We start from the raw sequence: 55419 nt of genomic DNA, 5'->3' as shown, positions 1-55419 counted from the left end.
TCAAATCGCGGGCGGTCTCCATGTCCTCGACGACGAGCGTGTCGCCGACGACGTAGGAGAACACCTCCGAATACGTCGAATCGAAGTCGATGAGGTTGTACGCGAAGTCGACGACGCCGGGCAGGTCGGGCGCCGACGGTAGCGACCGACTGTGCATCTCCGTCATCGGCAGGAACGTCGCTCGACCGGCGTTTCTGGATTTGAGATGTTCGATACAGCGCTGGCCGACGCCGTCGTCGTCGACGACGACGTTCGCCAACCGCCCACCTGCGGCGGTCTCACACGCCGTCGCGTACTCGGCGGAGACGCCGCCCAACTGCCCGACGGTGCCGTGGACGCCGTTCATATCGGCGTTCAGAATCGTCGTCACCGCCCGGCCATACGAGGTGTCGCCGCTCTCGCCGGCGCGGGCCTCGAGTTCGGCGTACTCCTGCTGTTTCGCCGAAAGGTCGTCCTCGACGGATTCGAGGTCCTCCTGTAAGCCGCGTTTCTCCTCGCGAAGGTCCTCGACGACTTCCGTGATGGTCCCGCGGTTGGCCTCGGCCTTCTCCAGTTCGTTTTCGAGGTCCGAGAGTTCAGCGTCCAACTCGGGGAGTCGGTCCTCGGCGGCCTCGATTTCCTCGCGCTTCTCGCGTTCCTCCTTCGAGCGCCGTCGGGACTCGTCCAGAAGGCGGTCCTGCTCGCGCTGGAGGTCGTTGCGCTCGTCTTTGGCCTCCTGTATCGCCTCGCGTTTGGCCTCCAGAGCGTCGCGAACTTCTTCGTACTCGGTGTCGACGGCCTCGATTTCGGCCTCGACGTCCTCGAGTTCGCTCTCCTTCTCCTGTACGTCGGCCTTCAGCGAGGACTTCTCGACCTTCTTGTTGCGGATGTCCGCTTCGAGGTCCTCGATTTTCTCCTGTTTGCGGTCGACCTGGACGAACGCCTGTCGCCGCTTGGCCTCGCTGTCCTCGATGCGCTCCTCTGCGGCCTCGACTTTGTCTTCGAGCCGCGAAATTTCGCCTTTTATCTCCTCGATTTCGCGTTTGATGGCGAGCTGTTCGTCCTCGCCTTTCCGTTCGATTTCGGCGTTGAGGTCCGCGAGGTCCTCCTCGAGGCGGGTGACTTTTCCTTGCCGTTCGTCGAGTTCGCGCTGGAGGTCCTCCAGTTCGGCCGCTTTCTCTTCGCGTTTCTCGGTCGCGGCTTCGAATTCCTCGCGTTTGTCCTCGAGTTCCGCGGCCTTCTGATACCCTTCGTACTCGGCCTTCTCGTCTTTGAGGTCCTTGTACTCGAGTGCCGTCTCGCGTTCGTCTTCGAGTTGGTCCAGCCGCGTCTCCTTCTCCTCGATGCGGAGTTCCGCCTCGTCGACGCGCTCTTGGACCGTCTCTAACTCCTCGAAGGCGTCGGCCTTCTTGGCGTCGAATTCGGCGACGCCGGCGATTTCGTCGATGATTTCTCGGCGGTTGCCGGCGGTCATCGTGATGATTTCGGTCACGTCCCCCTGCATCACGACGTTGTACCCTTCGGGTGTCACGCCCGCCTGTGCGAGCAAATCGCGGATATCGGAGAGGTTCACCGACCGACCGTTGAGGTAGTAATAGGAGTAGTAGGTGTCCTCGTCGGTCTGTTTGACCCGTCGGCGAATCGAAATCTCCTCGACGTCGCCGACCTTCTCCGAGCCGGCGGCGGAGACGACCTGGTCTCGGGAGAGCGTGCCGTCGGCGTTGTCGAGGATGACCTCGACGGCGGCCTCACGCTCGCCGGCGAAGCCGTCGTCGGCGTCGTCGTGGCCCGGATTGTAGATGAGGTCGGTCAGTTTGTCCGCGCGGATGCCCGAGGTACGGGCCAATCCGAGCGCGAACAGAATCGAGTCGATGATGTTGGATTTCCCGGAGCCGTTCGGACCGCTGATGGTGGTGAAGTCCTCGTAAAACGGGATTCGAGTCTTACGGCCGAAGCTCTTGAAGTTGTCGAGGACGAGCTCTTTGATATGCATGGGGGCGCTCGTGGCGTCCCCGAATCAGGCGACGATGATGTCGTCGCCGGACTCGGAGTCCGCGTTGTCCTCCCCGTCGGCCTCCTCGCTGTTAACCTCGTCGGCCGACGCTTCCCCGTCGTCGGCCGCGTCCTCGGTCTCCTGCTCGGGCGTCTGCTCCTGTGCTTCGGCTCGGGTCATCCGACCCTCGAGCACGTCGTTTTCGATGTTGACTTCGCTCTCGACGGCGTGGAGTCGCTCCTTGGTTTCGACCAACTCGTCGGTCAGCCCGTCGATGGTCGCTTCCAAATCACGCACCTTGGCCTCGAGTTCCTCCACTCGGTTCCCGGACATACCTCCATTGGGCGCCCCCGGACGTATAAAGGTGCGTCAGACATTGACAACAGTTCTGATACGTCGCGCGGGCGACCCACCTCCGTTCGGTAGTCTGCTTCCCGCATCCGTTCGTTAGCCTAATGCATCCCCGCGAGTACGTACACCCAATGACCGCACAGACCGCCGAGCAACGTGACCTGACGGCCGTCATCGGGCTGGAGGTTCACGTCCAACTCGAGACGGACACGAAGATTTTCTGTGGCTGTTCGACCGACGCCGCCGCCGACGAGGAGCCGAACACCCGGACCTGTCCCGTCTGTCTGGGGCTGCCGGGAGCGCTTCCGGTGCTCAACGAGGGGGCCGTCGAGGCCGCCGTGAAGGTGGGGAAGGCGCTCGATTCGGACATCCCCGAGGAAACCCGGTTCCACCGGAAGAACTACTACTACCCCGACCTGCCGAAGAACTTCCAGATAACGCAGTACGACGCGCCGGTGTGTGACGGCGGCGAACTCGAATTCTCCGTCGAAGGCGAGCGCCGGAGCGTCCGCATCGAACGCGCTCACCTCGAGGAGGACCCCGGCAGTCTTCAACACGCCGGGGGCTCCATCGACACCGCCGAGTACACGCTCGTCGACTACAACCGCGCCGGGACGCCGCTGATGGAAATCGTCACCGCCCCTGACTTCCGCGGCGCCGAGGAGGCCCGAGCGTTCCTCGCGAAACTCACGGAAGTGCTCGAATATCTCGGCGTCTTCGACGCCACACGGGACGGCAGTCTCCGCGTCGACGCCAACCTCTCTATCGTCGACGCGAGTGAGGTGGACGACGACGGCGCGATTTCGACCGACGTACTCGAATCGGCCAACCGCACCGAGGTTAAGAACATCTCCAGTCACAAAGGCGCCGAGAAGGCACTCGCCTACGAGGAGACTCGCCAGAAAAACGCCATCCAGCGCGGCCGCGAAATCCAACAGGAGACGCGCCACTGGGACGAGTCCCGCGGCATCACCGTCTCGATGCGTTCGAAGGAAGAGGAGAAGGACTACCGCTACTTCCGGGAGGCTGACTTGCCGCCGCTGCGCGTCTCCGACTGGAAGGCGAAAATCGACATCCCGGAACTGCCCGACGCCCGCCGCGAGCGGTTCCAAGCGGAGTACGGCCTCGATGCCGAATCGGCCTCGAAACTCACCTCCACGAAACAGGTCGCGGACTTCTACGAGCGCATCGCCGAGACGTTCGACGCCGGACTGGCGGCGACGTGGGTCGCCGACAACCTTCTCGGCGAGTTGAACTACCGCGACATGTCGATTACCGACATCGAGGGTCGCCTCGACGAGTTCGCGCGTCTCGTCGATTTGGTCGACGACGACGAAATCACGACGAAAAACGCCGAGGAAATCGTTCTCCGGCGAATGCTCGACGACGAACTCACGCCGGACGACATCGTCGAGGAGGAAGGCCTCGGCAAGACCGACGAAGGTGCCGTCGAGTCGGCCGTGGAGTCCGCCATCGAGGCCAACCCCGACGCCGTCGAGGACTACCACGCCGGCGAGGACGGCGCGCTCAACTTCCTCGTCGGGCAGGTGATGCAGGAGACGGGCGGCAGCGCCGACCCCGGTACGGTCAACGAACTGCTTCGGGAGTCACTCGCCGAAAACTGATGAATCCCGGTCAACGCGTCGACCCGATGGCGGTTCGTTCGACTGCGGTCTCTGTGGCCAGCGACTACACCTCGGCGGGCAGCGACTTCTCGTATCACCAAGCGGCGGCGATTCACCACCACGTCAACGAGACCATCAACTACGTCCCCGACCCGCGTTCGCGGAACTACATCGCCCCGCCCGAGGAAACCTTGGAGACGGGTGCTGGCGACTGTGACTGCCAAGCCGTCCTCGTCGCCTCGCTACTGGAAGCCATCGGCGCGACGACACGGCTGGCGACCGTCGAAGCGCCCGACGGGAGCCGACACATGCTCCCGGAGGTGTACCTCGCAGACGAGGGCGAAGACACCGCGATAATCGCCAACGACCTCGGCGATTTCTACGGCAGTCAGGGGTACTCGACGGGCTGGTTCAACTACGAGACGGATTCGAGTGGAATGGTGTGGTACCCGGCCGACACCGCGATGGGGTCGTACATCGGCGACCTCTCTTCGCTCTCCGACAGCGGCTACGTTGACGACTACACCGACGGGTCGTGGTCGTGGTACTCGGTCGAGTACCACCACTACTGACGAGGGGTTTCCCTACTGGTTGGGTACCGGTTTGAACACCCTGCGCGACGTAGTACTATGCTGATGTTCGAGTCAGCACTTACCGAGGGGGCCGTACTGGCGGACGCGCTCCTGCTTCAAACGTCGCAGGCGGAACTGCTCGGCCGGATTCGAAACGACGCGCTACTGAGTGCGTCACTGTGGGTGAACGTCGCGTTGGCCGGACTGTCCGTCCTGCTGTTTGTGTATATGGGTCGGAGCGTCCAGTCGCCACGGGCGAAACTCATCTGGGGGGCGACGCTTTTGATACCGCTGGTGTCGCTGTCGAGCTATCTGGGTTTGCTCTCGGGGCTGACGGTCGGACTCATCGAGATGCCACCTGGCCACGCGCTCGAAGGTGAAATGGTCCTCAGCCAGTGGGGTCGGTATCTGACGTGGGCGCTGTCGACGCCGTTGATTCTACTCGCGTTGGGGCTGTTGGCCGACGTCGACCGCAGTGATTTGCTCGTCGTCATCGCCGCCGACATCGGGATGTGTCTCACCGGGCTCGCGGCGGCGCTGACCACCTCCTCGTACGCCTTCCGGTGGGCGTTCTACCTCGTCAGCTGTAGCTTCTTCGTCGTCGTTCTCTACGCCCTGTTGGCGGAGTGGCCGGCGGCCGCCGAAGCCGCCGGCACCGACGACATATTCGGGACGCTCCGGACGCTGACGGTCGTCCTCTGGCTCGGCTATCCGATAATCTGGGCGGTCGGCGTCGAAGGGTTCGCACTCGTCCAGTCGGTCGGCGTCACGTCGTGGGGCTATTCGGCACTCGACGTGCTCGCAAAATACGTCTTCGCGTACATCCTCCTGCGGTGGGTCGCCGATAACCAAGACACTGTCGAGCGAGCAAACGCCGGTGCAGTGGGGACGGGAGCCCCGGCCGACGACTGACGACGCTTCGGGTTCGGTGGACGCTCAGTCGCTTTCGGCGTTGTCGACGTTTTCTCCCATCCTCGCGACGGGGTTGTCGGGGTCATCGACGCGCGGGTCGAGCGCCAACAGCACTCCCAACAGCACCGCAGCGACGACTTCCAGCGTCTTCGAGACGACGGCCAGCGTCACCTGTCCGGGTTGGTCCGCGCCGGTGAACATACCGACGAGCGGGTCGATGTAGTGAGACGAGACGACTTCGCCGAGTCCTCCGTGGCTGTGGTCGGCCGAAGCCACCTCGCCGGCGCCGGAGAGGCCGTGTTCGAGGACGGAGTGCCACGCCAGCCACCCGACGACGAAGACGACCATCACGCCGATGCCGAGGACGTACGCCCGACGGTAGTCGAGGGCGCCGGCGGACGTGGCGAGGATACCTGCGAGGATGGCGAGTGCCGCCAGCGTGAACAGCCACGGTTCCGGCTGGGACAGCGCCTGCTCGCCCGCGAAGTACTGTCCGAGCAGACCGGCCCGGCCGAGGCGTGCCAGCTCGGCGACGCCGACGACGAGGTGGATGACTGCGACGGCGCCGACGACCTGCAGCGTACCGAAACGGAGTTTCCGTGCGGTGGACTCCTCCATGTGCGCTCGTCGGGACTACGCGAGCAAGAGGGTGCCGGTCCGGAAAGCGACCCACTCGGACTCCACTCGCGTGCGTGAGGCGCGCCGCGCACGCGCTCAGACGCCCGCAGGCGCCCCCTAATGCGGTTTTATGGCTGTTACGACGAAAGGTTGAAACCCCGAGTCGGCGTACCCCGAGGTACTCGTGGAACTCATCGTCACCGAAAAGGACAACGCCGCACGGCGTATCGCCGACATCCTCTCCGACGGCGGCGCGTCCGCCGAGCGCCGAAACGGCGTCAACGTCTATCGCTGGGGCGACAAGCGCTGTGTCGGCCTCTCCGGCCACGTCGTCGGCGTCGACTTCCCCGCCGAGTACGCCGACTGGCGTGACGTTCAACCGGCGGAGTTGGTCGACGCGACGTGGTCAAGACGCCGACACAGGAGAACATCGTCCGGACGCTGCAATCGCTGGCCGAGGAGTGCGACGAAGCGGTCATCGCCACTGACTACGACCGTGAGGGCGAACTCATCGGCAAGGAGGCCTACGAACTCATCGAGGAGGTCGCCGACGTGCCCATCTCCCGGGTCCGGTTCTCCTCGATTACCGAAAACGAGGTGAAAAGCGCCTTCGCCGACCCCGACGACCTCGATTTCGACCTCGCGGCCGCGGGGGAGGCCCGACAGGTCGTCGACCTACTGTGGGGCGCCGCACTCACTCGATTCCTCTCGCTTTCGGCCAAGCAGTTGGGCGAGGACTTCATCTCCGTCGGCCGGGTGCAGTCGCCGACGCTGAAACTCATCGTCGACCGCGAACGCGAGATTCAGGCGTTCGACCCCGACGACTACTGGGAGCTGTTCGCCGACCTCCTGAAGAGCGAGGAACGCTTCGAAGCCCAGTATTTCTACCGAGAGGACGGCACCGAAAACGAGCGCGTCTGGGACGAAAGCGACGCCGAGGCGGCCTTCGAGCAACTGCAGGGGGCGCGGGAGGCCATCGTCGAGTCGGTCAACCGCCGCCGCCGCAGCGACGACCCGCCCGAGCCGTTCAACACCACTCAGTACATCCGTGCCGCCGGCTCTATCGGCCTCTCCGCCCAGAAGGCGATGAGCGTCGCCGAGGAACTGTACACCGCCGGCTACATCACTTATCCGCGGACGGACAACACCGTCTACCCCGACGACCTCGAGCCTTCCGACCTCCTGGAGTCGTTCGTCGGCCACCATCCCTTCTCGGAGGACGCCCAGTCGCTGCTCGATGCCGGCGACATCGAACCGACGGCGGGCGACGAGGAGACGACCGACCACCCGCCCATCCATCCGACCGGCGAGATTCCCGGAAAGCAGGACCTCTCGGACGACGAGTGGGACGTGTACGAGCTCGTCGTCCGACGGTTCTTCGCAACCGTTGCCGACGCCGCCGAATGGGAACATCTCAAGGTCGTCGCCGACGCCAACGGCTGTCTGCTGAAGGCCAACGGCAAGCGCCTCGTCGAGGCCGGCTACCACGAGGTGTACCCCTACGGCTCGACGAGCGAGAACTACGTCCCCGACGTCGAGGAGGGCGAAGTTCTCGACATCGAGGACGCTCGCATCGAGGCCAAACAGACCCAACCGCCCCGCCGTCGCGGCCAGTCGCGGCTCATCGAGACGATGGAGGGCCTCGGCTTGGGGACGAAAGCCACCCGCCACAACACCCTCCAGAAACTGTACGACCGCGGTTACATCGAGGGCGACCCACCACGACCGACCAAACTCGCGATGGCCGTCGTCGAGGCCGCCGAGGAGTTCGCCGACCGCATCGTCGACGAGGAGATGACCGCCCAACTCGAAGACGACATGCGGGCCATCGCCGAGGGCGAGAAGAACTACGACGAGGTGACCGCCGAATCCCGCGAGATGCTGGCGACGATTTTCGAGGAACTCCACGACTCCCGGGAGGAAATCGGCGAACACCTCCGGGAGTCGATGAAGGCCGACCGGACGCTCGGGCCGTGTCCGGAGTGCGGTGAGGACCTCCTGGTTCGGCGGTCCCGTCGGGGGTCGTACTTCGTCGGCTGTGACGGCTTCCCGGAGTGTCGCTACACCCTCCCGCTGCCGAGCCAGGGCGAGCCGACCGTCCTCGACGAACGCTGTGAGGAACACGACCTCCGTCACGTGAAGATGCTCGCCGGTCGCAACACGTTCGTCCACGGCTGTCCGCGGTGTAAGGCCGAGGAAGCCGAGGAAGCCGACGACGAGATAATCGGTCCGTGTCCCGAGTGTGGCGAGGAACACGGCGGCGAACTCGCCATCAAGCAACTCCGCTCGGGGTCCCGCCTCGTGGGGTGTACCCGGTATCCGGAGTGTGAGTACTCGTTGCCGCTGCCCCGGCGTGGCGACATCGTCGTCACCGACGAACAGTGTGAGGAACACGGCCTGCCGCATCTCCACATCGTCGACGGCGAGGACGACGACGACCCCTGGGAGTTGGGCTGTCCCATCTGCAACTTCGAGGAGTATCAGGAGCGACAGGCGGTGTCGGCCGTCGAGGACCTCGACGGAATCGGCGAGAAGACCGCCGCAAAACTCGCCGAAGCGGGCATCGAGTCGCTGGAGGACCTCCGGGGTGCCGACGCCGAGGTCGTCGCGGGAGAGGTACAGGGCGTCTCCGCCGACCGGGTTCGGGAGTGGCAGGCCCAGGCCAACGCCGGCGTCGCAGCGGACTGAGCGGTCGATTCAGCGGTCGATACAGGCCACGAACTTATTGGTGCTCGTTGTCAACATATGCGAGAACGGGGTATGTGGGAATCGATACGCGAGGAACGAGGGCAGATGATACTCATTGCGGGACTGCTGATAGCGGTGCTTCTGGTCGGCCTCGCCCTCGTGGTCAACGGCGCCATCTACACGGAGAACCTCTCGTCGCGGGAGGTCGAGGGCTCCTCACAGGCGCTCGCGGACGACCCCCCGACGACCGAACGCCTCACCCGGTCGATGCGGGAGGCGAACTACAACAGCGACACCGCCAGTTACGTCGAGCGCCGGTCGGCGATTAGACAGAACGTCTCGACGTGGGACCAACACCAGGTGGCGTCGAGCGTCCAAAACGGGCGGTTTGCCTCCTCCGAGGTGGCGGCGATGCAGAACGGGACGCGCGTAATTCAGTCGGATACGAATGACTTCATGCCTGCTGGTAATGATTTGGACCAAGAGTTAATAGATACGACACTTGACCCATTTGGAATAACTGGTCGGACGAGTTGGCTCGTGGTTCCTGATGCAAATACTCGGGCATTCAACATGACTGTGGAAAAAGACAGTCTTAAGACGGTTGACGGTGGCCTTCTGGACGATTTGACCAATCTCTTGAGTACTATATTAACGGGGAATGATGTATTCTGGGTCCAGTTTGATGATGGTTCCTCTGTCTGGCGTGTCTATTTAGTTGAGGCAGACAACAAGGTCACCGCTGTCATCACTGAGGATGATGGTTCGGAAGATGTGGTTGGAGTCTGTCAAATTAGTGGCACCCAAGCAAGCATCCGGTTCGGAAAAAATGAATTGGTCAGCGGTCAAGATACACAAGCGTGTTCGGAACTCTCTTTCACCGAAGAGATCGGTAAACACGATATGTACTTTGTCGGTGGTAATAATGCTCAGGGAACATATCAGATTATTATAGGTGAGCATGAAGACGACTTCCAAAACAAAATTGAAGATGAGTATGATGATTTTATCGGAGACTTACTAGATTCATTAACATGTTGGACGGGAGTTCTCGGGTCGTGTGACGACGACGTTTATCGGTCTAGCCCAACCCCTGATGGTCCCTACACAACAACAGCCGTCTACGACACCTCCGTCGAGATGACGTACCAGACCGACCGGATGCGGTTCACGCGGAACCTGACAGTCGCACCGGAGTCGTCCGGACTGCCGTAATTCTCACCGGCGGCGTCCGCCGAGTAAAGCGAGGTGTTTTTAGCCGCCCGCGGGTTTCGAGAGGGTATGAGCGCGCCTTGGGCGAACTGGGACCACATCGTCAAACTCGACCCCGACAAGACGCTCGTGGACGGCGAGACGTTCGAGGACGTGTGTGCGACCGGGACCGACGCCATCGAAATCGGCGGGACGACAGGGATGACCGAAGAGAAGATGGCTCGCGTCGTCGAGGCGACCGCGGCCTACGACATTCCCGTCTACATCGAACCGTCGAACGTCGGGTCGGTCGTCCACCGCGAGGGACTCGACGGCTACTTCATCCCCATCGTGTTGAACGCGGGTGACGTGTTCTGGACGACCGGGGCCCACAAGGAGTGGGCTCGCCTCGATGCCGATATCGATTGGGACCGCACGTTCACCGAGGCGTACATCGTTCTCAACCCCGACTCCTCGGTCGCCGAGTACACCGAGGCGGATTGCAATCTCGACGCCTCCGAGGTGGCGGCCTACGCCGAAGTCGCCGAGCAGATGTTCGGACAGGAAATCATCTACATCGAGTATTCGGGGACGCTCGGCGACCCTGATATCGTCCAGGCGGCGACCGAGGCAGTCGAGGATGCGACGGTGTTCTACGGCGGTGGCGTCGGCGACTACGACGCCGCCTACGAGATGGGGCAGTGTGCCGACACCGTCATCGTCGGCGATTTGGTCCACGACGAGGGCGTCGACGCGGTTCGGGAGACCGTTCGGGGGGCCAAAGACGGTAGCGCCGAACGGAGCGACGGCGCTTGAAGCGTCCGTCTTCTCGCAGTCGTGTCTTCGACGGGTCACGAACGGACTTATCATCTTTGCGGCAAAACGGCCTGTATCGATGAGCGTCATCGCCGAGTACGCGGTCCGGTCCGACGAACTCGCGTTGGGGGAGACTCTCGGTACCGTCTCCGAGGTCGAACTCGACGTCGAGCGGTCGTACGCGACCGAACCGACGAAGCCGATTCTGTTCGTCTGGGCGACCATCGCCGACGGTGCGGCGTTCGATGCGGCGCTGGAATCGGACCCGACGGTCGGCGAGTTCGGGGTGTTGAGCGAGGTCGACGGCGACCGACTGTATCGCATCACCACGACCGACCGAATCGGGGTGGCGCTGTATCCGGCGTGGGTCGAGCTGGGCGCCGAGCGGCTGGAAGCCCGCTACGCCGACGGGTGGTGGCACGCACGGACGCGGTTTCCCGACCGCGAGGCGCTGTCGGCGTACCGACAGTACCTCGAGGACAACGGCGTCGAGTTTCGTCTCGAACGGATTTACGGGTCGACACAGCGGGACGACGGCGCTCGGGCGCTCACCGAGGAACAGCGGGAAACGCTCGAACTCGCCCACGAACTGGGGTACTTCGACGTTCCACGCTCGGCGACGACGACCGACCTCGCGGCGGAACTCGGCGTCTCCAATCAGGCGGTGTCCGAACGGCTTCGCCGAGGATACGCCCGTCTCGTCGAGGAGACCATCGACTGACCGGACTCCCCGTATCTTTGGAGTCGGTGTGTGGTCGGACCCGGGTTTTGCCTCACATCTCGGTATAACCGTGTATTTATTATGTAGGTGAACGTGTATGTGGTACTGTTGGTCATGACTCTGTATCCCACGGAACAGTGGTTGGACGAATACGGACGCCTGCTCGACGAGAGCGATGCCCTCGATGAACTCGCTGGTAGCTGGGGTCGCGGCTTCAACGGTGACATCATGCTCGTCATCTCCGAGTTACCGCTTGAAGAGACGACGCTCGCTGAACTCCCCGAACAGGCCCTCGCCGGTATCCCGGAGGACGTTCGCGAGGGAATCGGTGACGTGACGCTCGCGGACGCTCCGGAGACGTTCGGCGAGGCGCTGCGGCCGTCGTTGCCCGCACAGGTGCGGGAACTCCTCTATCAACTCGAAGAGAACGTCACCGACGGCACGCTTTATGCCTATATCGGTTTGGAGGGTGGTGACTGCACCGGCGTCGAGGTCGTCGGCAGTCCCGAAGAACACGACGTCGGATTCGAGGTCAGCGCACCTTACAGCACGTGGCGGCAAATCGTCGACGGCCGCCCGGTCGCGTCGGCGCTTCTGACCGGCGACCTCGACGTGACCGGCAACCAGGTCCGACAGGTTCGGTACTCGGCGATGTTCCAACTGCTCGGTCACATCGCTGCCGACGTGGAGACGACTCACCTCTTCGAGGGTGACCGTTCGTCGCCGGCGACGGCGCTCGTCGACGAGGCCGTCCGACAGCCGGCGTTCATCCAGCGAACCGCCGAACGGCAGGTCTCCCGGACGCTGAACCTGCTGTAGACGGACGGCCGCCCGGGTTGTGACCGACCACTGGACGGCTCGTTCCGTGGGCGAGTCGAAAAGTGGGACTTAAAGGGTCGGCCGCCCCACTCGCGGGTATGGAGAACCGTACGTACACGGCGGACGCCGAGCCCGGCGATGAGGTCACTGTCGCCGGCTGGGTCCATGAAATCCGGGACCTCGGTGGCATCGCGTTCCTCATTCTGCGCGACACCTCCGGCCGGATTCAGGTGAAGTTCGAGAAAGACGAGATGGACGACGACCTCGTGGAGACGGGGCTCGGCGCCTCCCGTGAGTCGGTCGTTTCGGTGACCGGCGCCGTCGAGGAGGAGCCTCGCGCGCCGACCGGCGTCGAGGTCACGCCCGAATCGGTCGAGGTAATTTCGGAGGCCGATACGGAACTACCGCTGGACCCCTCCGGGAAGGTCGACGCCGAACTGTCCACGCGCCTCGACAACCGGACGCTGGACCTCCGCCGCGAGGAGGGACAGGCCATCTTCGAGATTCGCGCCGAGGTCATGCGTGCGGTCCGGGAGGCGTTCCGCGAGGCCGACGCCACCGAAATCAACACGCCGAAAATCGTCGCGACGGGAACGGAAGGCGGCACCGAGCTGTTCCCCATCACCTACTTCGGCCAGGAGGCGTTCATGAACCAGAGCCCACAGCTGTTCAAACAGCTCGTCGCCGGTTCGAACCTCGAACGCGTCTTCGAAATCGGCCCCATCTTCCGCGCCGAGGAGCACAACACGCCCCGACACCTCAACGAGGCGACCTCCATCGACTTCGAGGGCGCCTTCTGTGACCACAACGACGCGATGGACGTCTGTGAGTCCGTCGTCGTGTCGGCCTACGAGGCGGTCGCGGAGAACTGCCAGCGGCAACTCGAAGCGCTGGACCTCGAAGCGGAGTTCGAACCGCCTGAGACGCCGTTCCCGCGGCTGAGCTACGAGGAAGCCATCGAGCGCATCAACGCCACCGGCGAACTCGACGAGCAGTTGGTGTGGGGCGACGACCTCCCGACCGAGGGCGAGAAGGCGTTGGGCGACGACGTGGGCGGCCACTACTTCATCACCGACTGGCCCGCCGAAATCAAGCCGTTCTACATCATGGACCACGACGACGGCGAACTGTCGACGGGCTTCGACATGATGCACCCGCGGATGGAACTCGTCTCCGGCGGCCAGCGTGAACACCGCCGTGACCACCTCATCGAAGGGTTCGAACAGCAGGGGCTCGACCCCGAGGCCTTCGAGTACTACACGAAGATGTTCGATTACGGCATGCCGCCCCACGCCGGCTGGGGTCTCGGCGCCGAGCGACTCATCATGACGATGCTGGACCTCTCGAACATTCGAGAGGCCGTACTCTTCCCCCGCGACCGTCAACGTCTGAGCCCGTAGACGACGGCGCGTCTGTCGAATACACCGCTTTTTGCTCCTACTACGGGCCAACGATTACCTCGGGGGCAAAAGCCAGAAGACCGAGCAGTGTCGCGAACACTGCCATCGACGCGATTCGAAAGCCACCTGCCGCCCGTCGTCGCTCCGTCGGCAGGGATTCTGCGATTCCGGACAGCGCCAATCCGACCGCAAAGAAGAGTTCGTGGACCGTCGAGGAATCGCCCAAGACCCCGAAATACACGTACGCACCGGAAAAGAGGAGCGACCCGGCGAACATGACCGCCGCGTTCCATCGACCGGACGGTTCGCTGAGCAGTGTGTCTTCGATTTTGGAGGGCATCGGGCGGGATGTCCGCTCGAATAGGTAAATAACTGGGTATCGGTGGGACCCTCCCTACAACAACAGCACCGCGAGCGCGCCGAGCAGCGTCATCACGATGAGGAAGACGCTGGTTCCCATCGACACCTGAAGGTCGATGGTTTCCGGGCGGCCGCCGTTCGGACGGGTATCGGCTTCGATGCCCGGCAGTCGCTTCGCCGTCGTGTAGGCGAAGTGCTGTGGGTCGCTGCCGACGCGGAGTGCCCCGCTTGCGGCGGCGACGGCGACGCGGTCGACGGCTGCCCACGTCTCGGTGACGGCGACGACGAGCGCGCGGCCGCCGTAGAAGACGGCGGGGTTGAGCACGCGGTCGACATCGGGAATCCACGTCAGCCGCGAGAGGACGTTCTTCAGCGCGAAGAAGCCGACGAAGCCGGCGACGCCCAAGACGACACCTTCGATGACGTGGGGGGTGGTGTAGGTGGTGTACTCTGCCGTCACCACGTCGGTGTACGGCAGGAGTTCGAAGAGGACGCCGGGCAGGAGCCCGAAGGCCAGACAGAGGCTCCCGACCGCCAGCATCGGTGCGGCCTGTCCGATTTTCGCGTCGTCGGGGTCGATACTCGCCGGGCCGTGGAAGAAGACGTAGTAGCCCAACTTGATGAACGACATGAACGTCCCGACGCCGCCGATGATGAGCATCCACCACAGCAGGTCCTCGCCGCCGAGGAACATGCTCTTCGAGCCGATGACGAAGGTGTCCATGCTGTAGTGGGCCTCGGCGATGACGATACCCTTGCTGACGAAGCCGTTGAAGCCCGGAACGCCCGAGATAGCGGCCGCGCCGAACAGATACGAGATGAACGTGACGGGCATCACCTTCCAGAGGCCGCCGACCTCGGTGATGTCCTCGATGCCGGTGCGGTAGATGACGACGCCGATGGACATGAACAGCAGCGCCTTGTACAGGATGTGGTTGAAGACGTGGCCGAAGGCGCCGGCGGTCGCCAAATCGCTCATGATGCCGACGCCGGCGACCATGTAGCCGACCTGCGAGATGATGTGATACGACAGCAGTCGGCGCATGTCCTCCTGTAGCAGCGCCATCGAGGCGCCGAAGACGGCCATCGCCCCGCCCATGTAGGCAATCCAGAGGTTCCCCTCGGGGAACGCCCGGAACATCGCGTAGACCCCGGTCTTCGTCGTGTACACACAGAGGAAGACGCTGGCGGCGATGTGTGGGCTCGGATAGGTGTCCGGCAGCCACGTGTGCAGGCCGATGAAGCCGACGTTGACGCCGATGCCGACGGCCATCAGGATTGGCGCGACGGGGCCGACGACACCGGTGGCCGCGCCGAAGAGGAACGACCCGACCTCGACGTACTGCCAGACGACGGCACCGAGGACGAGCGTGCCGCCGATGCCGTGGGCAAGTGCATACCGGAAGCCCGTCCGGACGGCGCGGCCGCCGTAGTACCAGACCAGAAGGGTGCTGGTGACGGCCATCAGCTCCCAGAAGAACACGAGCGTCAGCCAGTCGCCGGCGAAGACGGCGCCGAGACTCGTTCCGACGTAGCCGAGTGCGGCGGCGGTCTGCTTGCCGTCGGCCTCGCTCGAATAGGAATACAGCACCGCGGCGGCGCCGATGAGGCCGAAGATGAGCCCCATCAACCGCGAGAAGTCGTCGACCGCATACAGCACCGTCTCGAAGCCGAACAACTGCCCCGCGATGAGCGTACCTTCGGGCACCAACAGGACGCCGACGGCGACGCCGGCGGTGGCGAGGAACCCGACTGCGTGACCGACTTTTCGTGGCGCGACGGCGGCGATTACGGCCGCGATGAGGACCGGAACGAACGGCGGGATGCTCTCTATCATCAGAACGTCACCCCCGCGAGTACCGCCGAGACGATGCCGTCGATGAGTCGCAGGAACACCGCCGCGTGCGGAACGAGACCGAGGACGACCGACCCCGTCATCGCCGCGAGGATGGGGCCGAGCATGAACCACGTGCTCTCGCCGCCGAACCAACCGCTCCGGGTCCACCCGCTCGGCGGCGGGCCGCCGTGGTGGTGTTCGTGGTGATGTTCCTCGGTGTCGTGGTGGTCTTCAGGAGTGTGGTCGTCAGCGTCGTCGCCTTCGTCCCCCTCGTCGACGGTGTGGTCGCTGGGGTTCTGGTCGACGGCGTACTCGCCGTCGACGAGCGGTGCGGGTTCGCTGTAATCGCGTTTTTCCGAACTGCCGCTGAAGTCCGGCCGACCGAGTTCCTCGGGGTCGACGTCGAGGTCGTCTTCCTCGTCGTCCTCGTCTTCGGGACGGCCGCCGTCCGTCTGTGCCAGCGAGGAACGGCCCGCGCCGCCGAGGGGGTTCTCGACGAGCGGTTTGGCGTCGTGGGCGTCCTCGCTCTCGAAGAACGCCTGATAGACGACCGGCCAGAAGTACGCGATGTTGAGGATACCCGAGAGCAACAGCGCGCCGGCGAAGACGTAGTTGCCGACGGAGACGGTGCCGACGAGCAGGTAGAACTTGCTGACGAAGCCGGCGACCAGCGGAATGCCGGCCATCCCCGCGGCGGCGACGGCGAAGGCCGCCATCGTCAGCGGCATCCGCTTGCCGATACCGGCCATGTCGCTGATGTCGTCGGTGTGGGTTTCGACGTGGATGATGCCCGCACAGAAGAACAGGGTGAGTTTCATGAACGCGTGGGCGGGGATGTGCAGCAAGCCGCCGGTGATGGCGTCGGGGTGGAGTATCGACAACCCGAGGACGATGTAGGAGAGTTGACTCACCGTCGAGTACGCCAGTCGGCGCTTGAGGTTGTCTTTCCGGAGTGCGATGACGCTCGCGGCGACGAGCGTGATGGCGGCAACCGATCCCAAGGCGAGGCCGACCCCGAGGTCCGCGACGGCTTCGGGGCCGTACACGTCGAGGACGACCCGCGAGATGCCGAAGACGCCCGACTTGACGACGGCGACGGCGTGGAGCAGTCCCGAGACGGGCGTCGGCGCGACCATCGCGTCGGGGAGCCACGAGTGTAGCGGCATCAGACCGGCCTTGACGCCGAATCCGGCCGCGAGCAGGGCAAACGCGCCCCGTGCCAGCGTCGGGTCGGCGGTCGCGAGTGCGTCGATGCCGCCCGGCGTGAACGCGACGGTGCCGGCCAGCCAGTAGACGGCGGCCGTCCCGGCCAACACGGCGACGCCGCCGCCGAACGTGTAGGCGAGGTACTTCCGGCCGGCTTTGCGAGCCTCCTCGGTTTCGTCGTGGGCGACGAGCGGGTACGTCGCCGCGGTCAGCACTTCGTAGAAGACGAACAACACGAGCAGGTTCGAGGCGAAGGCGATGCCGACGGCGGCGCTGAGACTCATCGCGAACGACGCGAAGTACCGTGTCTGGCTGTGTTCGCCCAGTCCGCGCATGTAGCCGATGCTGTACAGCGACGTGATTATCCACAGCAAGCTCGCGAGCGTCCCGAACAGCAGTCCCAAGGCGTCCGCGCGCAACTCGAAGGGAATGTCGATGACGAACGACCCCAGCGACCAGACGTAGACGTCACCGGCGAGGACGCCGGGAATCATGCTGGCGATGATGCCGAACTTCCCAAACGCGACGGCGAGCGTCACGCCTTCCCGGACGTTGGGGCGACGGTGTGCCGCGAGGATGGCGAACGTTCCGACGACGGATATCAGGACGGCCGCGATGGGCCGTGGGTCTACGACTTCAGTCATTGGGAGAACACCTCGGTGAGAACGGGGTCGAGAAGCGTCTCGAAGCCACTCGTCGCGAAGCCGAGGGCGACGACGACGAGCGCGGTGAGAACGACGACCGCGACCATGCCGACCGAGACGGAGTCGGGGACGCGGCTGTCGACCCGGTCGGCCGTCTCATCCTCGTCGCCACCGTCGGTGACGGCTTCACCCGGTGCCGGCGTTGCTGCGGTGCCGGGGTCGGCGAAGTACAGTCGTTCGAGCAGGCGGGCGACGTACACCAGCGTGAACAGCGTGCTGAGGAAGACGACGACCGCGACGGGCCACGCTTCCGCACGCACCGCGCCCAGGGCGACGTACCACTTCCCGAGGAAGCCGATGGATGGCGGAACGCCGACGAGCGCGAACCCGAGGACGCCCAGTGCGGCCGCGACGACCGGCGAGCGGTAGCCGAGGCGGGCGTAGTCGTCGACCGTCCGGGCGCCGTGTCGCGCCGCGAGGATGGCGGCCGCAGCGAAGAGGCCGCCCTTCATCAATCCGTGGCCGACGAGGTGGATGACGCCACCGAGGACCGAGTCGGGCGTCGCAAGTGCGAAGGCGGCGACGACGAGGCCGAACTGTGCGACCGAGGAGTAGGCGAACATCCGCTTGACCTCCGATTGGACGGCCGCGAGGGCGCTGCCGGCGAGGATGCTGACCGTCGCCAGCGCGAGCAAGCCGTCCTGTGCGAGTGGCACGGCATCGAAGAAGTCGACGGTGAACACCGTCAGCACGACCCGACCGAGGGCGTAGGCGTACACCGTCGACGCCAACGCGGCGATGAAGACGGTCACCGTATCTGGCGCGTAGGTGTACGCGTCCGGTTGCCACGTGTGAAGCGGGAAGATGGCGGCTTTCAGTCCCAGCCCGACGGCGATGAAGCCGAACGACGCGAGGACCACGCGAGAGCCGCCCGGCGTGGTGTAAATCTCCGCGAGTCGCACCGAGAGGTCGACCATGTTGAGCGTCCCCGTCGAGATGAGCGCATAGCCGACGCCGATGAGGAACAGCGAGGCGCCGGTCGTTCCCAACAGCAGGTACTTCAGTGCCGCGATGGCCGACTCCCCGGAGCGGTCGGCGGCGACGAGTGCGTACGTCGCGATGCCCGTGATTTCGAGGAAGACGAACATGTTGAACAGGTCGCCGGTAATCGAGATGCCCATCAGGCCACCGACACACAGCAGGTAGGCGCTGTAGAAACTGTTGCGACGTGGGCCGGCGCTGCGGGCGAAGGCGAGGACGCCGAGGGAGACGACGGCAACGAGCGCGACGATGGGTGCCGAGAGGCCGTCACCGACCAACTCGATGCCGTACGGCGCGGGGTAGCCGCCGACCTCGTGGACGAGACGCCCGTCGAGATACACCGACCGAAGCAGTACGGCGGCCAGTCCGGTCTCGATGAGGGCGGCGACGGTTGCGACGGGCCAGCCGGTTTCGGTACTCCAGAGGCTCAACAGTAGCGGCGCGACGGCCGCGACGATGGGCACCGCGATGAGCAGCGGGAGGACGATATCAGTCATCGGACACCTCCCGGAGGACGGCCTCGTCGAGGGTGCCGTACTCCCCGTAGATGCGGACGATGAGCGCCAAGGCGACGGCGGTGAGACTGACACCGACGACGATGGCGGTCAGGACGATGACGTGTGGCAGCGGACTGACGTAGGGGCCCCCGCCGCCCTCCGAGTGGACGATGGGGACGGAGCCGTCGACGACGTACGCCGAGGCGATGAAAAACAGGAAGACTGCGCTCTGGAACAGGTTCAACCCGATGACCTTCTTGACGAGGTTGGCGTTGGCTATCATCATGTAAATCCCGGTGACCATCAGCAGGATGAACGCCGCGTAGGCCCACCGAGTGGCGAGTAACTCTATCATTCCACGTCACCTCCGGGGCCGGCGGCCGTCAGGAAGAACAGCCCCATGATGACGCCGGCGACGATGAGCGCGATGCCGCCGATTTCGACGGCTTCGATGCCGTATTTGGCAGCGTCTTCCAGCGGGTACCGCGTGTACTCAAGGAACGCACCGCCCAGGACGACGCTTCCGAGGCCGATGGCGGCGAAGACGAGCAACCCGAGGCTCGCGACGAGCGTCACCGCCTTCGTGCCGAGCCACCGGCGGGTCGGGTCGATGCCGAAGGCGAAGGCGAGCATCAACACGACGACGCCGACCAAGGCGCCGCCCTGGAATCCGCCGCCCGGCGAATCGGCGCCGTGGAAGGTGATGTACAGTCCGAACGTGAGCACGAACGGCGTCACGACGCGGACGGTGCTCATGATGACCTCGCTTTCGGTGTAGGCGCGCCGTTGTGCCGGGAACGTCTCCTCTTCGGCTTCGGCTGTCTCGCTTTCCCGAGACTCCTCCGGAATCTCGCTGTCTTCGTCCGTGTCGCTCATGTGAACACCTCCCGTCGCAGGACGACGAGAACCGCCACTCCGGCGGCGAAGACGACGGTCGCCTCGCCGAAGGTGTCGAACCCACGGTAGGCCGCCAGCACGGCCGTGACGGTGTTCTCGACGCCGGTTTCGGCGTACGACTGTGTGAGGTAGTGGCCGGTGACCGCGTCGTAACTGAGAATCGGCGAGTTCGGGTCGCCGACGGCCGGCAGGTCGGGCAGCGTCAACCCGAAGACGACGGCGAGGGCGCCGCAGGCCAGCGCTGCTCGCGGGTCCAAGCGCTCGAAAGTCCGCTCGCCGCCCGGTCGAACCGTCTTCACGATGGTCAAAAGCAACAGGATAGTCGTCACGCCGGCGCCGATGACGGCTTCGGTGAGTCCCACGTCCGGCGCCAACAGCAGCGTGTACAGCAGTGCCATCCCGAGGCTGTAGGCGGCGAAGACGATGATGGCCGCGAGTACGTCCCGCAGCAGCGCCGTCGCGATGCCTGTCAGGATGACGAAGATGACCAACGCGTAGGCGACGTACTCCATCATCGGTCTTCCCTCCAGGGTTCGATGTCCTGTTCGTGTGCGGCGCGGGCGACCGCGTGGGCGGCCGTCGGGTTCGTGATGAAGATGAACACCAACAGGAGCACGGTCTTGAGGGTCGATATCTCCAGTCCGAGCGTGAGTGCGACGGCGACGAGCGTCAGGCCCGCACCGAGAGTGTCGGCCTGACTGGCAGTGTGGGCACGGGAGTAGATGTCCGGCAGGCGGATGACGCCGACTGCGGCGACGAGCGTGAAGAACAGCCCGCCGCCGAGGAAGATGATGACGGCGATTTCGGTCGGCGTCACGTCACATCACCCCTCCACGCTCGACGGTGAACTTCGAGATGGCGACGGCCATCAGGAAGTTCAACAGCGCGTACACCAGTGCGATGTCGAGGAAGTACGGTACGTCCAAGGCGGCCGACAACAGCGCGAGGATGACGACGGTGTTCGTTCCGATGACGTTCACCGCCAACACGCGGTCCTGCATCGTCGGTCCCCGAACGGCTCGATACAGCACTACGATGACGAGGACGACGAACACCGCGGCGGCGCCCAGCAAGATGTCGTTGACCATCAGTCCTCCTCACCTCCGTTCTCGGTGACCGTATCGAGTATTCGGCAGTCGTCGCGCTCCCGCGGCGTCGAAATGCCGGCGGCATCCCGGCCGTAAAAGACGAACCGGACGGCCCGTTCGAGCGACCCGTCGAACAGTCCCTCTCGGGCGGCCGGGATGAGCGAGTGGACCATGAAGTCCTGTCCGCGAACTCGGACGGTGAGCGTTCCCGGCGTGAGCGTGATGCTGTTTGCCAGCGTCGTCACCGGCATCCCGCCCCAGACGGCCGAGCGAACCTCGACCGTCCGCGGTTCGATGGGCATCTTCGGATGCAGGACGACGTACGCCACGAGGAGGTTCGAGACGACGATTTCGTAGACGAGATACGGGACGAAGATGGCGAGTCGAACGAGCCGTTTGGCGATGACGCCGAGGCGCATCCGGTCGCTGAACGCGATGCGGTGCAACAGGGCGGCGACGACCGTCGCCGAAACGACGCCGGTAACGAGGTCGAACCCCGAGAGTGTGAATCCGCTGAGGAGTTGATAGAACAGAAACGAGACGCCGAACAGCGTGGCGAACTGCAGCAGGCCACCGCGTCGGAGGAGTTGGCCACGACGGGTCGGCCGGTCGACCGGCGCCTCCTCGACCGTCAGCCCCGCCTCGACGAGGGCGACCTGCAGGGGGCGTAACAGGGGAACGTTGCCGCCGGGGCTGTACTCCGGGTCGACGACGACGCGCTCGACGCCGTGGCTTCGGGCGTAGTCGGTGAGAACGCGAGCGTAATCGTCGGGGCCGAAGAGGTACTCGTCGGCGCCGACGACGGCCGTCTCGATACGGAGGTCGGCCGCCTCGTCGCCGGCGTCTTCCTCCGCCCAGACGGTCGCCCGTTCGAGCAGTTCCTCGAGTTCGGCTTTTCCGTCGGCGCTCACGTCCCCGATGGCGCTGGATGCCAGCGGTGCGACGAAGTGTATCTCGCCCGAGGCCGCGAGCGCTTCGCGGACCGCGTAGGCGACGGTGTTCCGCAGCGTGACGGACTCGCCGACCGGAACGAGAATCGCCTCGTCGACGGCTTGGTCTGGTGGCTCCTCAGGCACGGCTAGTCACTGTGTTGGGTGTTCTGGCAGCCACACCAAAACGGTTGTTCTTCCGGCCGGCGGGTTCCGACGGCGGCGCGTGCCGAAATCCGTCGAGCAAGTCTTAAAACGGCGCGTCACGGAAGCCATCTCATGACAGACGCGGCGTTCGTTCCGGGCCACGTGACCGCCTTTTTCAGTGCCCACCCGGACGACGACCCGACGAAAGCCGGCTCCCGAGGAGCGGGCGTCGCCCTCGCCGACGGCGTGACCGTGCGACTCGAAGCCGGTGATGGGCTCGAACTCAACGGTGAGGAACTCGAAATCGAGGCCGTCGACCGGGTGTTGGGGGCCCTCCGGGCCAACGCCCGCGTCGTCGCCGAAACCGACCTCCCGCTCGGTTCGGGATTCGGGGTCTCCGGCGCGCTCGCCCTCGGTACCGCACTCGTCGCCAACCGTGTGTTCGACCGCCAACTGTCGGAGAACGAACTCGTCACCATCGCTCACGGCGCGGAGGTACAGGCTGGGACGGGACTCGGCGACGTGGTCGGACAGGCTCGCGGGGGGTTCCCGGTTCGACTGGAACCGGGCGCGCCGGCCCACGGCGCGATGGACGGCATCCCCGACCGCCGGCAAATCGAGTACGTCACCTTCGGTGAACTGTCGACCGAGGACGTCCTCGGTGGCGACACCGAGGAGCTGTCCGCGGCGGGCAAGCAGGCGCTGTCGCAACTCGTCGCCGAACCGACGCTGGAGACGATGATGGCCGCCTCGCGGCGCTTCGCACGCGAGGCGGACCTCCTGACGCCCCGCCTCGAAGAGGCGATTCGCGACGTTTCGGAGGCCGGCGGCGACGCCTCGATGGCGATGCTCGGGGAGACGGTGTTCGCACTCGACAGCGGGCTCTCGGATGCAGGCTACGACGCCGAGCGATGTGAGGTGTGTCTGCCGGGCGCACACGTTCGGTAACGGGAACACGACGGGTACCTCCAGCCTCCCGACAGCCGTTGCGGTCGGTGGACGGGCCGATGTTTTTGACGCTACCGCCCGTCGGTACGCACATGCGAGAGGGCGACTCGTGAGACGGGTTCCGTTCACTCGATTACAGGAAGCCGTCTTCCACATCGAGCGAGCCTACACGCCGTTGAACATACAGGCCGAAGCCACGACGACGGCGCGACTCGACGCCGAACGGCTCGCGACGGCCGCCAGACGGGCCTGCGAAGCCTACCCGGTAGTGAAGGGTCGCCGCCGTCGGGACGACAGCGGTCCGACGGACTACGCCTGGGTGATTCCCGACGGGCCCGCCGACGTTCCCCTCGAAACCGTTGACTCGGACGACGCCGACCTCGGTGGGCTCCGACGGCGATTCTACGGCCGGCGATTCGACCTCGAACGGGAGCTTCCCATCCGGTTGCTGGTGGTTCGCGGCGGTGGCACCGACGGCGGCGACCGGCTCTGTGTCTGTGCCAGCCACGTCTCGATGGACGGCGTCGGCGCACTCCGAGTGCTGTACGCGCTGCTCGTCGCGTATCGCGGTGACGACCCGACCCCGCACCCCGTCGAGAAGTCGCCCCGAGAGATGATTCGGACGATTCGGCCCACCGACCCGAGGCGCCGCCTTCGGTCGATGGGTGCCGCCGCCCGGCGACTCAGCTATCTCTTCGACCCACCTGCGAGGCTCTCCGCGGGGGATTCGAGTTCCGTCGAATGGCGATTCGCCCACAGACACCTCGATGCCGACCTGACGCGTCGCCTCATCGGCGGGGGACCGGAGGAATCCACGGTCAACGACCTGCTCCTTGCGGCCCTGCATCTCACTATCGACCGATGGAACGCTTCCGCCCCCGACGGGCCGGACAAAATCGGTCTCATGATGCCGGTGAACGTCCGCCCCCAAGAGCGATTCTACGACGGTGTCGGGCTGTACACCCTCTTCGATAGCGTCACCACCGACGCCTCGCATCGTCGGGACGTGGCGAGGACCCTCTCGCGAGTGACCGAACAGACGCGTCACACCAAACGGAGCGACCGACCGCTGGGGTATCTCGAATGGTGGCACCTCGCCTCGGCGACGCTGCCGCTTTCGGTCCGAAAGCGACTTCCCCGACTGCTCGATGGCCCCGGCGAACGCCTGCTGGATACGGCGGTGCTGTCGAACCTCGGTCGGATTCCCGACCTGCCGGCGCTGCCCGAGGGGACGTTCGAACAGTTGTGGTTCACGCCGCCGTGTTGGCCGCCGACGCCGGTCAGTATCGGCGTCGCGACCGTCGGGAACAGACTCCACCTCGGGTTCCGGTACATCCGCTCGGGGTTCGACGCTGCGGCCGCCGAGTCGTTCGCGGACCGCTTCTGTGAGCAGTTGCGCGCGACGGTCCGAGACACCACCGGCGGCTGACGACAGAAGACATTTGTAACCGGGTCCGAAACGAAAATCGATGTCCCTCCACGCGTCCGCCGAACGGTTTCGCCCCGTCTCGGTTCCTGTTTCGCTGTTCGCCCTCGTCGTGGCGGCACTCCTGTTCGTGCCACCGCTGGTGTTGGGCGAGGCGACGTTCAGAACGTACGCAATCGCGACTGCGGTGTTCATTCTCGCCGTCTCGTCGGTGTTCCCCTACGCCGTCGTCGTTGCCGTCGGAACGCTGCCGTTGTTATATCTGGGTCTCGGCACCTTCGCGTCACCGACGACGCTTCCGGCCGCCGACGAACCCCTGTCGACGACGGCAGCCATCCGACACGTCGTCGCGGGCGTCGCCTACGTCCTCGCGGCTGCCGTCGTCGGCGCCCTCGGTTTCGGCGCCGACTTCGCGGTGTCGAGGGGTTCCTCGCCGTCTCTCATGCCGTCGCTGTTAATCGTCGGCGGAGTCGTCGTCGCGAGCGCCTTCGTCGGGCTTCAACTGTGGCGCTACGACGGCGAGGGGACCTTCGACTGGCGGACGGTCGCAACGACGGTCGTCCTCGGTGGTCTCCTCGCGTTTTCGCCGTCCGTCGCCCTCTGGGTGTTCGAGGGCGCGCCGGTCTGAGCGCCGAACGGGAGCCTTTTATCGGCCCGTCGCCCACCCATTCGCATGACCGGTCCGGAGATTCCGGAGTCACACCCCCGATACGAGTCGCTTTTGACGCGACACCGTATCGAGGAGGGGGTCGACCTCGGCATCACGTCCAGACAGGGACTCATCGCACAGGGTCGCGGCGAGGCCTTCGACTACCTCCTCGGCGAGGAGACGATTCCCAGCGCCGACGACGCCGAACGCGTCGCGGCGGCGTACCTCCTGCGCGCTGACCACGCCGTCCTCTCTATCAACGGCAACGTCGCAGCGCTGGCTCCTAGCGAGATGGTCGAACTCGCCGAATCAACGGGTGCGGCTCTGGAAGTGAACCTGTTCAACCGAACCGAAGAGCGGATGGGGCGAATCGCCGACCACCTCCGCGAACACGGCGCCGAGGAGGTTCTCGGATTGACGGCCGACGGCCGGATTCCCGGGCTGGACCACGAGCGGGCGAAGGTCGACGCCGACGGTATCGGCAGCGCCGACGTGGTCCTCGTCCCGCTGGAGGACGGCGACCGTGCGGAGGCCCTCGCGGAGATGGGCAAGACCGAACTCGTCGTCGACCTCAACCCGATGTCGCGGTCGGCCAAGTCGGCGACGGTTCCCATCATCGACAATCTCATCCGCGCCGTGCCGAACATCACCGCCCACGCTCGTGACCTCGCAGCTGCGAGCGCGGACGAACTCGACGCTATCATCGAGAACTTCGACCGCGAGGTGGCACTCGAAGCGGCGGAACGGCGCATTCGAGCGGTCGACGAGTAGGAACCGAGGCGAGAGCCGTTCTACCCAGCGAATCGACACGTGTCGTGCGTGCGTCTGACGTAGTGTTTTGTGTCAGGAGACTCTAGACGTTCCCATGGCTAGCCTCACGGAGGTCTACAAGGGAGGCAACGGGGCCGGCCTCCGGCGGCTGTACGCCGGTGTCGCGCTGTTCGGGGTCGGCGCGGTCCTACTCGTTGCTGGTATCGTCATCGCAGCCACCGGCGTCGGCAGCCGTTTCGGCTTCGATATGTTCGAGGCCCGTCGAATCGCCGGCGTCCTCGGCGGCCTCGGGCTGCCGGCGGTGCTGCTCGGAACCATGACCGTCCTGCCGCGGTCCTCGCGGAAGGTTCGCGTCGCGGCCTTCGCCGGAGCGGCCGTCAGCGCCGCCGGCGTCGTCCTGTTCAACGGCGCCTACCCCGTCGATTGGGTCGGCGGCTCCGGGGACACGTCGATGACGCTCGTCGTCGCCACGGTGTACTTCTTCGGGACGCTCGTCACCTCGTGGTGTCTGTTCACCGCCGTCGCGAACTTCAAGGCGCGCAACGACCCCGGCGGCACCGTCAAACTCGAAATCACGAAAGAGGGCGAGACGAAGGTCGTCGAGGTGTCCAACGACCGCTTGAAAGGGACGCTCGGCGGCATCGGCCTGCTCGGCGGCACGCCCGACGGCAACGTCGAAACCCAGACGAACCACGCCGAGGAGTCCACCGGCAGTACGACCCACGACGATGGCGCGACGGTAACCCACGCGAACACGAGCACGCGGTCGAACGCCTCGAACGCGTCGACGCGGTCCCGAAACGACGGCTTCGGTAATTCGAGCGCCGGCGTAACCGATGGCGGGTCGACGACGACCGACTCCGTCAGCACGCCGCAATCGACGACCGATGACGCCGAGTTCCTCGACGACGAACCCTCGGCGCCCGTCGGCGACACCTACTGCGGCAACTGCAAGCACTTCCGGTACGTCCGTACCGACGACGGCATGGTGCCGTACTGCGGCCTCCACAGCGAGCAGATGGACGATATGGACGCCTGCGAGCAGTGGACGCGGAACACGAACCGCTAATTCAACGTCTCCTTCATCCGTTTCCAGTGGCTTCCCTTCCAGAACAGTTGCCCACACTCCCGACAGCGCCAGCAGTCGGTGTCGTCGGGGTCGGGTGCGTACTCCGGTGTCTCCTCGGTGGCGTCGACCGCGAGGAGCGAACCGTTACACCGACCACACCGGGTCGGGGTTTCGGCGACGGCCAACTCGACGCCCGCCTCGCGTAACTCGGCCAGCTGGTCCTCGATGTTCCGTTTCGTGAGGAGTATCGAGGACTCAGCCTGCCCGGCCAACGACACGTCGCGGGTGAGAAGCGTCCTGTTTTCCTCGGTCACGATATCGAGGATGCGGTCGTCGGCCTCGACGCCGCGGTCGCCGGCGTAGGCCGCGTCGTAGCCGCACAGTCGCAGGTAGACGGCGAGTTTCCCGAGCATCACGTCGAGCAACAGCCGGTCCGACTCGGGGTGAAACGACGACTCCTGTCCGCTCACAGCCCTAGGAACTCCCGGACGCCGTCGGCGTCTCGGGTGTTGAGCACGTCGTCGGCTTCGGCCCACCCGCGCCGGGCCGTGTGGACGCCGTAGCGAATCGAGTCGTAGGCGCCGGGGCGGTGGGCGTCAGTGTCGATGGCGATGGTCGCGCCGGCTTCGATTGCGACTTTGACGTTGCTCGAACGGAGGTCGAGGCGGTGTGGGTCGGCGTTGATTTCGAGGGCGGTCCCGCTGTCGGCGGCGGCGTCGGCGACCCGCTCGATGTCGAGGTCGAGTCCCGGCCGCTGGTTCAACAACCGACCCGTGGGGTGGCCGACGATGTCGACTTCGGGGTGTTCGATGGCGGTGACGATACGGTCGGTACCGTCGCCGTCGAGGCCGCTGTGGGGAGAGGCGACGACGCAGTCCAACTCGGCGAGTACGTCCTCGCCGACCGAGACACTGCCGTCGGCGCCGATGTTGGCCTCGACGCCGGCGAAGACGTCGATGTCGACTGTGTCGTCGACGGCGCGGATTTCTCCGATTTGGTCCCGCAGTTCCTCGTCGGTCAGACCGACGCCGCCGACCATCCCCGGCCCGGTGGCGTGGTCGGCGACGGAGATGTAGTCGTGACCGAAGTCGGCGGCGGCGTCGGCCATCGCCTCGATGGTCGTCTCGCCGTCGGAGTGCTCCGTATGGAGGTGGAGGTCGCCGCGAACATCGTCGGTCGTGAGCAGGTCGGGCAGCTCGCCGGCCGCGGCGGCATCGACCTCTCCCCGATTCTCCCGTAACTCGGGAGCCATCCACGCCATGTCGAGTGCGTCGTAGACGCCCTCTTCGGTTTCGCCGGCGACGCGTTCGCCGACGCGTTGTCCGGCATCGGGGTCGTCGACCTCGCTCACGTCGAAGACGCCGTACTCGTTGACTTTCAATCCCATGTCGATGGCGCGGTTCCGGACGGCGACGTTGTGGTCCTTGCTGCCGGTGAAATACTGGAGGGCGGCGCCGAACTCCTCGTCGACGACGACGCGCAAATCGACTCGCATGTCGTTCTTTCGGACCGATGCCTTGCTCGTGCCGGCCTCGATGACCGTGCCGGCTTCCTCCCAGGATTCGAACGCCTCGATGACCGCGTCGGCGTCGCCCGACCCGACGAGAACGTCGATGTCGCCGATGGTGGGCCGCCAGCGGCGCAGCGACCCCGCCACGTCGACGCGCTCGACGGCATCGAGGCTCTCGAAGAACGCCAACACCCGGTCGGCGACGGGACGGGCCTCTCCGAGAAGACTTCGCGCTCTGGATTCGCGGGCGAACGGAATCGCCTCGAGGATGTTCTCCTCGGTCTTGGCGCCGAACCCCTTTACATCCTGTATCTCGCCGGCCTCGGCGGCGGCTTCGAGGTCCTCTAAGGTTTCCACGCCGAGGGCGTCGTACAGCGCCTTGACGGTCTTGGGGCCGACGCCCTCGACGGCGGTGAGTGCGTCCATCTCGACGGGCAGGCCTTCGCGGAGCTCCTCCAACTCCTCGATTTCGCCGGTGTCGAGGTACTCGACGATTTTCGAGGCGATGGCGTCGCCCACGTCCTCGATTTCCTTGATGGCTTCCTCGCCGCCCTCCTCGCGAAGCGCCTCGACGGCGACGGTGTGGCCTCGGACGCTGTCGGCTGCTCGGCGGTAGCTGTTCGGCTTGTAGTCGACGTCGCGGGCGTCGAGGTGGTCGGCGAACTCCTCTAGCAGCGCCGCGATTTCGGCGTTCCTGCTCATGGCTGTGGTTATCGCACCGCCGGTCCGTCGTCGTCATGGCCCATCGCCTGCTTCAGGAAGTCCATCCACCGTTTCGTGTCGGCGGCTTCCTGTCGCTTCGCCTCGGCTTCGACGCTTCCCGCATTGAGGTTCTCTAGGGCCTCCAGTGCCCGGTCGATACCGATGATGGCGTCGGCCAACTCCTCGCCCGCCTCGAAACTGATTTCGCCCTCCTCGATTCGCTCCTTCCGTTCGAGGCGCTCCCGCCGGAGATTTCGCTTTGCCTGCTCGACGCGGTCGCGCTCGCCGGGCGGCACCGAATCGAGCCGCTTGATTTCGAAGACGAACGACTGCAGTTCGACTTCATCGCCCTGCACGTCGATGCGGTCGGGGATGTCGACGCCGAGCGTCGCGCTCTCGCGACCGATGCGTTCGAGGAGCTGTTTCCGCTCGTACTCCTGCACGTCTCGACGTGGGAGTTGGAGGGGCAAATAACAATCGCTGACACCGGATGTCTTCGTTGAGTCTTTGATTACTGCGGTGAGAGCAGTATCTCCGACACCCTCGAAGTCGTCCCGACTCGTCCGCCAAGGACAGCACAGTACCGCAACCCCTGGCTTCCCCAACCGCCTCCCTCACCCTCGCGCGTTTTTGTACGCCGGACAACGAAGTTCGGCCGGGAGCGAGTGGCCGCCGGAGGCGGCCCTCGCGACCCGGGGAAGGGCAGGGTTACAGCGGGTCGAACAGCGACATCCTTGGTGGACTGAAAGGGCGAGGCGCGGTGGCGCCGAAGGAGCGCCGCTGCTCGGGCACTACCCGAACGAAGTGAGGGTATCCCGAGCAGCGACCGCCACCGCGCCGAGGGCTTTCGTGGTCGTGTTGTTCTCGTTCCCACGCTCGGTTCACACAACAACACACGTCCCTAGTATCGACGGGTACACAAGCGACGAGTGCCGACCGGCGGTATGAGCGAACTCAGCGTCGAGCCGGTCGAGTCGGTCGACGAATCCGAGTTACCGGTCGGCGTCGACGCCCCGGATACGTCCTCTACGGCGGGAAAGGCGGCGTCGGCAAGACCACCTGTGCGGCGGCGACGGGGCTGGCCAGCGCCCGCGACGGGACGGCGACGCTGGTGGTCTCGACGGACCCGGCCCACTCGCTTTCGGACACGCTGAACGTCGACATCGGCTCGGAGCCGACGCGAATCAAAGACGACATACCGCTGTACGCGGTCGAAATCGACCCCGAAGCGGCCTCTGAAGGGCCGTTCGTCACCGACAAAGAAGGTCAGGCCGACGCTGAGTTCGACGCCGGCGGTGCCGGCGGCACGGACGGCGCGATGGGCGGTCTCGGTGGTCTCGAAGGGATGCTCGGCGGCGGCGACCATCCGCTGGCCGGCGGTGCGATGCCGGGCGCCGACGAGGCGGCGGCGATGCAACTACTCCTTGAATATCTCGACGACCCGCGATTCGACCGGGTCGTCGTGGACACGGCGCCGACGGGACACACCCTGCGGCTGCTCGAACTCCCGGACGTGATGGATTCGATGGTCGGACGGCTGCTCGCCTTCCGGGAGAAACTGTCGGGGATGGCGGGCAGCCTCGGTGGACTGTTCGGCGGCGGGAGCGACGAGGATATGGAAGAGGGCGTCGACGATTTACGGGAGTTGTCGTCGAAAATCGAGCGCCTCCGGACCGCGCTTCGGGACCCCTCACGGACCGACTTCCGGGTCGTGATGGTGCCCGAGGAGATGAGCGTCGTCGAGAGCGAACGGCTCATCGACCGCCTGGAGGGGTTCGGGATTCCCGTCGGCACCGTCGTCGTCAACCGCGTGAGCGAGGACCTGACCGACGTCGCGGGCTTCGACGAGGAGTGGTTCGTCGCACCGGACACCGAACACTGTGAGTTCTGTCGGCGGCGCTGGGAGGTCCAGCGGTCGGCACTCCAGCGGGCACAGGAACTGTTCCGTGGGCGGGACGTGAAACGAGTGCCGCTGTTCGCCGAGGCGGTGCAGGGCGAGGCGATGTTGGGCGTCGTCGGTTCCTGTCTCGATTAGTCGAGTTGAAACGCCGTCAAGAGGACGGCGATGCCGATGACGGCCCCGAGGGCGGCGAGGACGAGTTCTCCGTCGGCGACGGCACGCGCTGCCTGTCCGAGCAGGAAGAAGCCGACCACGAGACCGCCGATTCTCAGTAGCGTCCCTCGGTCCATGGTCGGGACTCGGAGCGGACGGACAAAGCAGCGTCGCTACGCGATTCGAGTGATACCGACGCCGAGGACCAGCACCAACGCCCCGATGACGCCCTGTAGCGTTGCGTTGACGATGTCACCGTGGAGGACGTTCCGCACCGCGAGGGCGACGAACGCGAGGGCGACGACGACGTGCATTCCGATGACGGCGACGTAGCGGGGTTCCACGCGTAGCCTAACTCCGGCCACTGGCAAAACTATGTCGGCTACCCGGAATTACCACAACTCGAAGGTCGTTTACGTTCGTCCCGGTCGCGCCGCATCTGAGTAGCGCCCCGCGGTCGTCGAGGTAGCCGTAACTGTCGTTGTTCGCGAGCACATCGGATGCGGTCGTCGGGTCGGTGACAGTCGAGGCGTCGACCACCGCGCCTGCGGCGTCGGTGCTGCCGTCGCCGCCGTCGGTGTCGATTGCCGCAAGCACGGCATCTGGCGGGAGGTCGACGGCCCCAGCGAGTGCGAACTCACAGTTCGGGCCGCCGTCGCCGTCGCCGGTGACGGTGACCGTCGTCTCGCCGCCCGACAACAGGACGGCCGGCGGTTCGATGGGGTCCCCCAAGTCGGCGACTTCGGCGGCGACGGCGGCGTGGAACCGCCCCGCTTCGCTGGCCTCCCCTTCGATTCGCGTCGAGAGAACGCACGGTTCGTAGCCGGCTTCACGGACAACGTCGCGGGCGGCGTCGATGGCATCCCGGCCCGAGACGACGATGTGGTTATCCACAGCGGTATCGGTCGCTTTCGTCGGCGCTGCGTCCGCAAGCCACGAGCGAACGTCGCTCCCGACGCCGTATCGCTCCAGCACCGCGAGGGCAACCTCGGGGTCGGTCTCGGTCGGTACTGTCGGGCCGCTGGCGATGACGGCTGGGTCATCGCCGACCACGTCGCTGACCAGCACGCCGACGACGGTAGCTGGAGCGGCAGCAGCCGCGAGACCCCCGCCTTTGATTCGGGAGCAGGCGCGCCGGACCGTGTTTATTTCGTCGATAGATGCGCCGGCGTCGAGTAATCCGTCCGTGACTGTCCGCAGGTTCTCGACGGTGAGTCCCTCGGCGGGCGCACACAGCAGCGCGCTTCCGCCGCCGGCTATCGCGGCGAGCACGAGCGTACGGTCGGTGGCGGCGGCCGCACGCTCCAGTACGGCCGAGGCGCCAGCGACGCTTCCTTCCCCTGGTGAGGGGTGTTCGCCGTTCAGAACAGTCACGCGGTCGGGGTCGGCGGTCCGCTCGTCCGTGACGACGACGCCGCCGGTAAGTTTCTCGCCCAACAGCCCCTCCAGTGCGGCCGCGAGGTGGTCGCTTCCCTTCCCGCCGCCGAGAACGAGAACCTCGTCGTACGCCGAGAGGTCGTACTCGGTGTCTCGGATTGTGAGCGTCTCGCCCTCGAGCCGGCAGTGTCGCTCGACGGCTCGGGTCGGAAGCGACGCCTCGATACCGGCCGTCAGGCAGTCGACAGCGAGTTCGTGGGCCGGCGAGTCGGTCGGCGGGTCGGCGAACGTCACGACGTGTACTTTCGAATCGCCTCGAAGACGCGGTCGCTGACGCGGTCGGGTAGGTAGCTGGCGTAAATCAGCAGTTGGGCGACGCGGCCGACGACGTAGCGTGGTTCGGGGTCCGGGGTCACCGACGCCTCGACGATGGCCTCGGCAACTTCGGCGGGGTGGACCGCGATTGGACTGTCGGCGCCGAACAGCGAGGCGTCCTCCTGGAACTCGTAGAGGTCGGCGTAGGCGTCGGTGCGGTCGAGCCGTCCGAGTTCGTTGTCGACGCGCTCGCGGAAACTCGTCTTCACGGGACCGGGCTGGACGACGCTCACGTCGATGCCGAACGGCTCGACTTCGAGTCGGAGGGAGTCGCTGTACCCCTCCATGGCGTGTTTCGACGCCGAATACGGGCCCATTCCCGGGGTCGCCAGTCGGCCGGCGACCGAGGAGACGTTGACGATGGTACCCTCCTCACGCTCGCGCATGTGCGGCAGCACTTCGCGGACGAGGCGGTGGGGACCGAAGACGTTCACTTCGAACTGCTTTGCGAAGAGGTCGTCGTCGATGTCCTCTATCGGGCCGTGTTGGCCGTAGCCCGCGTTGTTGACCAGCGAGTCGATGCGACCCTCTTCCTCGATGATGCGGTCGACGACGCGCTCACAATCCTCGGGGTCGGTCACGTCGATGGTGCCGATGTCACAGCCCGCCTCGCCCAACTTCTGGATGTCGGCGGGGTTCCGTGCGGTCGCGTACACCTGCCACTCCTCGTCGAGGAAGGCGTACGCCGTCGCCCGGCCGATGCCGGACGAACAGCCGGTGATGAGAACCGTCCGATTGCTCATACGGTTCGCTCGGCGGGGCGGTAGTTAGTCGTTGATATACTGGCGAAGGCTGTCCACAGGCCGCTCGTGGACCGAAACGTCCAACTCCTCGCTCGTGGAACCACGAGACAGTGCCCTCCTACGACGCGGTCCTCTTCGACAGCGACGGCGTGTTGGTCGAACCGCCGAGCGCCGAGACGCAGACGGCGGCCATCCAACAGGCATTCCAGTCGGTCGGCGTCGACGACCCCGACGAGGGGCACGTCCAAGACCTCACGAGCGGCGTCACCAGCGAGGTTCTCGACGACATCGGCGCTGCCTACGACATCGACCCGGTCGCCCTCTGGAACGCTCGCGAACACCACGACGAGCAATCGCAGTTCGAGTCGTTCAGGGCTGGCAACCGAGACCGCTACGACGATACTGCTGCAGTCTCCGAGGTTCCCCGCCCGCGTGGCGTCGTGAGCAACAACCACCACAGCACCATCGAGTTCGTACTGGAGTTCTTCGAGTTCGGAGACGACTTCGACACCTACTACGGCCGCGAGAAAACTGTCGAGAGCCTCGGTCTGAAGAAGCCGAACACTCACTACGTCGAGCGCGCCCTCGACGACTTGGGCGGCGGGTCGGCGCTGTACGTCGGTGACAGCGAAAGCGACGTGCTCGCGGCCCACCGTGCCGGCCTCGATTCGGTGTTTCTGCGCCGGCCACACTGCCGGAGCGTCGACCTCTCCGTGGACCCGACGTACGAACTCGAAACGCTCCACGGCCTCGCGGAGTTGCTCTAACGTTAGACCGTCTCCTTCAGTTCATCAGCGTAGGCGTCGGCCAACCGCGTCGGTTCGGGGAGTTTGTACGCGCCGCCGCAGGCGGCCACGCAGTCAACAGCCGTCTTCGCCGACAGTCGATGCCCCGAGGAGACGTACAGCGGATTGATGTTCGTCGAATCGGGGTACTGTCGGCTCTGGTAGGCGTAGCCGACCGTCTCGCCGGCTGGCGTGTCCGGCATCGAGTCGTCGGCCTCGATTGCGACGCGGGCGCCCTCGGGCAGCGAGTCGACCGACTGCCGCGGTTCCCCACACAGCAGGTTCTTCGCGACGCCGACGGCGGGGGTGTCGAACAGCACGCCGACGTGGGTGGCGATGCCGGCCTCTCGGAAGTGGATGCGACCGCTTCCGTCGAAGACCAGCAGGTCCGGGTCGACATTGAGGTTCTCCAGTGCTGCGACGATGGGGTCGCCCTCACGGAAGGCGAGCAGGCCGGGAATGTAGGGAATCGACAGCGGCGTGACGGCGCTGGTCCGTTCCACCACCTCGTCGCCGCGCAGGACGACGACCGCCGAGACGGCACGCTCGTCGAGGAACGCCTGGTCGACGCCGGCGACGAGAGCCTCACCGGAGGCGATGTCATCGGGGTCGAAGTCGATGTCGTCCTCGAAGACGGCTGCCTCGGCGATGTCCCGCTGGAGGGCCTCCATTTCCGCACGAGACAGCGACGGGTCGGGGAGGAATCGCTCTTCGACGACGTTCATCGGAGGCCGCCGCCACCGCGACCGGGGCCGATGTTCAACTGTCCCGGGCCGCGTCCAACCTCGTGTTTGATGCGGTTGCCGTACCACAGACCGATGACGAGGCCGGTGAGGTGGGCGAAGTGGGCGACGCCGCTGAGCGGGCCGCCGTCGGCGACGAAGAACACGACCGACCCGATGGCGTAGAGGAACGCGAGCGTCCGCATCGAGACGGGAATGAAGAAGAACAGCAGCACCTTCAGGTCCGGCGAGGTCATCGCAAGGACGCCCAGAAGCGCCATCAGCGCGCCGGACGCGCCGAGGACGGCGACCTGCTCGCTGGTGAGCAGTCCGACGCCGACCTGTCCGAGTCCGGCAGCCATCCCGCTGACGAGAAAGAGGATGGTGAACTTCTTCGAGCCGATTTGTCGCTCGACGATAGGGCCGAAGAAGTACAGCACGATGCCGTTGAACAGAATATGTGTTGGATTGACTGGGCTGTGTGAGAAGACCGAAATTACCCACGTCCAAACGTATTCCGGGTGTGCAGTTGTCAGGGTGAATATACTCTGGTGAAGCCTCGGTTGAATTGCGATTACGGCTAGTTGTAGAGCGAAGACGACAACGATGATTCCGAGGAACAAATACGAGACGTTGTTCCGGAAGTAGCCCAACGGCCCGCCGGCACCGGTGTCGAGGCCGAGTTTCCCGAGCGCGCTCGAGGCCGTCCCGCCGCTGTCGTTCACCGAGTCGTCGAACCCGCTGTCGAAGACGTTCTGCGGGTCGTTCCAACTCTCCAGGCCGGGGCAGTTGTGGTTCTCCGGGAGCCGGTGTTCGCTGCAGTAGGTCCCACCACAGTGCCGGCAGTTGTACGGCATGTTTACGTGCTTGCCGCACACGTCGCAGTTCGCCATTACCCGGGTTAGCCGGTCGGCAGGCAAAGTCGTTTGGATGTTGCCCATTCGACACGGCCGCCCCTGCGAGGGTTTATATGTCGAGACGCAGCCAGACGGCGTGGACGCCGTCGCGCCGAGCGACCGCGGATTCCGGCGGTCCGTGAGTCCGAGTAGCCCGCGAGGGCCGCGTTAGAAGTACTCCGCCAGCCGTCGGGCCGCCTCCTCCGCCCGAGGCGTCACGAGTGCAAAGCGGAGCCACTCCGCGCGTGACTCGCCGAAGGCGTCGCCCGGCATCCCTGCGACGCCCGCCTCGTCGATGAGTCGCTCGACGTTCGACAGCGTGCCCGGGTAGCCGTCGAAGCGCGCCATCACGTAGAAACTCCCACGCGGGCGGGTGTACTCGGCGCCGGCTTCCTCTAAGGCGGCACAGAAGGCGTCGATGCGCTCTTCGAGCATTCGTCTGTTCTGCTCGTAGTACTCCGCTGGCGTCTCCCGGAGCGCCCTCAACACCGCGTACTGGGCGGGTCGAGAACCGGCGACGTTGACGAGCATGTGGCGAGTCCGAACCGCGTCCATCAGCCACTCGGGGAAGACGGCGTAGCCGACGCGGAAGCCCGTAATCGCCATCGACTTCGAGAAGGCGTTGGTGACGACGCTGTTCTCCGACTCGAACTCCAGGACGGAGGCGAAACGTCCCTCGTCGTAGACGAAGTGGTCGTACACCTCGTCGGAGACGAGCAGGGCGTCGTGCTCCTCGGCGATGTCGACCAGTTCGCGTTTCGTCTCCCGGCCGTACACGCCGCCGGTGGGGTTGTTCGGTGAGTTGACGACGATGGCGGCGGTGTCGTCGCTCGCGTTCGCTCGAACCGCTTCCGCGTCGAGGGTTCCGTCGTGGTCGGCGGCGACGTACCGCGGCGTCCCGTCGAGCATCTCGGTTCGTTTGTGGTAGTAGGGGTAGACGGGGTCGGCCAGCAGTACCTCGTCACCGTCCAGTGCCTCTAGCGCGGTCGCCATCGCGAGGTAGTTCGCTTCGCCGGCGCCGTTCGTGATGACGACGCGCTCGACGTCGACACCACGCCGCGCCGCGATTTCCTCACGCAGTTCGGTGAGGCCCTCGCTCGGCGGGTACTGGAAGTCGTCGACCGGCGCGTCGGCGTACTCCCGGAGGCCCTCCCGAAGCGCCTCGGGAGCCTCCCAGTCGGGGTTGCCGGACACCATGTCGACGACATCGCGGTCCGCTTCGGCCGCGTACTCCATGAGATGGAAGAACAGCGGCCGCTCGTAGTCGTCCATACCCCTGCTGTGGACGGCGGCTACGTCGGTTTGTCGCTTTCCACCGCCCGTTTCAAGTCCGCTCGCCGCGAGGAGTCGGGTATGGCAATCGAGGAACGCATCGGAGAGGTTCTCAGGGAGCGCGGCGAGTACGTCGCCACGGCCGAATCCTGTACCGGCGGCCTCATCGGGTCGCTGTTGACCGATGTCCCGGGGTCGAGCGACTACTTCGATAGGTCGGTCGTCACCTACACCTACGACGCGAAACTGGAGGAGTTGGGCGTCCCGCGGGAGATTCTCGACAGCGAAGGGGCGGTCAGCGAACCGGTCGCCGAACAGATGGCCCGCGGCGTCCGCGACGGTGCGGGCGTGACGTGGGGCGTCGCTACCACCGGCATCGCCGGGCCGAGTGGCGGTACCGACGAAAAGCCCGTCGGAACGGTGTATATCGGAATCGCCCACGCTGGCGACTGGGGAACTGGTGAGTCGTGGTGTTCAGTCGAGCGATACGTCTTCGACGGCAGCCGGACGGAAATCAAGCGACAAATCGCCGAACGGGCGCTGGAGGATTTGGCCGACGCCGCCGTCGGCGAGTAGGTTTTTGGTAGCCGAGAGAGACCTATCCGTCGATGGACAAAGAAGGGCACGTCCTGAACGCGATTGCACTCGGCATCGGTCTCGGCTTCATTCTTGAACCGTCCGGGACGATGGAGACGGCACGAACCGTTTTCGCGGTTACAGTCCCGCTATCGCTCGGGGCGCTGTTTCCCGACGTGGACACGGCGTTCGGCAAGCACCGCAAGACACTCCACAACCTCCCCGTACTGTTCGTGTTCCTCGCCTTTCCGGTGGTGTTCGGCAATCTCCAGTACGTCTGGGTCGGTGTTCTCACCCACTACGTCCTCGACATCGTCGGCAGTAAACGCGGTGTCGCGCTGTTCTACCCGCTTTTGAGCGACGAGTACGGCTTCCCAACCGGCGTCACCACCTCCAGTAAGTTCGCCAACGTCGTCACGCTCGTGATTACGGGGCTGGAACTCGCCGTGGCCGCCGCGGTCATCCACGTCCTTCCGCAGTACGTCGACCTGCCGACGGCCGCCGAAATCACGAACGCCGTACTCTAATAGACGCTCACGCCGTCGAAGCGACCCCCGTAGGCGATGTGGTCCGGGTGTGTCGGTTCCGTCCCGGAGAGGAACAGTCGGTCGACTTTCTCCCAGGTGTTCTCGTAGAACAGATGGAGGAACTCCGCGCCACACCGGAGTCGGTGTTCGACGCCGTCCCGATGAAACACCTTCCGTGGTGCCCCGTCCCGAAACGCCTCGGTGAGTTCCGCGGCGGTGTCGAAGGACTCCTCGAAGGCCGTCCACACCTCGCCGACGGTCCCCGGGAGATGGGCGTACGACGACCCGAACGGTGGCAGGTCGAACTCACGCTGTAACTCCCGTGCGCGTTCGTTGTGGTGTTGCCAGTGTTTCGGGTTGTACAGCTCGATGCCGTGTATCTGCTCGGCGTGGGCACGGAGGTCGTGTGACTCCAGACTCACCGTCGCGAACTCGGGGTGGGGTGCGAGGACGGCCGCGTCCTGCCGGTCGAACTCGGCCATCGCGCCCTCGAGGCTGATGAAATCCGGGACGGGGTCGGAGAGCCCGACCGCGAGGACGTGTTTTCGGTTCCGCCAGTCGCCGGTGAACACCTCGCGGGCGGGAACGACGAGCAGTTCGTCGTCGGTGAACCGCTCGGCGCGAGCCTCGATGTCGGGGAGTCGCTTGAAGTGCGGCGCGTACACGATGGCGTCGAGACCCCGTCGTTTCGCGCGCTCGGCGACCTGCTCGTCGAGCACCTTCACGTGGGCGTCGACGCGGAACTCGTCCATACGCCGGCTATCGACGCGGTGCCGTTAGCGGTTCCGATTCGGCGCGAACGCTTTTAGGGCACCGTACCGAGTCCCCGCCTATGTGGGAGTGTGACATCGCTGGCTGTGGGTTCGAAGACGAGACCGTAGAGGAGTTGCTCGTCCATCAGGCGACGGCCCACGACCGCCACCAGTGTGCCGTCTGCGGTACCGTCGTCCCCGACGGATATTTCGGGATTCGACACGCCTTCTCGGAGCACTCGCGGGCGGAGTACCTCCGCCACTACGACGCCGATACCGACGACATCCGCCGCCGGGAGCGAGTGCTCTCGACGGTCGAGGACGAAGCCGATATCGAAACGGTCGTCCAGCGGCTTGGCCTCGACGCCGACGCGAGCTCGGACGTGGGAACCGACGAGTAACGTCCTGTCCGCTGATTGTTGCCGGAGAATAGCGAGTACGGTTTCAGCACTTTCGAGGTGGAGCCCCCAACCTCAAGGAGCGAACGGAGTGAGCGAGTAGGTCGGGGAGGAAACCGACATGGTACGACACAACCGCCACACTATGACCGTTCGACCCCCAAGTCTATAAGTACCGTCGGGTGTTCTCTGAAAACATGGGTGTGCGTCGAACCGCCGTCGTGAAAATCGCCGTTTCCGACGAGCAACGCGACGCACTCCACCGAACCGCCGAGCAATACCTGTACTGCGCGAACCGAACCGCCGACTACTGTTGGTCCGACACCTCCTATACCGAGTGTAAGACCAACAAACGAGAGGTCCGTGACGCGCTCTACTCCGAACTTCGAGAGGAGACAGACCTACAGGCCCAACTTGTCCAAGCCGCTATCAAACGCGCTGTCGAAGCTGTCAAAGCGTGTGTCGAACGGTGGAAAAAGGGACAGCGCGTCTCTCAACCGACGTTCACCGCCGAAACGATGGACTACGACACGCGGAGCGCGACCTTCTACCGGAACAAGGTGTCGCTGGCAACTGTTGAGGGCCGAGTCGAACCGTCGTTCGTTCTCCCGGCAGACAGTCCGACGCCCTACGAGCGGTACGTACTCTCCGAGAACTACGAGTTCCGCGAGAGTACGCTTCGGTACGACGTGGCCACTGACGAGTTCTACCTCAACCTTTCGACGCGGCGAACAGACGGTGACGATGAGGTTTCGGAAGACACCGGGCACCCCGACCAAACGGTCCTCGGTATCGACCTCGGCGTCAATAGCCTCGCTGTGTCCTCAACCGGCACGTTTTGGCAGGGGGACGACTACGACCACTGGTGTCGTGAGTTCGAGAAGCGACGTGGCGAGATGCAACGGCGCGGCACGCAGGCCGCACACAAGGCCCTGCTTCGCCTCGGGAAGCGTGAAGAAGCCTGGCGCAAACAATACATCCACACGGTCGCCAACGAACTCGTCGAGGAAGCCCTCACTCACGACTGCGACGTGATTGCGTTCGAGGATTTAACCGACATTCGAGAGCGGCTTCCACACGCAAAGTGGCACCACGTCTGGGCGTTCCGACGCCTGCTTGAGTACGTCTCCTACAAAGCCCCTGAACAGGAGGTCTCCGTGGAACAGGTCGAGCCGAACCACACATCCCAACGCTGTTCTCGAACGGACTGTGGGTTCACACACGAGAATAACCGCCACGGAGAACACTTTGAGTGCCAGAAGTGTGGGTATGAGGTGAACGCGGACTACAACGGTGCGAAAAATATCGGGCTACGGTACGCTCGAAAGCAGACACACAGACTCCGTTCCTCGCCCAAGCCGGGGAGCGGAGACGCAGAAGTAGACCTGCGTATAAATGGTGGGACGTTGAACGGCGAGAATCACCAGCCGATTGCTGGCGATTGATTGCTGGGAGTCCACATCAAAACCCCACCCTCAAGGACCGAGGCGCGGAGCGCCGAGGGAGTAGGGTGGGGTAGTTTACCGCTCTTCGCTGTCGAGAACGCGAATCTGGTCGCCGCGGACCGTGACCGGAATCGGAACCGTCGCCTCGTACAGTTCGACGGTGACCTGGTCTTTCCCCTCGTCGATGCGCTGGACCTGTGCTTTCTCGCCTTTGAACGGGCCGGCGATGAGTTCGACGATGTCGCCTTCCGCGATGCCTTCGACGTCCGGCTTCGGGCTCAGGAAGTGTTCGACCTCGGTAATCGAGGATTCGCCGGGGACCAGATTGCGGGCGTGAGGAATGTCTTCGAGTGCTCGCTCGATGGCAGCCGGTCCGTCGGCTTCGACCATCACGTAGCTGGTCAGCGAGTCCGGCGCGAGGGCGGCGTGGATATCGGGCTCCTCGCGGCTGATAATCATGTCAGCGACCGTCCGCTCCTGGCTCGCGGTGGTCTTGACTGCGTAAACCGACGACATCAGGGCTCCGGGAACGAACGTCATAATCGCGAAGATGGCGAAGCCGATGAAGCCCACGAGCAGGATGCCGATGCCGGCGATGGTGGACACCTTCGAGAACTCGTCCCACGACGGCGTGCTCGCGAGTTTGAGCACCCGAACGTACGACGAGAGGTCTTTCGGCGTGTTCATGTCCTCCCGTTCCTGCTCAGGGGTTTTCTACCTGTTGGTTGTCGCTACTCGACGTAGTCGATGTCGTCGCCGCCCTCCGCCATCGCGCGCTCGGCTTCGGCCTCGCTCTTGCCGTAAATCTGGGGGCTTTCGACACCTGTCACGACGATCATCGTCTCCATCTTGCCGTCGAACTCGGGATTGACGGAGGCGCCCCAGATGATACGTGCGTCGGGGTCGATGCGGTCGTAAATCTCCTCGACGACGCCCTCGGCCTCCTCGATGGACATGTCGGGACCACCGACGACGTTGACGAGGGCGCTGTTGGCGCCGTCGAACTCCACGTCGAGCAGCGGCGACCGGAGCGCCGACCGGATGGAGTCTTGGGCTTTGTTCTCCGAGTCGCTCTCGCCCAGTCCAATCATGGCGACGCCGCCGTTCTCCATGATGGTCTTCACGTCGGCGAAGTCGACGTTGACGAGTCCGGGCTTGGTGATGAGCTCGGTCATCCCCTTGACGCTGCGCATCAGGACGCGGTCACAGATTTTGAAGGCGTCCTGCAACGGCATGTTCGGCGCGTAATCGAGCAGTCGGTCGTTCGGGATGACGATGACGGTGTCGGCGACGGCACGGAGCCGTTCGAGGCCGGCATCGGCGTTGGCTCGCCGGCGTTCTCCTTCCGCGGTGAACGGAATCGTCACGATGGCGATGGTGAGCGCGCCCTTCTCTTGGGCGGCCTGTGCGACGACCGGTGCGGAACCGGTGCCGGTGCCACCGCCGAGGCCGGCGGTGATGAACACCATATCCGAACCGTCGATGGACTTCGTGATGTCCTCGATGTCCTCTTGGGCGGCCTCTTCGCCGATTTTCGGGACGCTACCGGCGCCGCGACCGCCGGTTCGCTGGCGGCCGATGAGGATTTTCTCGTCGGCTTCGACCTCGGTCGCGAGGTGTTGGGCGTCGGTGTTGGCGGCGACCAGTTTTGCGCCGTGGATGCCGGCCTCGGACATCCGGGTGACGGTGTTGCCGCCGGCGCCGCCGCAGCCGACGACGGTAATCTTCGTTTCGAGGTCCTTGACGACGCTCGCCAGTTCCTCGTCGGTCATCGTTCCCGACCCTTTCACGTCGGCGTCGGTCTCGGCTCCGGTCCCGTTGGAACCGGCCGACGCCGGCTCCCCAGCCGGCGCCTCCCCATCCTCTTCGGCTTCGCCGATAGCGTCCTCGATAATCGAGTCCATTATGCCTGCCGCTGTTGCGCACGCGGATAAAGTATCTTTCCCCGATGTCTGACGCCCGTCGCACGAAATCGACCGATGTTCGGCCTCATGACTCGGTTCAGCCGATAAACCAGTAGCGACGATATAAAACCGGTCGGGTCAGAACTCGAAGCGCTGCTCTCGCGCGCGCCGAACGTCGGCCGGTTCGACCGTCTCGCCGTCGGCTTCGACGCTTTCGCCCGACGAGAGCCGTCCGAACGCCGGCCCTTCCTCGATACCGGCGTCCCGGGCGAGTTCGGGGTCGAACACCGCCCGCGCGGCGAACACCTCGCCGTCGCGTACCTCGACGGTGTCGTACTTCGATTCGAGGACGGCCGCGAGGGACTCGACGATGTTTCGGTAACTGCCGGTTTCGGGCAACGCCACCGGGCCGCCGACGAGTGAGGCCCCCTCCAGCGTCTCGTAGGCGAGTGCGCGCTCGGAGACGGCCTCCAGAACGGCCTCGCGGTCGACGCCGTTGGCCTCCTCGAGCAGTTCTTCGGGGAGTTCCTCGAGGACGTACTCGCCGTCGTAATCGATGGCGGGGGAACCGAACCGGAGGCCATCGTCGATGGCGGTGAGGTCACGCTCCAGTTCTTCGACGAGTTCGAGGGGAACGCCTGTCGTCTCCCGGAGCCACGTCTCTGACACCGAAAGGAAGCCGAGGTCGTCGATGACAGCTTCCAACTCGGGGTGGTCACCGTCGAGGAGCGCGAACTCGGTGCCGCTGGCCCGGAACGCCTTCGCGATGACCGCCTTCGCTTCGCCGGGGTCACCCATGTCGTCGAGCGACCAGTCGGCGGCGATGTGACCGACCGCCCAGTCGGTTTCGGTCAGTATCCGGTCGAACCGGGGTGCGTAGTGGCCGCCGCCGAACCCGACGACGGTTCGTTCGGTTGCGGGGTCGACGCCCCGGAGGTCGAGGATGGCTTCGGCGACGGCCTCGGCGCCGGCCGGGTCGGCCCACTCGTCTTCACCGCTACCCAACTCCACGAACAGCGACGGACAGCCGACGAGACTCGGGCCGTGGTGGGTGCACTCGATACCCACATCGTAGCCCTCGGGGGCGTACTCCGCGAACGACTCACGGACGTGTTTGAGCGCGTTCGGCGCGGCTCGGGCGAGCGAGCCTTCTCCCCCGCCGTACTCGGCGGGGCCGAAGTTACCGGTCGCGTGTGCGGTCAGCAGCGGCCCGGTGTCCCCGGAGTGTCGCGAGGCGAAGACGAGCATGTCGGGGTCGTCGAACGCCGCCGCAGCGCCGTCGAGGTACAGATGGAGGTCCTCGAACGTGCGGAGTTCGGCGCCGTCGGTGCGGTAGTAGGTCCCGCCACCTTTCCCCTCGGAACGGCTTTCGTCTTCGTGTTCGGTCCACTCCTCGCGGTCCAGCAATCGTTCACCGATGTGTTCGGAAGCGCTGTCGGCCCGGGAGACGACGACTGCGAGCATGGGCGGGCTTGGTGACGACCCGGATAAAGGCCGTCGGTGTACTCGATGGGAGGGCCTAAGACCGTTCGCCGACGACGGATTCACAATGGAAATCGATGTCGTCTGGGGGGCCGCCGAGGCCCCGACGGAGTTGAGTGCCTTCGACGCGGCATTGGCCGAAGCCGGCGTCCACAACTACAACCTCCTGCAGTTGTCCTCGGTCGTCCCCGCCGACGCGACGGTCGTCGAGGCGGGTCGGCACGAACAGTCCGCACCGACTGGAACGCCCGTCTCGGTCGTCCTCGCCGAGCGGTCGAGTTCGACCGACGGCGAGACGTTGGCGGCCGGTCTCGGGTGGGCCACTTCGCCCAGCGGCGGCGTGTTCATGGAAGCCACCGGCGACTCCGAAACCGAGGTCCGAGCGGAACTCAGGGCGTCGTTGGCGGGGGCGAAAGAACTCCGGGAGTGGGACTGGCGCGAGGAGACGCTGTGTGTCCGGGGACACACCGTCGAGGACACCGGTTCGGTCGTCGTCGCGGCCGTCTACCCCGGCTTCCGCGTGCCGTGGATTCACGACGAGTGAGGTGTCGAACGGACACGCTTGTATGGGTCCGCCGCGAGGCGGTGGTATGGACGTGTTCGGTCTCATCGGAAACCCGGTCGGTCACTCGCTGTCGCCGCCGATGCACGAGGCGGCCTACGACGCCCTGGAGATGGACGCTCGCTACGTGACGTTCGAGCCATCACGCGATTCGCTGGGTCTCGCCCTCGACGGCGCCAGCGCGCTCGGCGTTCGCGGACTCAACGTCACCATCCCGTTCAAAGAGAACGTGCTGGCGCTCGTCGACCCGGACCCGCTGGCCGAGCGCATCGGCGCAGTGAACACCGTCGACTTCTCGGGGGAGCCGACGGGGCACAACACCGATGCCGCCGGTGTCACCCGGGCCTTCGAGCACCACGACGTGTCGCTTTCGGGAACCGCGGTTGTCGTCGGTGCCGGCGGTGCGGGGCGGGCGGCCGCCTTCGCCCTCGCCGACGAGGGGGTGGACGTTCACATCGCCAATCGAACCGTCTCGCGCGCGGAGACGCTCGCCGACGCGGTGCCGAACGCGAGCGCTCACGGTCTCGACAAACTCGACTCGTTGCTCGCCGATGCCGACGTACTGGTCAACGCGACGAGCGTCGGGATGGAGTCCGACGAGACACCGGTTCCGAAGGCGGCGCTCCACGCCGACCTCGCGGTGCTGGATGCCGTCTACGACCCCATCGAGACGCGACTGCTTCGGGAGGCGTCCGCGGTTGGCGCGAGGACTATCGACGGGGCCTGGATGCTGCTGTTTCAGGGCGTCGAGGCGTTCGAGTTGTGGACCGACCGGGATGCACCGGTCGATGTCATGAACGAAGCACTGAGAGCGTCGCTCTGAACCGAAACGGCGACATCGCGGTGTTTGCGGGAGTCGGCGGGGTTTAAGTACTGTCCAACACGTATTTTCGTACATGCCAATCACCAAACTCATTCGGACCATGCTGGGCCTCGGCTCCAGCGACTCCACCGAGGAGGAGTCCACCGAGACGACGAACGTGACCGTCGAACACGAACCGGAGGAGGAACCGGAACCGGAACCGGAGCCGGACGCCGACAACGAAGCAGCGGTGAAAGGAACCGACGAGCAAGCAGCCGAAGCCGACGAGGAACCGGCCGAAGCGGAGACCGACGACGCGGACGAATCGGTCGACCAAGGTAGCGACGACGCCGTTGCGGCGGGCACGGACGCCAGCGCGTCTACGGGCTCGATGACCGAGGAACCGCCGACCGACGAGGACGTTTCGGCGGAACCAGCCGAAACCGGAACCGATGTGAGCAACCACAGCGGTACGGACACCTCGGCCGCCGAACCGGCCGAGGCGGCCGGCCCGGTCCCCGACGAACCAGAGGGCGGTAGCGTCCCGGTCGAGAACGTCAGCGGTATCGGCCCCGCCTACGCGAACCGACTCAACGACGCCGGCATCGACAGCGTCAACGACCTCCTCGAGGCCGACCCCGAGGAACTCGCCGAGGAGACGGACCTCTCGCCGAAGCGCATCAGCGGCTGGCAGGACAACGCCGCCGACCTCTGAGGCAGGAGCGACCGCAAAACGGTTACCCAACGGGCGCTTTTCTCTCATCGATGCGAGTCGTCACCGACCGGGCCGATTTCGGTTCGACGGCAGCCGACGCCCCGCCGGACGCCCGGGTTCCGGTCGAACTCCGTGTTCGCGTCGCCGACCCTTTCGAGGCGTACCGTCGGGCGCGCAACGGCGACGGCGGCGACGTACTCCTCGAAACTACCGGCGGACAGTCCGGGTGGGGGTACTTCGCGACGGACCCAATCGAGCGGCTCACCGTCTCAGCCGACGCGGTCTCCCCCGAGTCTGCGTCACCGTCACTCGCCGCCCTCGACGGGCTACTTTCCGGGGAGACGCTCGTACGGGGTGCCTGTACCGTGCCGTACCCCTGTGGCGCCTTCGGGTGGCTCTCCTACGACATCGCACGCGAACTGGAGACACTCTCCGACGCCGAGGAGGACCGCGGCTTACCGCGGCTTCAGGTGGCGACGTACGACCGCGTGGCCGCGTGGGAAGAGCCGTGGACGAGCGAGGCTACGCTTCGAGTAACCGCGTGTCCGCGACTCGACGAACACGACGGCGTCGATGCCGCCTACGAGTGGGGACTCGGCCGCGCCCGTGACCTCGTCGCCCGAGCCATCGCCGGCGACCGCTCGGTCGGCCGGCCGCCATCCGAGCGCTCGCGTGCGACGTTCGACTCCGAGTGCACGCGCGAGGCGTTCGCCGAGCGCGTCCGCCGCGTCAAAGAGCACATCCACGAAGGAGACACGTTTCAGGCCAACGTCTCCCAGCGGCTCTCGGCGCCGGCGGCCGTACACCCGGTCGACGCCTACGCCGCGCTCCGGCGAGTGAATCCGGCGCCGTACTCGGCGCTCGTCGAGTTTCCGGGCGTGGACCTCGTCAGCGCGAGTCCCGAACTCCTCCTCGATGTCGAGGGCGACCGACTCTTGACCGAACCCATCGCCGGCACCAGACCGCGCGGGGAGACCCCCGAGGTCGACGCCGAACTCGAAGCCGACCTCCTCGGCGACGAGAAGGAGCGGGCCGAACACGCCATGCTCGTCGACCTCGAACGGAACGACCTCGGAAAGGTCAGCGAGTACGGCAGCGTCGACGTTCGGGAGTACCGCCGCGTCGACCGCTACTCGGAGGTCATGCACCTCGTCAGTCTCGTCGAGGGGCGCCGCCGGGCGGACTGCTCGCTGGCCGACGCCGTCGCGGCCGTCTTCCCCGGCGGAACGATTACCGGCGCGCCGAAACCGCGGACGATGGAGATAATCGATTCGGTCGAACGGAGTTCGCGCGGCCCCTACACCGGTGCCATCGGTGTCTTCGGCTTCGACGACCGCGCGACGCTCAACATCGTCATCCGCACGCTCGTCCGCCACGCCGACCGGTATTACCTCCGCGTGGGCGCCGGTATCGTCCACGACTCCGACCCCGACAGCGAGTACGACGAAACCCTCGACAAGGGTCGCGCCCTCGTCAAGGCCCTCGATGCGGCGCTGGACGAACGAACCACGCTCACCGTGGAGGCGACGGAGCGATGACGGCGCCCACGATTCTCGTCGTCGACAACTACGACTCGTTCGTCTACAACCTCGTCCAGTACGTCGGCACACATGCGGACGTTGTGGTCGAACGCAACGACGCGATAACGGTCGAGGACATCCGACGCTTAGAGCCCGACGGAATCGTCGTCTCGCCGGGGCCCGGTACGCCGTCGGAAGCGGGCGTGTCTGTGCCGATATTCGCGGAACTCTCCTATCCGACACTCGGCGTCTGTCTGGGCCATCAGGCGCTGTGTGCCGCCAACGGCGCCGCGGTCGGCCACGCGCCCGACGTCGTCCACGGGAAACCCTCCTCGGTGACCCACGACGGTCGGGGACTCTTCGAAGCACTCCCCGAGCGATTCGAGGTCGGCCGGTATCACTCCCTCGCCGTCGAGCGTGGTGACATCCCGTCAGTTCTCGAAGAGACGGCCCATACCGACGACGAACGGAGCGTCGTGATGGGTGTCCGCCATCGCGACAAGCCCCACGTCGGCGTGCAGTTTCACCCCGAGAGCATCCTCACCGAGGTCGGTGAGCGCATGATTGCGACGTTCTGTACACGATGCAGTACCACGTAAACGGAACACTACGCGACCGAGACGAGGCGACCGTCAGCGTCGACGACCGCGGATTTCGATACGGAGACGCTGCCTTCGAGACGTGTCGGGCCTACGGCGGCGAGGTATTCGCGTGGGACCGCCACGTCGAACGGCTCCATCGAACCTGCGAGACGCTCGGGATGGCCGATGCCGTCCCCGACGACCTCGCGGTTCGCGTCGCCGAGACGCTGGACGCCAACGACTTCGCGGACGCCTACGTTCGCGTCTCGGTGAGCAGGGGGGTCCAACCCGGGAAACTGACGCCGGACGAAGACGTCGACCCCACGGTCGTCGTGTACGTGAAACCGCTCCCGCGCGGGGGCGTCGACGGCCAGCGCGTCTGGGACGATTCCGCCGTCGTTCAGTCGGTGCAGACGCGGCGAATCCCCGACAGTGCGGTGCCGTCCGACGCCAAGACCCACAACTACCTCAACGGCATTCTCGCTCGCCTTGAACTCCGGCGGGCATCCAACGAGGGGTACCGACCGGTCGAGGCGCTGATGCGGGACATGAACGGCCACGTCGCGGAGGGGGCGACGAGCAACCTGTTTTTCGTCGACGACGGCGTGCTGAAGACGCCCGAAACGGGGTCGATTCTCCCCGGCATCACTCGAGAGGTGGTCATCGAACTCGCCGAATCCGAGGACTTCCCGGTTCGGACGGGGCGATACACGCCGGACGACGTGCGGAACGCCGACGAGGCGTTCCTGACGAACTCGACGTGGGAACTCCGGCCGATTGCGACGCTCGATGGCATCGAAATCGGCGGTGGACCGCTGACGACGCTGCTTCAGCGACTGTACGACGAGCGGGTCGAAACGCGCTGTTACGCTAATTCCCGCTGAAGCCGATACGTCCGGAGGAGAGGTCGCGGTCGCTCTTGGGACCGACGTGGTCGAACTCGTAGTGGTCTTCGGCGAGATACACGCCACCGTCACGAACTTCGACGTCGACCTCTTCGAGATACGACCCCTCGCAGGGGCCGTACGTGCAGTGTCCGGAATCGGGTTCGAACGTCGCGCCGTGACGCGTACAGACGACTTCGCCGTCGCGGAACTCCGCGCCGCTTCCCTTGTCGAGTCGCACGTCGGTCCAGTGGGGACAGAAGTTCCGCCACGCGGCGATGTCGCCGTTCAGTCGAACGAGAACGACCTCCTTCTCGTCGAAGCCCTCCCGAACCGTAAACAGAAGCGTCGAGTCCTCGGGAACCTCCTCGATGTCGGCGATGCGCTCCTCGGCCATATCCGGGCCACGACCCGGGCCGGTTCAAGCCTTCCGACTGCCGGCGACCGCACTCCGGTTTTCCGCGACGCTCACACGAGCGCGCGAACGACAAGTCCTCCCTGTTCGGATGGTTTCAATGGATGAACACGTCAGCACACGATTTCGAACTGGAGAACGCCGCCTCCGGCCCCGACCGATTCCAGTTCTCGGAGGCCGCCACCGATTCGGACACCGACAGTATCGTCCTCCTGTTCCAGCGGGACTACCACTGCACGAAGTGTCGACAGCAGGTCCAAGACGTCGCCGCTCGGTACGAAGCGTTCCGGGAGGCGAACGCTGCGGTCGTCGCGGTGTTGCCCGAACCCGCCGACCGCGCTGCGGAGTGGCACCGCCAATACGACCTGCCGTTTTCGCTCTTGGCGGACCCCTCGAAGGCCGTTAGCGACGAGTACGACCAACCGACCCGATTCGGTGCGCTCGGGTCGCTTCACGACCTCGTCGGGCGGATGCCGCTTGCGGTCGTCTTCGATACGACGGACGGCGAACCCACCGTGGCGAAAACGTACGAAGGAAAGACGCCGGGAGACAGGCCAACTGTCGACGAGTTTCTTGGTGACGTCCGCGACATCGACTGAGACGAACGATGGCCTAAACATCGACGCCATGTCGCCTAACGCTGGATTTCCACGACTGCCAGCAGTCAGCCCAACAGCGTCTCGACGGCGATGTCGCTGTTCGGTCCGCCGACGACGAGGTCTCCCTCTGCTCCCGGGCCGACGACGACGGTTCCGCCAGCCACGATGGGTGCGACCAACCCCGCGGCGACGACGCCCGGGGCGGTGAACGACCCCCGAACCGCGACCGTCGTGTCGGAGGCGACTCCGTGGTCGTCGACCACTTCGGTTGCGGCCCCGAGAACGTCGCCGTGGCTGTACGTCGCCTCGGAGGCCGCCAGCAACGGGTCCGACGGCGTGATGTGGTCCGGCGGTTCCGTCGGGTTCTCGCTCCACACGTCGCGCTCGAAGTACGAGACCGTGGGGTCATCGGGTTGACTGCCGTAGGCGACTTGTTTCGTGGAGGGTCCGGCGTCGTACTCGCCGAGGTCCGCTACAGGGACGACGAGCGCGCGCGTGTCGTCGCCGACCGATTCCGCCGGGCCGAACCGAACGACGCCTCCGAGCAACGCGGCACCGTAAAACGTCAACACCGGTTCCGGAATCGGGTCGTCAGCGATGGCGACGCCCGCCCCGCTCCGGACGCCGAGGTGTCGGAGGAAGTTCCCCACTTTCCACGCGCTCGTACAGAACCGTCGGTAGTCGTAGGCTCGGCCGACCGCGGGCGCCCGGAGCGCGATGTCGGAGGTGCGGCGCTGTCGGTCGATTGCGTCCCCGAGTACGTCCATACTCCGACTACGGACGCCGGGTGTTTATACTCCGCTGGGACGGCGCCGAGGCCATGGACGCACAACAACGAGTCGCGGCGTTCCTCGACGACACCGAACGTGCCAGCAGTGGCGAGTAGGTAGCGAACAGGCGGCGTTCAGTGGGAGTAGCACCCCTAATCCGACGGCCAGCCGCACGGTAGCCGAACGGCCGTCGGTGGCTGGTCAGCGCATACGGCGGATGGTCTCGTTTTGATATATGAATGCTCGGACGAGCTGGTGGTTCGAACTTCGGCCAGTAGAGCATCCGCGAGCGCCGCAGGCGCGAGCGGTTCCGCCGCGCCGACCGGAGGGAGGCGCGGGACCAAGGGCCGACCAGCGGGAGGCCCGCAGTGTCTTTTTCATCGACGTTTTTGCCGCCCGCTCGCGCCGCGAGCGGGCGTGCAAAAAGGTCGGCGTAGAGGTTCACCCGAAGTTCTCTGCCTTCGCCGCGTCGGCATCGCCGCCGGCGGCCTCGATTGCGGCGGTGGCGTCCTTGAGGAAGTCGGCGAAGCCGTAGACGAACACCTGCTCGCCGTCGGCGTTCGTCAGCACGTCCGCGACGGCGTCGGTGAGCGATTCGTCTTCGGAGAGGACGAACACCGACGCTCCGGCGTTGGCGATGTTCGAGAGGCGCTCCTCGTGAAGCGGAGTGTCGTCGCGGTAGACGATTGCGGCCTCGTTGCCCTCGGCGAGTGCGCGCTCGGCGATGGCGACGGCGGGACCGATACCGGGGCCGCCGGCGAGGACGATTGCTCGATGCTCGCCTTCGTAATAGTCGTCGCCGAAGGGGCCGGTAATCGTCACGGTGTCGCCGGCCTCGAGGTTCAGGAGGTACTCGCTGAACGCGCCGCCCTCCTCGGGGTCGTAGCTGATAGTGAACTCGAAGGTGTCGTCGGTGTCCGGCGAGGAGACGGTGTAGAACCGCGATTCGTCTTTGCCGCCGACGGTGGCGGTGAGTTTGACGAACTGTCCCGGTTCGGCGTCGAACGCCGGCGGGGTGTCGAGGTCGATGGCGACTGCGTCGGGGCCGACGTCGCGGACGGCAGCGACGGTCGTCTCGATGGGGTCCATGTACGGTATGGGCTTCCCCGCCGGCAAGGCGCTTTCGAAGCCGTCTCCGGAAATCCGATATAAACGCGTGTGAAGTTTTCCCTCGGTAGTCGTTGAAAGTCGCTTTCGAGGGCTGTAATCCGGAAAACCGCTCAACTGCGGCAATATTCAGAAGGCTTAACGTCCGCCGCGCAGAACCCCGATGTAGTATGCCAGAGGACCTCAACTGGGCCGTCGGCGGTGAAGCCGGCGACGGGATCGACTCGACCGGGAAGATCTTTGCCCAGGCGCTCTCACGTGCGGGGCGCCACGTCTTTACCTCGAAGGACTTCGCCTCACGAATCCGTGGCGGATACACGGCGTATAAGGTACGGACGTCGGTCGACCGCGTCGAGAGTGTCGTCGACAGACTCGATATCCTGATTGCGCTGACAGAGCGAACCGTCAACGAAAACCTCGACGAACTCCACGAGGACTCCGTCATCATCTACGACGGCGAGCGGACGATGATGAAGGACTTCGAGGCCCCCGGCGAGATGACGGGGCTCGACGTGCCGCTGAAGCGCCTCGCCGAGGACGCCGGTGGCGCCATCATGCGCAACATCGTTGCACTCGGTGCCGCGTGTGAAGTTACTGGATTCAACATCGAGTACCTCGACGAGTCGCTGGAGAAGCGCTTCGGTGGGAAAGGCGAGGCCATCGTCGAGAACAACAAGAAGGCCGCCCGCCTCGGCGCGGAGTTCGTCCAAGAGGAGACGGACCTCTCGACTGACGATGACCTCGAGACGACGGACAACGACTACGTCCTCCTGAACGGCGACGAAGCCATCGGGATGGGCGCTCTCGCCGGCGGCTGTCGGTTCTACGCCGGCTACCCAATCACGCCCGCGACGGACGTGATGGAGTATCTGAAGGGCCGCATCGAGGACTACGGTGGCGTCGTCGTTCAGGCCGAAGACGAGCTGTCGGCGGTCAACATGGCGCTCGGCGGTGCGCGTGCGGGCGCCCGTTCGATGACTGCCACTTCCGGACCCGGCATCGACCTGATGACGGAGACGTTCGGACTGGTCGCCACCTCGGAGACGCCGCTGGTCATCTGTAACGTGATGCGGTCGGGTCCCTCGACGGGGATGCCGACCAAACAGGAGCAGGGCGACCTCAACCAGATGCTGTACGGCGGCCACGGCGAGGTGCCGCGGTTCGTGCTGGCGCCGACGACGATTTCGGAGTGTTTCCACAAGACCGTCGAGGCGTTCAACCTCGCCGAGAAGTACCAACTCCCCGTCTACCTCACGGCCGACCTCTCGCTTGCGGTCACCGAACAGACCTTCGAACCCGAGACGTTCGACATGGACGAGGTCGAAATCGACCGCGGGAAGGTCGTCGACGAGGAGAACATCGACGAGTGGCAAAACGAGAAAGGGCAGTTCAAGCCCCACGCGCTCACCGACGACGGCATCAGTCCGCGGTCGTTCCCCGGCGTCGAGGGTGGCGCTCACATGTCCACCGGCCTCGAACACGACGAACTGGGCCGACGGACCGAAGACACCGACATGCGCGTCGAGCAGGTCGACAAACGCGACCGCAAGGTCGAAACCGCAATCGAGCGGGAGAACTTCGACTACCGCGAGTTCGGTGACGCCGACGCCGACACGCTCATCGTCTCGTGGGGGTCCAACGAAGGTGCGATGCTGGAAGCGATGGAGTTCCTCGAAGAAGACGGCATCGACGTGCGGTTCATTTCGGTGCCGTACATCTTCCCGCGGCCGGACCTCACCGAGGAGTTCGAGGCCGCAGACGAGGTCATCGTCGTCGAGTGTAACGCGACCGGTCAGTTCGCGGACCTCGTCGAACACGACACGCTCACGCGCGTCGAGCGCATCAACAAGTACAACGGCGTCCGCTTCAAGGCGGACGAACTCGCCGACGAGGTCAAAGCGGCCCTCGGCGAGGCGACGGAGGTGGAAGCATGAGTTCCGAGATTCGATTTACGGATTTCAAATCCGACAAACAGCCCACGTGGTGTCCCGGTTGCGGTGACTTCGGGACGATGAACGGCATGATGAAAGCGCTGGCCGAGACCGGCAACGACCCCGACAACACGTTCGTGGTCGCCGGTATCGGCTGTTCCGGGAAAATCGGGACGTACATGCACTCGTATGCGCTGCACGGCGTCCACGGCCGGGCCCTCCCCGTCGGAACGGGCGTGAAGATGGCCAATCCCGAACTCGAAGTGATGGTCGCCGGCGGCGACGGCGACGGCTACTCCATCGGGGCTGGCCACTTCGTCCACGCGGTCCGCCGGAACGTCGACATGACGTACATCGTTATGGACAACCGGATTTACGGGCTGACGAAGGGGCAGTTCTCGCCGACCTCGCGTGAGGACTTCGAGACCTCGACGTCGCCGGACGGTACGAACCAACAGCCCGTCAACCCCCTCGCACTCGCGCTCGCCGCCGGTGGCACGTTCATCGCGCAGTCGTTCTCCTCGGACAGCCAGCGACACGCCGAAATCGTCCAGAAGGCTATCGAACACGACGGCTTCGGCTTCGTGAACGTTTACTCGCCGTGTGTGACGTTCAACGATGTCGACACCTACGACTACTTCCGCGACGCCATCGTCGACGTGGCCGACGAGGACTTCGACCACGATTCCTCGGACTACGACGCCGCGAAGGACCTCATCATGGACCGCGACAAGGAGTATCAAGGCGTCATCTATCAGGACGACAGCTCCGTCGGCTTCGAGAAGCGCGAGGGCATCGAAGCGCCGATGAACGACATCCC

Annotated in this window: 57 protein-coding genes and 3 pseudogenes (1 of these 60 only partly in view); 29 read left to right on the top strand and 31 right to left on the bottom strand. The window is 65.3% G+C overall.

The window, feature by feature from the left end; genetic code table 11:
- A protein-coding gene (smc, locus tag GJ631_RS08665) for a chromosome segregation protein SMC (protein ID WP_156708768.1) crosses the window boundary here: on the bottom strand, positions 1–1972 show its 5' portion. Its footprint begins 1607 nt before the window's first position; 1972 of the gene's 3579 nt are visible here — the first part of the coding sequence; the start codon lies at positions 1970–1972; the stop codon falls past the left edge of the window.
- A 24-nt stretch (positions 1973–1996) separates the two neighbouring features.
- Positions 1997–2305 (bottom strand): hypothetical protein, encoded by a 309-nt coding sequence (locus tag GJ631_RS08660; RefSeq protein ID WP_156708767.1) that lies wholly within the window; start codon positions 2303–2305, stop codon positions 1997–1999.
- A 149-nt stretch (positions 2306–2454) separates the two neighbouring features.
- On the opposite strand from GJ631_RS08660, the gene gatB reads away from it, so the two are divergent.
- Genes gatB through GJ631_RS08645 form a run of 3 tightly spaced genes read left to right on the top strand, consistent with a single transcriptional unit; the run spans position 2455 to position 5432 of the window.
- The gene (gene gatB, locus GJ631_RS08655; RefSeq protein ID WP_156708766.1) at positions 2455–3948 is read left to right on the top strand and encodes an Asp-tRNA(Asn)/Glu-tRNA(Gln) amidotransferase subunit GatB; all 1494 of its coding nucleotides are present in this window, start codon (positions 2455–2457) and stop codon (positions 3946–3948) included.
- Positions 3948–4520, top strand: a complete 573-nt coding sequence (locus GJ631_RS08650; protein ID WP_156708765.1) for a transglutaminase-like domain-containing protein — start codon at positions 3948–3950, stop codon at positions 4518–4520. The genes gatB and GJ631_RS08650 overlap by 1 nt, the downstream gene beginning before the upstream one ends.
- A gap of 57 nt (positions 4521–4577) precedes the next feature.
- A complete protein-coding gene (locus tag GJ631_RS08645; protein WP_370518606.1) occupies positions 4578–5432 on the top strand; it encodes a bacteriorhodopsin in 855 nt (284 codons plus the stop codon).
- 24 nt (positions 5433–5456) lie between these two features.
- Here GJ631_RS08645 and GJ631_RS08640 read toward each other — a convergent pair whose 3' ends face one another.
- A complete protein-coding gene (locus GJ631_RS08640) occupies positions 5457–6050 on the bottom strand; it encodes a hypothetical protein (RefSeq protein ID WP_156708763.1) in 594 nt (197 codons plus the stop codon).
- A gap of 184 nt (positions 6051–6234) precedes the next feature.
- Between GJ631_RS08640 and GJ631_RS08635 the strand changes: the two are divergent.
- From GJ631_RS08635 to aspS, 6 genes and pseudogenes are all read left to right on the top strand, one after another.
- A pseudogene (locus GJ631_RS08635) lies at positions 6235–8738 on the top strand (DNA topoisomerase I).
- 105 nt (positions 8739–8843) lie between these two features.
- Positions 8844–9953 (top strand): hypothetical protein, encoded by a 1110-nt coding sequence (locus GJ631_RS08630; protein ID WP_156708762.1) that lies wholly within the window; start codon positions 8844–8846, stop codon positions 9951–9953.
- 66 nt (positions 9954–10019) lie between these two features.
- Positions 10020–10745 (top strand): phosphoglycerol geranylgeranyltransferase, encoded by a 726-nt coding sequence (locus GJ631_RS08625; protein ID WP_156708761.1) that lies wholly within the window; start codon positions 10020–10022, stop codon positions 10743–10745.
- A 79-nt stretch (positions 10746–10824) separates the two neighbouring features.
- Positions 10825–11466: a helix-turn-helix domain-containing protein gene (locus tag GJ631_RS08620; RefSeq protein WP_156708760.1), complete on the top strand. Its 642-nt coding sequence runs from the start codon at positions 10825–10827 to the stop codon at positions 11464–11466.
- A 114-nt stretch (positions 11467–11580) separates the two neighbouring features.
- A complete protein-coding gene (locus GJ631_RS08615) occupies positions 11581–12285 on the top strand; it encodes a sterol carrier protein (RefSeq protein ID WP_197424916.1) in 705 nt (234 codons plus the stop codon).
- 98 nt (positions 12286–12383) lie between these two features.
- Positions 12384–13685: an aspartate--tRNA(Asn) ligase gene (gene aspS / locus GJ631_RS08610; RefSeq protein WP_156708759.1), complete on the top strand. Its 1302-nt coding sequence runs from the start codon at positions 12384–12386 to the stop codon at positions 13683–13685.
- A 40-nt stretch (positions 13686–13725) separates the two neighbouring features.
- On the opposite strand, the gene GJ631_RS08605 is transcribed toward aspS, so the two are convergent.
- Genes GJ631_RS08605 through GJ631_RS08560 form a run of 10 tightly spaced genes read right to left on the bottom strand, consistent with a single transcriptional unit; the run spans position 13726 to position 22331 of the window.
- A complete protein-coding gene (locus GJ631_RS08605) occupies positions 13726–14025 on the bottom strand; it encodes a hypothetical protein (protein WP_156708758.1) in 300 nt (99 codons plus the stop codon).
- A 54-nt stretch (positions 14026–14079) separates the two neighbouring features.
- Entirely contained in the window at positions 14080–15882 is a 1803-nt protein-coding gene (locus GJ631_RS08600; protein WP_156708757.1) for a Na(+)/H(+) antiporter subunit D, read from the bottom strand.
- The gene (locus tag GJ631_RS08595) at positions 15882–17732 is read right to left on the bottom strand and encodes a cation:proton antiporter (RefSeq protein ID WP_156708756.1); all 1851 of its coding nucleotides are present in this window, start codon (positions 17730–17732) and stop codon (positions 15882–15884) included. The genes GJ631_RS08600 and GJ631_RS08595 overlap by 1 nt, the downstream gene beginning before the upstream one ends.
- Positions 17729–19270 carry a monovalent cation/H+ antiporter subunit D family protein gene (locus GJ631_RS08590; protein ID WP_156708755.1) on the bottom strand — a complete coding sequence of 514 codons (1542 nt, stop codon included), beginning with the start codon at positions 19268–19270 and terminating at the stop codon, positions 17729–17731. The genes GJ631_RS08595 and GJ631_RS08590 overlap by 4 nt, the downstream gene beginning before the upstream one ends.
- Positions 19263–19625 carry a cation:proton antiporter subunit C gene (locus GJ631_RS08585; protein WP_156708754.1) on the bottom strand — a complete coding sequence of 121 codons (363 nt, stop codon included), beginning with the start codon at positions 19623–19625 and terminating at the stop codon, positions 19263–19265. Before GJ631_RS08585 ends, GJ631_RS08590 begins: the two co-directional genes overlap by 8 nt.
- Positions 19622–20146 (bottom strand): MnhB domain-containing protein, encoded by a 525-nt coding sequence (locus GJ631_RS08580; protein WP_156708753.1) that lies wholly within the window; start codon positions 20144–20146, stop codon positions 19622–19624. Before GJ631_RS08580 ends, GJ631_RS08585 begins: the two co-directional genes overlap by 4 nt.
- Positions 20143–20679, bottom strand: coding sequence for a DUF4040 domain-containing protein (locus GJ631_RS08575; protein ID WP_156708752.1), 537 nt, complete (start codon positions 20677–20679; stop codon positions 20143–20145). The genes GJ631_RS08580 and GJ631_RS08575 overlap by 4 nt, the downstream gene beginning before the upstream one ends.
- A complete protein-coding gene (gene mnhG / locus GJ631_RS08570) occupies positions 20679–20984 on the bottom strand; it encodes a monovalent cation/H(+) antiporter subunit G (protein WP_178916312.1) in 306 nt (101 codons plus the stop codon). The genes GJ631_RS08575 and mnhG overlap by 1 nt, the downstream gene beginning before the upstream one ends.
- A 1-nt stretch (position 20985) precedes the next feature.
- Positions 20986–21255 carry a cation:proton antiporter gene (locus GJ631_RS08565; protein ID WP_156708751.1) on the bottom strand — a complete coding sequence of 90 codons (270 nt, stop codon included), beginning with the start codon at positions 21253–21255 and terminating at the stop codon, positions 20986–20988.
- Positions 21255–22331, bottom strand: coding sequence for a monovalent cation/H+ antiporter subunit E (locus GJ631_RS08560; protein ID WP_370518605.1), 1077 nt, complete (start codon positions 22329–22331; stop codon positions 21255–21257). Before GJ631_RS08560 ends, GJ631_RS08565 begins: the two co-directional genes overlap by 1 nt.
- A 132-nt stretch (positions 22332–22463) precedes the next feature.
- Between GJ631_RS08560 and GJ631_RS08555 the strand changes: the two genes are divergently transcribed.
- The 5 genes from GJ631_RS08555 to GJ631_RS08535 all read left to right on the top strand — a co-directional run bounded on the left by GJ631_RS08555 (position 22464) and on the right by GJ631_RS08535 (position 27194).
- Entirely contained in the window at positions 22464–23279 is an 816-nt protein-coding gene (locus GJ631_RS08555; RefSeq protein WP_156708750.1) for a pantoate kinase, read from the top strand.
- 109 nt (positions 23280–23388) lie between these two features.
- Entirely contained in the window at positions 23389–24708 is a 1320-nt protein-coding gene (locus tag GJ631_RS08550) for a hypothetical protein (RefSeq protein ID WP_156708749.1), read from the top strand.
- A 40-nt stretch (positions 24709–24748) separates the two neighbouring features.
- Positions 24749–25333 (top strand): hypothetical protein, encoded by a 585-nt coding sequence (locus tag GJ631_RS08545; protein ID WP_156708748.1) that lies wholly within the window; start codon positions 24749–24751, stop codon positions 25331–25333.
- A gap of 45 nt (positions 25334–25378) precedes the next feature.
- A complete protein-coding gene (locus tag GJ631_RS08540) occupies positions 25379–26125 on the top strand; it encodes a 4-phosphopantoate--beta-alanine ligase (RefSeq protein ID WP_156708747.1) in 747 nt (248 codons plus the stop codon).
- Between the two features lie 94 nt (positions 26126–26219).
- Complete coding sequence (locus GJ631_RS08535; RefSeq protein WP_156708746.1) at positions 26220–27194, top strand: ribonuclease BN; 975 nt, start codon at positions 26220–26222, stop codon at positions 27192–27194.
- Here the strand turns inward: GJ631_RS08535 and GJ631_RS08530 are convergent.
- From GJ631_RS08530 to GJ631_RS08520, 3 genes are read right to left on the bottom strand one after another with little or no spacing between them, the layout of a single operon-like run.
- Complete coding sequence (locus GJ631_RS08530) at positions 27191–27664, bottom strand: Mut7-C RNAse domain-containing protein (protein ID WP_370518604.1); 474 nt, start codon at positions 27662–27664, stop codon at positions 27191–27193. The genes GJ631_RS08535 and GJ631_RS08530 overlap by 4 nt on opposite strands.
- Positions 27661–29406, bottom strand: a complete 1746-nt coding sequence (polX, locus tag GJ631_RS08525) for a DNA polymerase/3'-5' exonuclease PolX (RefSeq protein WP_156708745.1) — start codon at positions 29404–29406, stop codon at positions 27661–27663. Before polX ends, GJ631_RS08530 begins: the two co-directional genes overlap by 4 nt.
- An 8-nt stretch (positions 29407–29414) precedes the next feature.
- The gene (locus GJ631_RS08520) at positions 29415–29849 is read right to left on the bottom strand and encodes a DUF5788 family protein (protein WP_370518603.1); all 435 of its coding nucleotides are present in this window, start codon (positions 29847–29849) and stop codon (positions 29415–29417) included.
- Positions 29850–30347: 498 nt separating this feature from the next.
- Here GJ631_RS08520 and GJ631_RS08515 point away from each other — a divergent pair.
- Positions 30348–31441, top strand: a pseudogene (locus GJ631_RS08515) (ArsA family ATPase); the annotation flags it as partial.
- Here GJ631_RS08515 and GJ631_RS08510 read toward each other — a convergent pair.
- The 4 genes from GJ631_RS08510 to GJ631_RS08495 are packed head-to-tail and all read right to left on the bottom strand — an operon-like array spanning position 31438 to position 33954.
- Positions 31438–31596 (bottom strand): hypothetical protein, encoded by a 159-nt coding sequence (locus GJ631_RS08510; RefSeq protein WP_156708743.1) that lies wholly within the window; start codon positions 31594–31596, stop codon positions 31438–31440. The pseudogene GJ631_RS08515 and the gene GJ631_RS08510 overlap by 4 nt on opposite strands.
- Positions 31597–31632: 36 nt before the next feature.
- On the bottom strand, positions 31633–31803 hold the full coding sequence (locus GJ631_RS08505; RefSeq protein WP_156708742.1) for a hypothetical protein: 171 nt from the start codon (positions 31801–31803) through the stop codon (positions 31633–31635).
- Positions 31804–31810: 7 nt separating this feature from the next.
- Positions 31811–33130 carry a glycerate kinase gene (locus GJ631_RS08500; RefSeq protein WP_370518602.1) on the bottom strand — a complete coding sequence of 440 codons (1320 nt, stop codon included), beginning with the start codon at positions 33128–33130 and terminating at the stop codon, positions 31811–31813.
- The gene (locus GJ631_RS08495) at positions 33127–33954 is read right to left on the bottom strand and encodes an SDR family oxidoreductase (RefSeq protein WP_156708741.1); all 828 of its coding nucleotides are present in this window, start codon (positions 33952–33954) and stop codon (positions 33127–33129) included. Before GJ631_RS08495 ends, GJ631_RS08500 begins: the two co-directional genes overlap by 4 nt.
- Positions 33955–34064: 110 nt before the next feature.
- Between GJ631_RS08495 and GJ631_RS08490 the strand changes: the two genes are divergently transcribed.
- Positions 34065–34721 (top strand): HAD family hydrolase, encoded by a 657-nt coding sequence (locus GJ631_RS08490; protein WP_370518601.1) that lies wholly within the window; start codon positions 34065–34067, stop codon positions 34719–34721.
- 2 nt (positions 34722–34723) lie between these two features.
- Here GJ631_RS08490 and GJ631_RS08485 read toward each other — a convergent pair whose 3' ends face one another.
- The 3 genes from GJ631_RS08485 to GJ631_RS08475 all read right to left on the bottom strand — a co-directional run bounded on the left by GJ631_RS08485 (position 34724) and on the right by GJ631_RS08475 (position 37629).
- Positions 34724–35464, bottom strand: a complete 741-nt coding sequence (locus tag GJ631_RS08485; RefSeq protein WP_156708740.1) for an endonuclease V — start codon at positions 35462–35464, stop codon at positions 34724–34726.
- Positions 35461–36354: a rhomboid family intramembrane serine protease gene (locus GJ631_RS08480; RefSeq protein WP_156708739.1), complete on the bottom strand. Its 894-nt coding sequence runs from the start codon at positions 36352–36354 to the stop codon at positions 35461–35463. Before GJ631_RS08480 ends, GJ631_RS08485 begins: the two co-directional genes overlap by 4 nt.
- 171 nt (positions 36355–36525) lie before the next feature.
- Positions 36526–37629 carry a pyridoxal phosphate-dependent aminotransferase gene (locus GJ631_RS08475; RefSeq protein ID WP_156708738.1) on the bottom strand — a complete coding sequence of 368 codons (1104 nt, stop codon included), beginning with the start codon at positions 37627–37629 and terminating at the stop codon, positions 36526–36528.
- 81 nt (positions 37630–37710) lie between these two features.
- On the opposite strand from GJ631_RS08475, the gene GJ631_RS08470 reads away from it, so the two are divergent.
- The gene (locus GJ631_RS08470; protein ID WP_156708737.1) at positions 37711–38205 is read left to right on the top strand and encodes a CinA family protein; all 495 of its coding nucleotides are present in this window, start codon (positions 37711–37713) and stop codon (positions 38203–38205) included.
- Positions 38206–38237: 32 nt separating this feature from the next.
- Positions 38238–38732, top strand: coding sequence for a metal-dependent hydrolase (locus tag GJ631_RS08465; RefSeq protein ID WP_156708736.1), 495 nt, complete (start codon positions 38238–38240; stop codon positions 38730–38732).
- Here the strand turns inward: GJ631_RS08465 and GJ631_RS08460 are convergent.
- The gene (locus tag GJ631_RS08460; RefSeq protein WP_156708735.1) at positions 38729–39484 is read right to left on the bottom strand and encodes a PHP-associated domain-containing protein; all 756 of its coding nucleotides are present in this window, start codon (positions 39482–39484) and stop codon (positions 38729–38731) included. The genes GJ631_RS08465 and GJ631_RS08460 overlap by 4 nt on opposite strands.
- Before the next feature lie 80 nt (positions 39485–39564).
- On the opposite strand from GJ631_RS08460, the gene GJ631_RS08455 reads away from it, so the two are divergent.
- Positions 39565–39885 (top strand): hypothetical protein, encoded by a 321-nt coding sequence (locus GJ631_RS08455; RefSeq protein WP_156708734.1) that lies wholly within the window; start codon positions 39565–39567, stop codon positions 39883–39885.
- A 194-nt stretch (positions 39886–40079) separates the two neighbouring features.
- Positions 40080–41327, top strand: coding sequence for an RNA-guided endonuclease TnpB family protein (locus GJ631_RS08450; protein ID WP_156708733.1), 1248 nt, complete (start codon positions 40080–40082; stop codon positions 41325–41327).
- Between the two features lie 75 nt (positions 41328–41402).
- Here GJ631_RS08450 and GJ631_RS08445 read toward each other — a convergent pair whose 3' ends face one another.
- The 4 genes and pseudogenes from GJ631_RS08445 to GJ631_RS08435 form a co-directional block, all read right to left on the bottom strand.
- Positions 41403–41843 carry a transcription elongation factor Spt5 gene (locus tag GJ631_RS08445; protein WP_197424917.1) on the bottom strand — a complete coding sequence of 147 codons (441 nt, stop codon included), beginning with the start codon at positions 41841–41843 and terminating at the stop codon, positions 41403–41405.
- Positions 41844–42014, bottom strand: a pseudogene (locus tag GJ631_RS18530) (protein translocase SEC61 complex subunit gamma); the annotation flags it as partial.
- 44 nt (positions 42015–42058) lie between these two features.
- The gene (gene ftsZ / locus GJ631_RS08440; protein ID WP_156708731.1) at positions 42059–43231 is read right to left on the bottom strand and encodes a cell division protein FtsZ; all 1173 of its coding nucleotides are present in this window, start codon (positions 43229–43231) and stop codon (positions 42059–42061) included.
- A 138-nt stretch (positions 43232–43369) separates the two neighbouring features.
- Positions 43370–44695: a D-aminoacyl-tRNA deacylase gene (locus GJ631_RS08435; RefSeq protein WP_156708730.1), complete on the bottom strand. Its 1326-nt coding sequence runs from the start codon at positions 44693–44695 to the stop codon at positions 43370–43372.
- An 85-nt stretch (positions 44696–44780) separates the two neighbouring features.
- Here GJ631_RS08435 and GJ631_RS08430 point away from each other — a divergent pair, with 85 nt between their 5' ends.
- The 6 genes from GJ631_RS08430 (at position 44781) to GJ631_RS08405 (ending at position 49777) form a co-directional block, all read left to right on the top strand.
- Positions 44781–45257: a pyruvoyl-dependent arginine decarboxylase gene (locus GJ631_RS08430; protein WP_197424914.1), complete on the top strand. Its 477-nt coding sequence runs from the start codon at positions 44781–44783 to the stop codon at positions 45255–45257.
- Between the two features lie 46 nt (positions 45258–45303).
- Positions 45304–46098 carry a shikimate dehydrogenase gene (locus tag GJ631_RS08425; RefSeq protein ID WP_156708728.1) on the top strand — a complete coding sequence of 265 codons (795 nt, stop codon included), beginning with the start codon at positions 45304–45306 and terminating at the stop codon, positions 46096–46098.
- 73 nt (positions 46099–46171) lie between these two features.
- The gene (locus GJ631_RS19300) at positions 46172–46792 is read left to right on the top strand and encodes a helix-hairpin-helix domain-containing protein (protein ID WP_156708727.1); all 621 of its coding nucleotides are present in this window, start codon (positions 46172–46174) and stop codon (positions 46790–46792) included.
- A gap of 50 nt (positions 46793–46842) precedes the next feature.
- On the top strand, positions 46843–48330 hold the full coding sequence (locus tag GJ631_RS08415; protein WP_156708726.1) for an anthranilate synthase component I family protein: 1488 nt from the start codon (positions 46843–46845) through the stop codon (positions 48328–48330).
- On the top strand, positions 48327–48911 hold the full coding sequence (locus tag GJ631_RS08410; protein WP_156708725.1) for an aminodeoxychorismate/anthranilate synthase component II: 585 nt from the start codon (positions 48327–48329) through the stop codon (positions 48909–48911). The genes GJ631_RS08415 and GJ631_RS08410 overlap by 4 nt, the downstream gene beginning before the upstream one ends.
- Entirely contained in the window at positions 48896–49777 is an 882-nt protein-coding gene (locus tag GJ631_RS08405) for an aminotransferase class IV (RefSeq protein ID WP_156708724.1), read from the top strand. Before GJ631_RS08410 ends, GJ631_RS08405 begins: the two co-directional genes overlap by 16 nt.
- On the opposite strand, the gene GJ631_RS08400 is transcribed toward GJ631_RS08405, so the two are convergent.
- The gene (locus tag GJ631_RS08400) at positions 49764–50174 is read right to left on the bottom strand and encodes a Rieske (2Fe-2S) protein (protein ID WP_156708723.1); all 411 of its coding nucleotides are present in this window, start codon (positions 50172–50174) and stop codon (positions 49764–49766) included. The two genes, GJ631_RS08405 and GJ631_RS08400, sit on opposite strands and share 14 nt — an antisense overlap.
- A 122-nt stretch (positions 50175–50296) precedes the next feature.
- Here GJ631_RS08400 and GJ631_RS08395 point away from each other — a divergent pair, with 122 nt between their 5' ends.
- Positions 50297–50791 (top strand): peroxiredoxin, encoded by a 495-nt coding sequence (locus GJ631_RS08395; RefSeq protein ID WP_156708722.1) that lies wholly within the window; start codon positions 50297–50299, stop codon positions 50789–50791.
- Between the two features lie 65 nt (positions 50792–50856).
- On the opposite strand, the gene GJ631_RS08390 is transcribed toward GJ631_RS08395, so the two are convergent.
- Both GJ631_RS08390 and GJ631_RS08385 read right to left on the bottom strand, forming a co-directional pair.
- Positions 50857–51558: an AMP-binding protein gene (locus tag GJ631_RS08390; protein WP_156708721.1), complete on the bottom strand. Its 702-nt coding sequence runs from the start codon at positions 51556–51558 to the stop codon at positions 50857–50859.
- A gap of 444 nt (positions 51559–52002) precedes the next feature.
- Complete coding sequence (locus tag GJ631_RS08385; RefSeq protein ID WP_156708720.1) at positions 52003–52650, bottom strand: FAD-dependent oxidoreductase; 648 nt, start codon at positions 52648–52650, stop codon at positions 52003–52005.
- Between the two features lie 188 nt (positions 52651–52838).
- Here GJ631_RS08385 and GJ631_RS08380 point away from each other — a divergent pair, with 188 nt between their 5' ends.
- Both GJ631_RS08380 and GJ631_RS08375 read left to right on the top strand, forming a co-directional pair.
- The gene (locus GJ631_RS08380; RefSeq protein WP_156708719.1) at positions 52839–54602 is read left to right on the top strand and encodes a 2-oxoacid:acceptor oxidoreductase subunit alpha; all 1764 of its coding nucleotides are present in this window, start codon (positions 52839–52841) and stop codon (positions 54600–54602) included.
- Positions 54599–55419: 2-oxoacid:ferredoxin oxidoreductase subunit beta (locus tag GJ631_RS08375; protein WP_156708718.1), on the top strand; the 821-nt coding region annotated here is incomplete at its 3' end. The genes GJ631_RS08380 and GJ631_RS08375, both read left to right, overlap by 4 nt.

Source organism: Natronomonas sp. CBA1123 (genome assembly GCF_009741925.1).
Taxonomy (GTDB): Archaea; Halobacteriota; Halobacteria; order Halobacteriales; family Haloarculaceae; genus Natronomonas.
Note: the sequence above shows the minus strand (reverse complement) of the source record. Positions and strands in the feature narration are given on the sequence as shown.

Bases quoted from the DNA above. Each gene is read 5' to 3' on its own strand.
- GJ631_RS08660 (WP_156708767.1), bottom strand. From the start codon at position 2,305: ATGTCCGGGAACCGAGTGGAGGAACTCGAGGCCAAGGTGCGTGATTTG.
- gatB (WP_156708766.1), top strand. From the start codon at position 2,455: ATGACCGCACAGACCGCCGAGCAACGTGACCTGACGGCCGTCATCGGG.
- GJ631_RS08650 (WP_156708765.1), top strand. From the start codon at position 3,948: ATGAATCCCGGTCAACGCGTCGACCCGATGGCGGTTCGTTCGACTGCG.
- GJ631_RS08645 (WP_370518606.1), top strand. From the start codon at position 4,578: ATGCTGATGTTCGAGTCAGCACTTACCGAGGGGGCCGTACTGGCGGAC.
- GJ631_RS08640 (WP_156708763.1), bottom strand. From the start codon at position 6,050: ATGGAGGAGTCCACCGCACGGAAACTCCGTTTCGGTACGCTGCAGGTC.
- GJ631_RS08630 (WP_156708762.1), top strand. From the start codon at position 8,844: ATGATACTCATTGCGGGACTGCTGATAGCGGTGCTTCTGGTCGGCCTC.
- GJ631_RS08625 (WP_156708761.1), top strand. From the start codon at position 10,020: ATGAGCGCGCCTTGGGCGAACTGGGACCACATCGTCAAACTCGACCCC.
- GJ631_RS08620 (WP_156708760.1), top strand. From the start codon at position 10,825: ATGAGCGTCATCGCCGAGTACGCGGTCCGGTCCGACGAACTCGCGTTG.
- GJ631_RS08615 (WP_197424916.1), top strand. From the start codon at position 11,581: ATGACTCTGTATCCCACGGAACAGTGGTTGGACGAATACGGACGCCTG.
- aspS (WP_156708759.1), top strand. From the start codon at position 12,384: ATGGAGAACCGTACGTACACGGCGGACGCCGAGCCCGGCGATGAGGTC.
- GJ631_RS08605 (WP_156708758.1), bottom strand. From the start codon at position 14,025: ATGCCCTCCAAAATCGAAGACACACTGCTCAGCGAACCGTCCGGTCGA.
- GJ631_RS08600 (WP_156708757.1), bottom strand. From the start codon at position 15,882: ATGATAGAGAGCATCCCGCCGTTCGTTCCGGTCCTCATCGCGGCCGTA.
- GJ631_RS08595 (WP_156708756.1), bottom strand. From the start codon at position 17,732: ATGACTGAAGTCGTAGACCCACGGCCCATCGCGGCCGTCCTGATATCC.
- GJ631_RS08590 (WP_156708755.1), bottom strand. From the start codon at position 19,270: ATGACTGATATCGTCCTCCCGCTGCTCATCGCGGTGCCCATCGTCGCG.
- GJ631_RS08585 (WP_156708754.1), bottom strand. From the start codon at position 19,625: ATGATAGAGTTACTCGCCACTCGGTGGGCCTACGCGGCGTTCATCCTG.
- GJ631_RS08580 (WP_156708753.1), bottom strand. From the start codon at position 20,146: ATGAGCGACACGGACGAAGACAGCGAGATTCCGGAGGAGTCTCGGGAA.
- GJ631_RS08575 (WP_156708752.1), bottom strand. From the start codon at position 20,679: ATGGAGTACGTCGCCTACGCGTTGGTCATCTTCGTCATCCTGACAGGC.
- GJ631_RS08565 (WP_156708751.1), bottom strand. From the start codon at position 21,255: ATGGTCAACGACATCTTGCTGGGCGCCGCCGCGGTGTTCGTCGTCCTC.
- GJ631_RS08555 (WP_156708750.1), top strand. From the start codon at position 22,464: ATGACAGACGCGGCGTTCGTTCCGGGCCACGTGACCGCCTTTTTCAGT.
- GJ631_RS08545 (WP_156708748.1), top strand. From the start codon at position 24,749: ATGTCCCTCCACGCGTCCGCCGAACGGTTTCGCCCCGTCTCGGTTCCT.
- GJ631_RS08540 (WP_156708747.1), top strand. From the start codon at position 25,379: ATGACCGGTCCGGAGATTCCGGAGTCACACCCCCGATACGAGTCGCTT.
- GJ631_RS08535 (WP_156708746.1), top strand. From the start codon at position 26,220: ATGGCTAGCCTCACGGAGGTCTACAAGGGAGGCAACGGGGCCGGCCTC.
- polX (WP_156708745.1), bottom strand. From the start codon at position 29,406: ATGAGCAGGAACGCCGAAATCGCGGCGCTGCTAGAGGAGTTCGCCGAC.
- GJ631_RS08510 (WP_156708743.1), bottom strand. From the start codon at position 31,596: ATGGACCGAGGGACGCTACTGAGAATCGGCGGTCTCGTGGTCGGCTTC.
- GJ631_RS08495 (WP_156708741.1), bottom strand. From the start codon at position 33,954: ATGAGCAATCGGACGGTTCTCATCACCGGCTGTTCGTCCGGCATCGGC.
- GJ631_RS08485 (WP_156708740.1), bottom strand. From the start codon at position 35,464: ATGAACGTCGTCGAAGAGCGATTCCTCCCCGACCCGTCGCTGTCTCGT.
- GJ631_RS08480 (WP_156708739.1), bottom strand. From the start codon at position 36,354: ATGGCGAACTGCGACGTGTGCGGCAAGCACGTAAACATGCCGTACAAC.
- GJ631_RS08475 (WP_156708738.1), bottom strand. From the start codon at position 37,629: ATGGACGACTACGAGCGGCCGCTGTTCTTCCATCTCATGGAGTACGCG.
- GJ631_RS08470 (WP_156708737.1), top strand. From the start codon at position 37,711: ATGGCAATCGAGGAACGCATCGGAGAGGTTCTCAGGGAGCGCGGCGAG.
- GJ631_RS08465 (WP_156708736.1), top strand. From the start codon at position 38,238: ATGGACAAAGAAGGGCACGTCCTGAACGCGATTGCACTCGGCATCGGT.
- GJ631_RS08460 (WP_156708735.1), bottom strand. From the start codon at position 39,484: ATGGACGAGTTCCGCGTCGACGCCCACGTGAAGGTGCTCGACGAGCAG.
- GJ631_RS08455 (WP_156708734.1), top strand. From the start codon at position 39,565: ATGTGGGAGTGTGACATCGCTGGCTGTGGGTTCGAAGACGAGACCGTA.
- GJ631_RS08450 (WP_156708733.1), top strand. From the start codon at position 40,080: ATGGGTGTGCGTCGAACCGCCGTCGTGAAAATCGCCGTTTCCGACGAG.
- GJ631_RS08445 (WP_197424917.1), bottom strand. From the start codon at position 41,843: ATGTCGTCGGTTTACGCAGTCAAGACCACCGCGAGCCAGGAGCGGACG.
- ftsZ (WP_156708731.1), bottom strand. From the start codon at position 43,231: ATGGACTCGATTATCGAGGACGCTATCGGCGAAGCCGAAGAGGATGGG.
- GJ631_RS08435 (WP_156708730.1), bottom strand. From the start codon at position 44,695: ATGCTCGCAGTCGTCGTCTCCCGGGCCGACAGCGCTTCCGAACACATC.
- GJ631_RS08430 (WP_197424914.1), top strand. From the start codon at position 44,781: ATGGAAATCGATGTCGTCTGGGGGGCCGCCGAGGCCCCGACGGAGTTG.
- GJ631_RS08425 (WP_156708728.1), top strand. From the start codon at position 45,304: ATGGACGTGTTCGGTCTCATCGGAAACCCGGTCGGTCACTCGCTGTCG.
- GJ631_RS19300 (WP_156708727.1), top strand. From the start codon at position 46,172: ATGCCAATCACCAAACTCATTCGGACCATGCTGGGCCTCGGCTCCAGC.
- GJ631_RS08415 (WP_156708726.1), top strand. From the start codon at position 46,843: ATGCGAGTCGTCACCGACCGGGCCGATTTCGGTTCGACGGCAGCCGAC.
- GJ631_RS08410 (WP_156708725.1), top strand. From the start codon at position 48,327: ATGACGGCGCCCACGATTCTCGTCGTCGACAACTACGACTCGTTCGTC.
- GJ631_RS08405 (WP_156708724.1), top strand. From the start codon at position 48,896: ATGCAGTACCACGTAAACGGAACACTACGCGACCGAGACGAGGCGACC.
- GJ631_RS08400 (WP_156708723.1), bottom strand. From the start codon at position 50,174: ATGGCCGAGGAGCGCATCGCCGACATCGAGGAGGTTCCCGAGGACTCG.
- GJ631_RS08395 (WP_156708722.1), top strand. From the start codon at position 50,297: ATGAACACGTCAGCACACGATTTCGAACTGGAGAACGCCGCCTCCGGC.
- GJ631_RS08390 (WP_156708721.1), bottom strand. From the start codon at position 51,558: ATGGACGTACTCGGGGACGCAATCGACCGACAGCGCCGCACCTCCGAC.
- GJ631_RS08385 (WP_156708720.1), bottom strand. From the start codon at position 52,650: ATGGACCCCATCGAGACGACCGTCGCTGCCGTCCGCGACGTCGGCCCC.
- GJ631_RS08380 (WP_156708719.1), top strand. From the start codon at position 52,839: ATGCCAGAGGACCTCAACTGGGCCGTCGGCGGTGAAGCCGGCGACGGG.